Source organism: Streptomyces sp. NPDC048664, from assembly GCF_040650555.1.
Classification (GTDB): domain Bacteria; phylum Actinomycetota; class Actinomycetes; order Streptomycetales; family Streptomycetaceae; genus Streptomyces.
Genome location: NZ_JBEZHK010000045.1, coordinates 1 through 54,785, shown reverse-complemented (window position 1 = coordinate 54,785; position 54,785 = coordinate 1). Strand labels below are relative to the sequence as shown.

The window sequence follows — 54,785 nt, the reverse complement described above, 5'->3', positions numbered from 1 at the left end:
ACATGTTCAGACGAAGGCCGTTTCCACGTACGGCAGTTACCGAACCGAGTGATCAAGTACGACGCACCGTTCGACAGCACACGTTAAAGATCAAGCTACGGCCTGTTCCACAACCCGCCGTTCTACACCGAACAACCCGACATCGAGCAGCGCTTCCAGCACGCCGCCGCCGAGCGGGGCATCACCGCGGCCATCATCGCCGACGGCCAGCCCGTCCTCTGACCATCAGAAACAAGGAGCAACACATGAAGATCGTCCTGTTCGGCGCCAGCGGCAACATCGGCCGGCCCACCACCGAGGAACTACTGCGTCGCGGCCACACCGTCACCGCGGTCACCCGAGCCGGCCACATCGACGGCCTCGAGCACAAGGCCCTGACCGTGACCACCGGTGACGTCACCGACCCCGCGGCGGTCGCCGGCCTCGCCGCCTCCCACGACGCCGTACTGTCGGCCGTCGGCCCCCGGATCGGCCAGGAGAACGACCGCGCCACGATCGTCGGTGCCGCCCGTGCGCTGATCGACGGACTCCGCCGAGCCGGCGTCACCCGCCTGGTCACCATCGGCGGTGCCGGCAGCCTGCGCACCCCGACCGGCACCCGGGTCATGGACGACCCGGACTTCCCCGCGCTGTGGAAGGCCAACGCCGAGGCCCAGTCCGAAGCGCTCGACCTCTACCGCGGCGTGCACGACCTCGACTGGACGTACGTGTCGCCCGCCGCGGTCATCGGAGCGGGCGAGCGGACCGGGGCCTACCGCAGCGCCGGGGACACCCTGCTCACCGACGACGACGGCAACAGCCGCATCTCGTACGCCGACTACGCGATCGCCTTGGCCGACACGATCGAGAGCGGCACCGCTATCCGCCGCCGCATCACCGTGGCGTACTGAGCCATGAGCAACGACGCCGCCGGCCGGCACACCCGATTCATCGTCCTTCTCGCAGCCCTCGTGGCCCTGGGACCACTGTCCATCGACAGCTACCTGCCCGGACTGCCGGACCTCGCCGGCGACCTGCGCGCCGGCGCCGCGGCCACCCAGCTCACCATCACCGCCTGTCTGGCCGGGCTGGCCATCGGGCAGCTGATCGCCGGGCCGCTGAGCGACACCTACGGCCGGCGGCGTCCGTTGCTGGCGGGCCTCGCCCTCTACACGATCGCCAGCGCGCTCTGCGCGGTGGCACCCGACGTCCGGACCCTCGTCGGCCTACGCCTGGTCCAGGGCATCGGCGGGGCGTTCGGCATCGTCATCGCCAACGCCATGGTCCGCGACCGCACCTCCGGAACCCGCACCGCACGTCTCTTCTCCGCACTGACCTTGATCACCGGCCTGGCGCCGGTGATCGCGCCGGTCCTCGGCGGCCAGCTACTGCGCGTCACAGCCTGGCCCGGAATCTTCGTGGCCCTGGCCGTACTCGGCGCCGTGATGCTGGCGGCCTCCGCCGCAGGACTGCCAAAGAGCCGGCCCTCCGCGTCACGCCAGCCGCTGCCGGCTGTCGTCGGGCAGCTGCTCGGCGACCGGGTCTTCACCGGGTACGTCCTGGCCAACGGCCTGGTCTTCGCGGCGATGTTCGCCTACATCTCCGGCTCGCCGTTCGTCCTGCAGGAAATCCACGGCCTGTCACCGCAGCAGTACAGCGCCGTGTTCGCCGCCAACGCCGCCGGACTCGTTGCGGCCGCCCACATCAGCGGCCGGCTGGTGGCCCGGGCCGGCGCCCGCGTGCTGTTGCTCGCCGGTCTGCTGGGCGCGACAGCCGGTGGCGCCACGGTCCTGGGCGCGGTGCTGACACGGGCACCCCTCCCCGTGCTCCTGATCGGCCTGTTCGTCCTGGTCTCCAGCGTGGGCCTGGTCATGCCGAACGCCGCGGCCCAGGCCCTGGCCGACCACGGCGGACACGCCGGGTCGGCCGCCGCTCTGCTCGGCTTCAGCCAGTTCATGTTCGGCGGGGCACTCGCTCCGCTGGCCGGCGCGGGTGGCGCCACCGACGCCTTGCCGATGGGAATCATCGTCGCCGTGCTGCCGGCGCTCGCTCTGCTCACACTCGGCGTCCTCACCCGGCCGATGCCCGGTGAGCACACTCGCAGGCCGGCTCGCCAAGGACCTGCCGGGCACCGACGACCGCGCCGGCACATCGATCGCAGACGAGCCGGCATCCAGTGAACCGTTTCGTCCTTCGTAGCGCGGTGACTCGGCGTGGTGCAGGACGAGGATGGCTGCACGATTGCGGTGGCTCGGCGCGGGCAGCAGCGCTGCTCGACCAGGATTCTCCAGGTTGTGAGGGTAGCGATGGCCCGTTCGCCGCGAGCGCGGATCTTCGCGGACGCTTCCGCGGGCGCCTCGGTACCCCTTGTCGGCGAAGGTCATCACCTTCTCGCTGGTCAGCGCGTCGATGATGCCGTGGGCCCGGGCGGCGGTCAGATCATGCGCCGAGCCGGGTAGTGCCGGTGACGCCCGGACGAGCCCGCCGGCGGCGGCCACGACGACCGCGGCACTCCTGCTGCGACGCGGCCGGCCAGGACGAGGATCTGCCGGTTCACGCAGCCTGGCCGGCGCTGTGGGCGGGGGTGGAGGTCAGAAGGAAGCCGTGCTGCTCAACGATTGCAGCCCAGATCTGAGAGGTACGTGGGACCGGCGGCCGAACTGAGCGCCCACGTCGTGCCGTTCCAGACGACGTAGGGCGTCGTGATACCGCCGAGGCCGCCCACACTTGCGAAGTTCTGGCCGGTGACGGCATTGCAGATGGTCATGTACTGGGGGCTGCCCAGGGCGACCTGGAGACCGTTGATGCTTGGCCCCGTGCACTCGGACGTGGTCGCGGTCGTGGTGACACTCGCACACGTGAGCGTCGCGCCGTGCACGATCTGGGTCAGGAGGAACTGCCCGAAGACCGGCTCCGCTGCTGCGGGTCCCGTGGCTCCGGTCGATCCGCTGGATCCCGTCGCCCCGGTGGCTCCCGTAGCCCCGGTCGCTCCCGTGGATCCCGTGGATCCGACCGAGCCGGTCGCTCCGGTTGAACCAGTGGCTCCGATCGAGCCGGTGGCTCCCGTGGAGCCGGTGGCTCCGGTCGGTCCGCCCAACCCGGTGGCTCCCGTGGCTCCCGTCAATCCGGTGGGCCCGGTCGCTCCCGTGGCTCCGGCCGGTCCGGTGGGTCCCGTGGCTCCGGTCCGGCCGGCTTTGCACGTGCCGTGGTCTCGGTGGCCGTGGTCGCCCCTGCCGTACCCGCACTCGTCGCCGCCGGCGGCGCGGACCGAGTGCGTGGATACCGGCAAAGACTTCAGCGGGGCCGCCAGCGCGGGTTCGGCGCAACCGAGCACCATGAGCGCCAGCGACGCCGCGGCACCGCCGACACACCACCTGCCACGCCCGGGCAGTGGCCCCAAGGCGGTCCGAGTGCGGTTCTCAGCGCTCATGTTCGGTCACCCCTCGGAGAATCGAACCAACGGACGGGGATCCCCACTGGCCAGGCATCCGCGAACAGCTTTTCTCCACACTCAGCGGCCCTCGGACAGACGCGCCGAACAGTCAAGCGATCGGTCTAACAGAGCGGTACGCATGGGCCCGCCCGGCGTGGCGGCAGGACAGCGCGCGAGAACGATCAAGGGCCCTGCCTCACCGTGGTGAAACAGAGCCCTCATCTGCGACTTCGGAGCGATGCTCCAGTCGGGACGACAGGATTTGAACCTGCGACCCCTTGACCCCCAGTCAAGTGCGCTACCAAGCTGCGCCACGTCCCGGTGCGCGTCTCCACGAAGACCCGTGTGATCGCGCAGCAGGAACTCTACAGCACGTGGGGCGCTACGCCGAAAGACGCGGGAAGCGGGGGAAACGCGGGACAATCGGGGGATGGGTGACACGACCGGGGTTCCGCCGGGACAGGGCCAGGACCGGGACCGGGACGAGGAGGGCCGGGCCCGCAACGCGCGGCCCCGCGACGGGCTGGGACGCCCCCTGCCCTACGGGGCGCAGGGCGTGGACCGCCAGCCGGAGGGCCTGGTGCGCACCCCTCGGGAGAGCGTCGCCGAGGCGCAGGAGCTCCTGGACGCCGGGAGGCCCTTTCACGCGCACGAGGTCTTCGAGGACGCGTGGAAGTCGGGGCCCGACGGGGAGCGGGGCCTGTGGCGCGGGCTCGCCCAGCTGGCGGTCGGCCTCACCCACGCGGCGCGCGGCAACGCGACCGGAGGTGCCCGGCTGCTGCGTCGCGGCGGCGTGGCGGTCCAGGAGTGGGCGGCCGCGTCGGGGCAGGAGCGGCCGTACGGGATGGCGGTGGCGGAGCTGGTGCGCTGGGCCGAGGAGTTGGCCGACCGGGTGGAGCGCGACGCGGCGCCGGTCGACGCGCGGCGGTGCGCTCCGCGGCTGCGTGGTGCCCGGCCGTAGAACGGCCGGGCGGTCAGGGGTGTGCGCGGGGTGCCGGTGCGGTACGGCAGACTCGGGGCGTGCGAACGATTCATGTCATCGGCATCGGTGCGGGCGACCCCGACCAGCTCACGCTTCAGGCGGTCAAGGCGCTCAGGGACACGGACGTGTTCTTCCTCCTCGACAAGGGCGAGGCGACGTCCGACCTGGTCGGGCTGCGTCACGACATCCTCGACGCGCATCTGCCGGAGGGCGGCTACCGCCTGGTCCGGGCGCGCGACCCGGCGCGCGACCGGGCCGCGGACGGTGCCGCGTACGCCCCCGCCGTCGGCGACTGGCGGTCCGCGCGCGCCGCGATCTACGAGCGGCTCATCCTCGAGGAGCTGGGCGAGGACGAGCGGGGGGCGTTCCTCGTGTGGGGCGACCCGGCGCTGTACGACAGCACCCTGGGAATCCTGGAGGAGATCCTGGAGCGGGGCGCGGTGACGTTCGCCTACGACGTCGTGCCGGGGATCAGCAGCGTTTCCGCGCTCGCGGCCCGGCATCGCACGGGGCTGAACCGGGTGGGCCGGCCCGTGCAGATCACCACGGGGCGCAGGCTGGCGGAGGGGTTTCCTGACGGTGTCGACGACGTGGTGGTGATGCTCGACGCGCATCAGGCGTTTCGGCGGTACGTGGATCAGGACGTGGACATCTACTGGGGGGCGTACATCGGTACGCCGGACGAGATCCTGGTGTCGGGGCCGCTCGGGGAGACGGCGGAGCGGATCGCGCGGGTGCGGGAGGAGGCGCGGGGGCGCAAGGGGTGGATCATGGATACGTACTTGCTGCGCAGGCGGGGCGGGGAATAGGTGCGGTGGTCCGTGCCGGTGCGTCGTGGGGTTTTGCGCAGTTCCCCCCACCCCTGAACACGTGGCCGACGTGCGGTGGTCCGTGCCGGTGCGTCGTGGGATTTTGCGCAGTTCCCCCCACCCCTGAACACGTAGGGTTCAGGGGTGGGATACCAGTACTGCGGTTCCCTGGCCGACTCCCACGCACATGGTGGCGAGGCCCTTCGTCGCGTTGCCGCGTCGCATCCGGTGCAGGAGTGTGGTCAGGATGCGGGCGCCCGAGCAGCCGAGGGGATGGCCCAGGGCGATGGCGCCGCCGGTCGGGTTGACCAGGTCCGGGTCGATGCCGAGGCGGTCGACGCAGGCGAGGGCCTGGGCGGCGAACGCCTCGTTGAACTCGGCCTCCTGGAGGTCCGCGACGCTCCAGCCCGCGCGGGCCAGGACCTTCTCCGTGGCGGGCACGGGGCCGATGCCCATGACGTCGGGATGGACGCCGGCGGAGGCGCCGGCGACATAGCGGCCGAGGGACTCGAGACCCAGCTCGTCCAGGACCTCCTCGCTGACGAGGAGCAGCCCGGCCGCGCCGTCGTTCATGGGTGAGGCGTTGCCGGCGGTGACCGTGCCGCCCTGGCGGAACACGGGCCGCAGGCGCGCGAGCTTCTCGTACGAGGTGTCCTCGCGTACGCACTCGTCCTCGGTGACGACGACGCCGTCCGGGCGGGTCACCGGCAGGAGTTCGGCGTCGAAGAAGCCGTTCTTGCGGGCCTCGGCCGCGCGCTGGTGGCTGCGCAGCGCGAAGTGGTCCTGGCGTTCGCGCGGGACGCCGTACCGCTCGGCGACCTCCTCGGCGGTCTCGCCCATGGACAGCAGTCCGTGGAGTTCCTTCATCTCCGGGTTGACCAGCCGCCAGCCGAGGCGGGTGTCGAAGGTCTCCATCCGGTGCGGCAGGGCCTCGTCCGGGCGGGGCAGGACGAAGGGGGCGCGGCTCATCGACTCGGAGCCGCCGGCGAGCACGATGTCCGCCTCACCGGCGGCGATGGTGCGCGCGGCCAGGGTGACCGCTTCCAGGCCGGAGGCGCACAGTCGGTTGACCGTGGCGCCCGGCACCGAGTCCGGCAGCCCGGCGAGGAGGGCGGCCATGCGGGCGACGTTGCGGTTGTCCTCACCGGCCTGGTTGGCCGCGCCCCAGTAGACGTCGTCGACGCGGGCCGGGTCGAGGGCGGGCGCGTCGGCCAGCAGGCCCCGGACGACGGTCGCCGCGAGGTCGTCGGGCCGCACCGTGGACAGGGCGCCACGCAGCTTGCCGATCGGGGTGCGGCGGGCGGCCGCGAAATGGACGGTACGCACGATCGGGCTCCTGGGCGCACTCGGCGACTGGTCAGTTGATTAGCACCGCTAGTTTTGGACTATAGACCGCGGTGCGACCGCAGGGAAGATCCCCGGTTTCACCGCAGGCGTCCGGGGGACCCGGGCGCGCATGGAGTGGTTGCGGTATGCGGCATGTGTGGATGAGGACCCTGAGCTGTTCTTCCCGGTGGGTTCCACCGGCCCCGCCGTCACGGAGGTCGCGGAGGCCAAGCGGGTCTGCCACCGGTGCCCGGTGATGGAGGAGTGCCTGACGTGGGCCCTGCGCAGCGGGCAGACGTCGGGTGTGTGGGGCGGCACCGACGAACGGGAGCGTACGAGGCTGCTCCGGTCCACCAGAAGCCTCGCCCAGGTGCGCCGGGCGCCGTAGGCCGCCTGTCGTCGCTCCTGGTGGCTCGGGTTAGTCTTGCCGCCGTACCGGACACGGGGTGCCCCCGCGAGGGCTGAGATCACACCCGTTGAACCTGAACCAGTTCGTACTGGCGGAGGGATGTCATCCATGCCACTGGCGCATGTTTCCGGCGGGCTGCCCGCCGACGGCCCGCGGGCCGTCTTCGACGGCCGGATGCCCTCGGCTCCCGGTGACCTCAGGGTCGAGGGCCACGGCATCGAGCCCGTCCCCGAGAGCAACCGCTACGGCGGCGCGGGACGGCTGTTCACCGTGTGGTTCGCGCCGAACCTGACCATGACCGGTGTGTTCACCGGCACCCTGGGCATCGTGTTCGGGCTGGACTTCACCACCGCGCTCGTCGCCGTGGTCCTGGGCACCGTGGTGGGCGCGGCGCCCCCCGCCTACCTCGGCACCTGGGGAAGCCGCACCGGCGCCGGTCAGCTGCCGCTCGCCCGGCTGGCGTTCGCTCGCGCGGTGGCGCTGCCGGGAGTGCTGCAGTGGCTGTCGTCGGTCGCCTGGGACGCGCTGATCGGGCTGTTCGGCGGGGACGCGCTGGCACGGCTGTGCGGCTGGCCGTTCTGGCTCGGGGTGCTGGTCATGATGCTGGGTCAGGGGGCGCTCGGGGTCCTGGGCTACGAGGCGATCCACCGGATGCAGATCGTCATGACCTTCGTGCTCGCCGCCGCCTTCGCGCTGATCGCGCTGCGGATGCCGGACAGCGCGCACCTGGCCGCCACGGGCAGCGCGCACGGCGCCGACCGGGCGGGCGCGTTCGTGCTGACCAGCACCGTCGCGCTCAGCCTCACCCTGTCCTGGGCGCCGTACGCCAGCGACTTCAGCCGCTATCTGCCCCGCGCCACCTCCCGTGCCCGGATGTTCTGGTGCACGCTGCTCGGCCTCGTCGTGTCCTTCCTCGCCGTCCAGGTCCTCGGCCTGTGGGGCGCCTCCGTGCTCACCGACCAGACGGCGGCGGGCGTCGACCGGCTGCTGGGCGGCGGCGTCCCGGGCGCGCTCGGGTTGCTGGCCGTGGCGCTGGCCGCGCTGTGCAGCAACGCCATGAACGACTACAGCGGCTCCCTGGCCCTGCAGACCGTCGGTGTGCGCGTGCCGCGTCCCGCCGCCGCGGCCCTGGCCGCCGTGCTGGGCTTCCCGCTGGTGCTGTGGATGCACGCGGCCGACACCACCGCCCGCTTCCAGAACGTGCTGCTGTTCGTCGGCTACTGGATCCCCGGGTTCGTGGCGATCGTGGTCGTGGACTGGCTGGTGCGGCGGGGCGCGGTGACGGATCTCGCCGCGGCGACGGCCCGCCCGCGCTCGCCCTGGCCGCCGCTGGTCGCGTTCGTGGGCGCCTTCGCCGCGGCCGTGCCGTTCATGGACACCGGTCTGTACGTCGGTCCGGTCGCGCACGCGCTGCACGGCGCCGACGTCTCCCCCTACGTGGCGTTCCTGGTGGCCCTCGCCGTGTACGCCCCGCTGCGCGTCCGCGAGGACGGGCGCGTGTTGAGCGCCGAGGAGGGGGCCGCATGAGCGCGCCGCCCCGCGTCCTGACGATCGCCGGGTCGGACTCCGGCGGCGGCGCCGGCATCCAGGCCGACCTGAAGACCATGCTGGCGCTCGGCGCCCACGGGATGAGCGTGGTCACCGCCGTGACCGCGCAGAACTCCGTCGGGGTGCAGGGCGCCTGGGAGCTGCCCGTCGAGGCGGTGCGCGCGCAGTACCGCAGTGTGGTGGACGACATCGGCGTGCAGGCCGTGAAGACCGGGATGCTGGCCTCGCCCGCGCTGGTCACCACGGTCGCCGAGCTGCTCGCGGACGCCCGGGTCCCGGTGGTGGTGGACCCGGTGAGCGTGTCCAAGCACGGGGACCGGCTGCTGGCCGACGACGCGCTGGACGCCGTCCGCACCCGGCTGCTGCCCCGTGCCACGGTCACGACGCCGAACCTGGACGAGGTGGCGGAGCTGACCGGCGTCGTGGTGCGCGACGAGGCGGGCATGCGCCGGGCCGCCGAGCGGCTGCTGTCGTACGGCCCCGCGTGGGCGCTGGTGAAGGGCGGGCATCTGCCGGGCGACGCCGTGGACCTGCTGACCGACGGCCGCGAGGAGCACTGGCTGCGTGCCGGGCGGCACGACAACCGTCACACCCACGGCACGGGGTGCACCCTCGCCTCGGCCGTGTCGGTCGGGCTCGCACGCGGACTCACGGTGCCGGACGCGGTCCGCCGGGCCAAGGAGTACGTCACGGGGGCCATCGCCGCCGGCTTCGCGCTGGGCGCCGGGATCGGGCCGGTGGACCACGGCTGGGAGCTCCGTACCCGCGGCTGAGGCGCGGGAGCGCGTGCCCGAGGCGTGTGGGAGCGCTCCGACCTGATGTGATGGAAGGGCCCTGATGCGCCCCTCGTGGTGGAAGGGCACCCCCGAGTCCGCGTATCCGGAAGGACCCCGCCCTGAACACCCCCCTGGCCGAGACCCTCTCCGTCGTCCTGCTCGCCGCCGTGCTCGCCGGGGCGGTGGTACGCCCCTTCGGGCTGCCGGAGGCGGTCTGGGCGGTGCCCGCCGCCGGGATCGTGATCGCGTCCGGCGCCCTCTCCCCGGACCACGCGGCGGCCGAGGTCGCGCGTCTGGGCCCGGTCGTCGGCTTCCTCGCGGCGGTCCTGGTCCTGGCCCACTTCTGCGACCTGGAGGGGCTGTTCCGGGCGTGCGGCGCGTGGATGGCGCGCCGGGCGGGCGGGCGCCCCCGGCGGCTGCTGACCGCGGTGTTCGCGCTCGCCTCGGTGATCACCGCCGTGCTCAGTCTGGACGCGACGGTCGTCCTGCTCACGCCCGTGGTGTTCGCCACGGCGGCCCGGATGGGCGCCCGCCCCCGGCCGCACCTGTACGCCTGCACCCATCTGTCGAACACGGCGTCGCTGCTGCTGCCGGTCTCCAATCTGACCAACCTGCTCGCGTTCGGCGCGGCCGGTCTGAGCTTCACCCGGTTCGCCGCGCTGATGGCCCTGCCCTGGCTGGTCGCCGTCGCCGTCGAGTACGTCGTCTTCCGGCGCTTCTTCCGGCAGGATCTCGACGCCGGGGCGACGGCCCGCGACGAGGGCGAGCCCGCGCCGCTGCCGCTGTACGCACTGGTGACGGTGGCGTGCACGCTCGCCGGTTTCGTGCTCGCCTCGCTGATCGGCGTGGATCCCGCGTGGTCGGCACTGGGCGGGGCGCTCGCGCTGGCCGGCCGGGCCCTGGTGCGGCGTACGGCCGGCCCGCTCACGGTGGTGCGCGCGGCGGCGCCGTCCTTCCTGGCGTTCGTGCTCGCGCTCGGCGTCGTGGTGCGCGCGGTGGTCGACAACGGGCTGGCGGACGCGCTGGGCCGGGTGCTGCCCGCCGGGACCGGGCTGCTCGCCCTGCTGGGCGTCGCCGCCGTGTCGGCGCTGCTCGCCAATCTGATCAACAACCTCCCGGCCGTCCTGGTGCTGCTGCCGCTCGCCGCCCCCTCGGGGGCGGGGGCGGTGCTCGCGGTCCTGCTCGGCGTCAACATCGGCCCGAACCTGACCTACGCCGGCTCCCTGGCGACCCTGCTGTGGCGCCGCATCGTGCACCAGCACGAGCACACCGTGGACCTCGGGGAGTTCACCCGGCTCGGAGTGATCGCCGTACCGGCCGCGCTGGTGGCCGCGGTGGCCGCGCTGTGGGCCTCCCTGCTCGTGCTCGGACCCTGAAGGAGCCCCGAGGTCTCCCCCGCGCCGCTGAGCAACTCCCGCCCTCTCGTCCGTACCTGACCGGTGAAGCGGTGCGAGCCGCACCGAGCGACATCCCCGGGCCCGGACCCACGGCGGGCGCGGCGGATCTGGAACCGAGGAGCACAGCATGCAGGCGACCGCGCAGATCGGCGTCACCGGCCTCGCCGTGATGGGCCGCAACCTGGCCCGGAACTTCGCGCGGCACGGGTACACCGTCGCCGTGCACAACCGGACCCCTGCCAGGACGACGGCACTGGTCGAGGAGTTCGGGCACGAGGGCGCGTTCGTGGCGGCGGGGACGGCCGAGGAATTCGTGGCGGCGCTGGAGCGCCCCCGACGCCTGATGATCATGGTGCAGGCGGGGGCCGCGACGGATGCCGTGATCGAGGAGTTCGCGCCGCTCCTGGAGCCCGGCGACATGATCATCGACGGTGGCAACGCGCACTTCGCGGACACCCGGCGCCGGGAGCGGTCGTTGCGCGAGCGCGGTCTCCACTTCGTCGGCGCGGGTGTCTCCGGCGGCGAGGAGGGCGCGCTCCACGGGCCCAGCATCATGCCGGGCGGCTCCCCGGAGTCGTATGCCGCTCTCGGCCCGATGTTCGAGGAGATCAGCGCGAAGGTGGACGGCGAGCCCTGCGCCACGCACATCGGCACGGACGGCGCGGGCCACTTCGTGAAGATGGTCCACAACGGCATCGAGTACGCCGACATGCAGCTGATCGCCGAGGCGTACGACCTGCTGCGCCAGGTCGCCGGGTACGCTCCGGCCGAGATCGCGGAGATCTTCCGCGACTGGAACAAGGGGCGCCTGGACTCGTATCTGATCGAGATCACGGCCGAGGTGCTGGCCCATGTGGACGCGGAGACCGGCAGGCCGTTCGTGGACGTCGTGGCCGACGCGGCCGGGCAGAAGGGCACCGGCCGCTGGACCGTGCAGACCGCGCTCGAACTCGGCTCTCCGGTGACCGCCATCGCCCAGGCCACCTTCGCCCGCGCCGCCTCCGGCCAGGCGGCGCTGCGTTCGGCGTACCGCGGGCTGCCCGGCGCCGCCCACGGGGCTCTCACCTCCTACGAGGCCGCCCGCTTCACGGCGCGGGTGGAGCAGGCCCTGTACGCGTCGAAGCTGATCGCCTACGACCAGGGCTGGAAGATGATCCTCGACGCCGCCGAGGAGTTCGGCTGGGCGATCGACCTCGGCGCGGTGGCCAGGATCTGGCGCGGCGGCTGCATCGTCCGCGCCGCGTTCCTCGACCGTGTCCGTGCCGCGTACGACGCCGATCCGGCCCTGGTCAGCCTGCTGTCGGACAGCGGCTTCGCGGCGGAGATCGCGGATGCCCAGGTGCCGTGGCGGGAGGTGGTGGCGGCGGCCGCCCGCCGGGGTGTGCCGGTGCCGGCGTTCTCGGCCGCGCTGTCGTACTACGACTCCCTGCGCGCCGACCGGCTGCCGGCCGCCCTCACCCAGGGCCAGCGCGACTACTTCGGCGCGCACACCTACCGCCGGGTGGACCGCGAGGGCAGCTTCCACACTCTGTGGGGGACGGCCGACCGCGCCGAGACGCGGTCCTGATTCCGTCCGGGCGCCAGGCTTCCGCCGCCGGGCGCCCGGCCCGGTCGTCCGAAGGGCCGGGCCGCGCGGGGAGGCGGCGTGCGGTCGCGATCGACGGCGGGAAAGACTGGCCCCCATGACCGACTCGCCCCATCCCGGCACCGGCCCCGTCCCCGGCCGCTCCCCCGACTCCCACGGTGGCTCCCTCGGCTCTCCCGGGTCCGCTGGCGCGCCGCGGACGGCCGGGGTCCCAGCCTGGCGGCGGCCCACCGACGGTGAGCACCGCCTACCCGTCGCCGCGGTCGTCGCGCTCGTGATCGCCGCGCAGCTCGCCGAGCCGCACCGGCTGGCGCTGCCCCCGTTCTGGCTGCTGCCCGCGGTGGAGGGCGTCTTCCTCGTGGTGCTGGTGCTCGGCAATCCGGGCAGGATCAACCGCGAGTCCGTCAGGCTCCGCCTCGCGTCCCTGGTCCTCGCGGCGGTCGCCAGCGTGGCCAACGCCTGGTCGCTGGCCCGGCTCGTCCTCCTGCTGCTGGAGGGGCACGGGGGAAGCGACGCGGGTCCCCTCCTCCTGGAGGCGGCCGGGATCTGGGGCACCAACGTAGCGGTCTTCGCCCTGTGGTACTGGGAGTTCGACCGCGGCGGCCCGGTCGCGCGGGCGCACGCCCACCGCGTCCATCCGGACTTCCTCTTCCCGCAGATGCAGGCACAGGATCTGGTCAGCCGGGACTGGGAACCGGCCTTCCTCGACTACCTGTATGTCTCGTACACCAACGCCACCGCCTTCAGCCCCACCGACACCATGCCCCTGTCCCGGTGGGCGAAGCTGCTGATGCTGATGCAGTCGGCGGTCTCCATCATGACGGTGGGTCTGGTCGTGGCCCGTGCGGTCAACATCATGCGCTGACGCGCGGCCCCCGCGGACGGGGCGAACACGCTGCTCAGGCGTGCGATGACGTAAGGGTGTCCGTGGGCGGTCGGCGCCCGGTGGAGCCCTGCTTCAAATCTTGAGCACGAATTACACACAATCCTCTCTTCATACAGGCCCCCATGGTCTAAATTGACCGTGCTTCAGCTGTTCGAAGTCGGGGCAGCCATAGATGATCTACAGGTCCGGCGCCAATACCAGTGATCGCGGTTCCGGCGTCGGACTCGGGAATGATCGATTCCCGGAGCCCGAAAAGATCTTGAGTGCGGGGAGCACACGAGGTCTCGACGGGCTCCCGCACAGCTCGATATTCCGGCGGGGCACGTGAGCCCGCCGCCCGTGCGGGTTGCTCAGGCAGCCCCGCGACAGCCGGTCGGTCGTGCGTGAGGGGAGGGGGCGTGCGGGGGGCGTGAGGGGCCTCCCGGGGGGAGCAACAGTGCGAGGCACACCTGTCGAACCACTGGGGACCTGGGGGGTTCTGTGCAGCAAGGGGGATTAGTCAGCCCGTTCCCGTCGGCGAGCGAGCGTCTTGCGAAAGGAGCGACCAGCCCGCCCGCGATCGAATGGGAACAGCGGTACCGCCGTGCGGTGATCACCAGTGACACCGTGGCCACCGCCCTGGTGGTGACCGCGATCGGCAACTTCTTCGGGGCCCGGGACGCGGCCAACTGGCACGAGAAGTGGGGAATTCTCGCCTTCGGAACCGAACTGCTGGTGCTGGGGGCCCTGGCGATGAGCCGGTCGTGGGCTCCGGCCGTTCTCGGCCAGGGAGCCGAGGAGTTCCGCCGGCTCGGACGCTCGCTCTTCGCGGCGACCGTCGTCCTGGCGCTCGGCGGGATCGCCCTCACCTCGCGCAACATCAAACTCTGGATCTTCGTCGCGATCCCCGCGATCGCCCTCGTCACCATGACCGCGCGGTATCTGCTGCGCCTGTGGTTGCACCGGCAGCGCAAGGAAGGCCGGTGCCTGCGACCGGTGCTCGCCGCCGGGAGCCCGGCCACCGTGCGCGACATGATCTCCCGGACCCGCAAGTTCCCGCACCTCGGCTGGCGGGTGGACGGGGTGTGCACCACGGACGGTCTCGCGCTCGGCGAGGACCAACTGGACGGGGTGCGGGTCGTCGGGGGGCTGGCGGACGTCGCGCACCACGTCCGCCGCGACGGCTACCGGGTCGTCGCGGTCACACCGGACCCGCACTGGTCACCGGACCGGCTGCAGCGGCTGGCCTGGAACCTCGAAGGCAGCGACGCCGAGATGGTCGTGGCCCCCGTGCTGATGGAGGTGGCCGGCCCACGGCTGCATGTCGACGCGGTGCTCGGGATTCCGCTGCTGCGGGTCAGCATGCCCACCTTCACCGGGGGACGCCGGGCGATCAAGGGGGTCGTCGACCGGCTGGGCGCGGCGATCCTGCTGGTGCTGTTCGCGCCGCTGATGCTGGCGGTCGGGCTGATCGTGCTCGCCGACAGCCGGGGCGGGGCGTTCTACCGCCAGCGCAGGGTCGGCAAGGACGGGCGCGAGTTCACCATCCTCAAGTTCCGCACCATGGTCGCCGGGGCGGACCGGGCGCGTGGCGAGCTGGCCGACCTGAACGAGGGCGCCGGACTGCTGTTCAAGCTGCGCAGGGATCCGCGGGTGACCCGGGTGGGAACGGTGCTGCGCCGGTACTCGATCGACGAACTCCCGCAGTTGTTCAACGTGCTCACGGGATCGATGTCGCTCGTCGGCCCGCGGCCTCCCTTACCGGAGGAGTCCGCCGCCTACGGCCCCGACATCCGGCGACGCCTGCTGGTCAAACCCGGCCTCACCGGTCTGTGGCAGATCAGCGGACGCAGCGACCTGTCGTGGGAGGAGGCGGTGCGGCTGGACCTGCGCTACGTGGAGGACTGGTCGCTCGCCCTGGACACGGTGATCCTGTGGAAGACGCTGCGTGCGGTGCTCTACGGGCAGGGGGCGTACTGATGCGCGGGGACCACCGTCCCGTCGGCGCGCGGACCGCAGGCCGCAAGGGCCTGCCTGGGGGGAGGAACGAGACATGAGAGTCTCCGTTTTCGGGCTCGGCTACGTCGGCTGTGTGTCGGCCGCGTGCCTGGCCAGCATGGGGCACGAGGTCATCGGGGTGGACGTGGCCCAGGTGAAGGTCGACCTGGTCAACGACGGCAAGGCCCCTGTGGTGGAGGAACGTATCGGCGAACTCGTCGCCGAGGTCGTGCGGACCGGGGCGTTACGCGCCACGTGCGACGTCCGCGAGGCGATCGAGGACAGCGAGGTGTCGCTCGTCTGCGTCGGCACGCCGTCGGAGCCCAACGGCAGTCTGTGCACCACGTACCTGGAGAGGGTCACCGAGCAGATCGGCGCCGCGCTGGCCGAGCGGGGCGGGCGGCACACCGTCGTGTTCCGCAGCACCATGCTCCCGGGCACCTGTCTGAACCTGCTGGTCCCGATCCTGGAGAAGTACGTCGGCGGCACGGCCGGAGTGGACGTCGGGGTCGCGGTCAACCCGGAGTTCCTGCGCGAGGGCACGAGCGTGCGGGACTTCTTCGACCCGCCCAAGACCGTCATCGGCGAGCTCGACCCGGCAAGCGGCGACGCGGTGACGGCGCTCTACGACGGCCTGCCCGGCGAGGTGTTCCGGGTGGCGATCCCGACGGCCGAGGCCATCAAGTACGCGGACAACGCGTTCCACGGCCTCAAGATCGGCTTCGCGAACGAGCTGGGCGCGGTCTACCAGGCGCTCGGGGTGGACTCGCACCAGGTGATGGACGTGTTCCTGGCCGACCGCAAGCTGAACATCAGCCCCGCCTACCTGAGGCCCGGCTTCGCCTTCGGCGGCTCCTGCCTGCCCAAGGACCTGCGCAGCCTGGTCCACGCGGCGCAGCGGGCCGACGTCTCGGTGCCCATCCTCTCCCATGTGCTGCCCTCCAACTCCGACCATCTGCAGCGCGCGGTGGAGCTGGTGGAGCGCACCGGCAGACGCCGGGTGGGCCTGTTCGGGCTGTCCTTCAAACCCGGCACCGACGACCTCCGCGAGAGCCCGCTGGTCGAGCTGGCCGAGAGGCTCTTCGGCAAGGGCTACGACCTGCGGATCCACGACGCGAACGTGAGCCTGTCCCGGCTGCTCGGCGCGAACCGCGAGTACATCGAGACCCGGCTGCCGCATCTCGCGCAACTGCTCGCGGGTTCCGTCGAGGAGGTGCTGGAGCACGCCGACGTGTGCCTGGTCGGGACCAGGGATCCGGCCGTGCTCTCGGCGCTGCCCCAGAGCGACGACGACGGTCCGGTGATCATCGATCTCATCCGCCTCCCCGACGCCGAGGCGCGCCGGGCCGGACCGGGGTACATGGGCCTTGCTTGGTGACGCGACCAGCGGCGACCGGCGGGGCCGGCGCGCGCTGATCCTGGTGGAGAACCTGTCGGTGCCGTTCGACCGGCGGGTGTGGCAGGAGTGCACGACACTGCGCGACGCGGGCTGGGAGGTGCACGTCATCTGCCCGCAGGGAGGCAAACGGGACACGGAGGCGGAGGCGGAGATCGACGGGGTGCGCATCCACCGCTACCCGTTGCGCGCGGCCACCGGCGGCCCGGCCGGCTATCTGAAGGAGTACGGATCGGCGTTGTGGCACACCTTCCGGCTGGCCCGGAAGGTCGGCCCGGTCGACGTGGTCCACGCCTGCAACCCGCCCGACCTGCTGTTCCTGCCGGCGCTGTGGTCGAAGCGACGCGGGGCGCGGTTCGTCTTCGACCAGCACGACCTGGTTCCCGAGCTGTACCTCTCCCGGTTCGGCCGCGGCGAGGACCTGCTCTACCACGCCGTGTGCGCGCTGGAACGGCTGACCTACCGGGCCGCCGACGTCGTGCTCGCCACGAACGAGAGCTACCGGGACGTCGCGGTGCGCCGTGGCGGTCGGCGGCCCTCGGACGTCTTCGTGGTGCGCAGCGCACCCGACACCACCCGGTTCCACCCCGTCGCCCCCGAGCCGGAGTTGAGGCGCGGCAAACCCCATCTGCTGTGCTACCTCGGTGTCATGGGTCCGCAGGACGGCGTCGACTACGCCCTGCGGGCCCTGGCGAAGCTGCGCGACGAGTTCGGGCGGACCGACTGGCACGCGGTGTTCGTCGGCGCGGGCGACACCTTCGACGCGATGGTGGAGCTGGCCCGGCGGCTCGGGCTCGCGGACCAGGTGCAGTTCACCGGGCGCGTTCCGGACGCCGACCTGGTGCGCTACCTGTCCACCGCGGACGTGTGCCTCTCCCCCGACCCGCGCAATCCGCTCAACGACGTGTCGACCATGAACAAGGTCCTGGAGTACATGGTGATGGGCAGACCGGTCGTCTCGTTCGACCTCAAGGAGGCGCGCGTCTCCGCCGGAGACGCCGCCGTCTACGCGCCCGGCAACGACGAGGCCGCGTTCGCCGGGCTCATCGCGCAGTTGCTGGACGATCCGGAGAAGCGGGCCCGGATGGGCAGGATCGGCCAGGAGCGGATCGGCGGCCCGCTGGCCTGGCGGAACTCACAGGCGTCGCTGCTCGCCGCCTACGCCGCCGCCTGCGGCGACCACCCCTCGGTGCCGGACGGCGCCCACGGCGGGACACCGCGGAGGCCGCACCGTTGAACGTGAACGACGACACGATACGCCTGGTCACGATCGGGCGGATCATCCAACGGCGCCGGCGGCTCCTCGTCATCCTCACCCTGGTGGGCGCGCTCGTCGGGTACGGCACCTCGTTCCTCTTCCCACCCCGATACACGACGTCGGCATCGGTGCTGCTGTCGGGGGCGTGGGAGGAGCGCCAGCTGCTGACGCAGACGGAGATCGCGACCAGTTCGGTGGTGGTCGACCGCGCCGCCGCCACGCTCGCCTGGCACGGGGTCGACGGCGGCGAGCTGCGGAAGCAGGTGAGCGCCACGGCCACCGAGGGGAACATCATCAAGATCTCGGGAACGGCCGACACCCCGGAGCACGCACAGCAACTCTGCGACCAGGTGGCCCAGCAGTTCGTCAGGTTCGCCACGCGGGTCGTGGGTGATGGCACCGACTCCGAGGCGGCCGACCAGCTCGACGCACTGCGGCAGATGGTGGTGCAGACCAGCCGCCGCATCACCACCCTGGCCGACGCGGCCGATCCGGGGAAGACCGTGGAGAGCGTGCAGACCCGCACCGAGCTGGAGAAGCTGCGCACCTCGCTGGAGGAGGCCGTCACCAAGCTGGACCAGGCCGACCCGACCGCCGGCAAGACCGACATGGTCGTGCTGGGGTCGGCGGCCCGGCCGGCCGGCGAGGCACCGCCGACCAGGACGCAGCTCATCGCCGCCGGGGCGCTGCTGTTCTTCCTGCTCACGGTCGTCGGCCATCTCGCCGCCACGCGGATGAGCCGCCGGCTGCGCAGCCCGTCGGAGATCGCCGCCGCGCTGGGCTCGGCCCTGCTGGGCACCGTCGACGTGCCCGGTGAACGGCGCGCGCACCGGCCGGGAGGCCGGGGCCCGCGGAGCCGGATCCGCCGGTTGCTGGGCGTGGACGTGCGGTGGGACCTGCCGACCCCGCGGGCGTCGGGCGACGAGGCCGACCGGCGAATCCGCTACCGGCGGGTGTACGCCCGTCTGCGGGACCAACTGCCCGCCCCCCGAAGGCTGCTGGTCGTCGTCCCGGACGGCGACGAGACCGCCCGCCGGGCCGCCGGGCAGCTCGTCGCCGAGGCCGAGAGCGATCCCGGGCCGGGCTCCGCGCACCGAGGGCACTCCACGCTGCGAGTGGTGGGGGTCTCGGCGTCCCAGCCGATGGTGCCGGACCGCGACCACGAGTCCGGTGCCCTGGTCGTGCTGAGCCCGGGCAGCTGGACCGCGGGGGAACTCGCCGGCATCGCCGAGGCGTGCGAGGACGCCCGGCACGAGGTCGTCGGCGTCGTCCTCGCCGGCACGGTCCGGGTCCGTTCGACGCGGTCCGCCGGCCGTCCCCGGGACGCCGGCACGACGTTGCTCGCGGCCTGCGACGACGCGAAGGGAAGTTCAGGGTGACGACGAGTACGACCGCGGAGTCGTCGGCCACGGCTCCGCTGCTGGACCTGCAGGCGCTGGTGGTGGCGGTGCGCAGACGGCGCCGCCTGTGGTTCTCCATGGCGGTGCTGGGGCTGTTCGCCGGCGCGGCGATGGCGGTCCTGCTGCCGGCGCCGCCGACCGCGGTGGCCACGGTGCTGGTCGCGCATCAGCAGGACCAGCCGAACGACCCCGGAACGCTGATCCGCACCGACGTCGGGCTGCTGCAGACCACGCGGATCGCCGGCCAGGCCCTGCGGTCCCTCGGGTCCACCGAGAAGCCGGAGGACTTCCTGCGGGACTACGGGGGCGTCGGCCTGACCAACAACCTGCTGCGGATCACCGTGACGGGCGACAGCGACGCGCAGGCTTCGGCTCGCGCCAAGGCACTGGCCGACGCGTTCGTCGCGGACCACGTCAAGCGCATCGAGGACACCGCGAACGCCGAGGCCAAGGCGCTGCTCGACCAGCGGTCCCGGCTGCAGGCCGAACTGGCCCAGGTCAACAAGGCGATCGGAGACGGATCGTCGGGCAGCGGGCCCAAGGCGTCGGCGGACCTGGAGTCGCTCTTCGCCAACCGGGCCGCGCTGACCTCGCGGATCACCGACTTCGGCCAGCGCGCCGCGGAGGCCCGCGTCGGCACGCCCCAGCTCATCGCCGGCACCCAGGTCGTGGACGCCCCGCGCGTGGTGCGGCAGTCCCTGCCGAAGACCGCTGCCACCGACGCCGCGATCGGGTTCGTCCTCGGGCTCGTCCTCGGGCTCTCGGTGTCCGCGGTCGGCGCGGTGGTGGCGGACCGCCCCGTGCTGCGCCGGGAGATCGCGGCGAACCTCGGCGCCTCGGTCATCGCGGAGCTGCCCCGCCGGTCGGCCCGGCGGTGGCGGCGCCGACGGGTCCGGGCGGCGCGCGAGCGGCTCACCACGTCCCTGGCCCGCACCGTGCGCGGCTCCACGGAACCGGTGTCGCTGCTGGAACTGGGCTGTGCCCGCGGCACGAGCGAGATCGCCCTGGACCTGGCCAGGGCGATGGCGGCGGAGGGGCCGGTGGTCGTCGTCGACGCACTGCCCGGCACCCACCTCTCCGGCCGCCGCCCCAGGCCAGGAGACCCGACCGTGGTCGGCGGCGAGCGCGCCGCGGCCCTGTCGGATCAGGAACTCACCCTCGGCGTCGGCTCGGTGGCGCCCGGCACGGCATGGACCGACCTGAAGCACCTCGGCAGCCGGACCGTGCTGGTCGTGCGTGCCGGACACGGCAGCGCCGCATGGCTGCACACCGTGGCGCGGCAACTCGCGGACCAGAGCGTCGAGGTGATCGGTGTGGTGCTGATCGACCCCGATCCGCGTGACCGGACCGACGGCACGCTGTGGGACGGGCTGCACACCGCGCTGCGCGGCCGCGGCGAGCGGACTGCCCGACAGAGCGGGACGGGCCGACGGCGGGCCGAACGGCTGCCGATACGGGCGGCACGCGTCCCCGACAGCGACCAGGAGGTGCGGTAGAGATGTGTGGCGTCGCAGGCGCTTACCGATGGCCGGACGGGAAGGCCGTGGCGGACCGGCTCACCGATACCCTCGCCCATCGCGGTCCGGACGGGGCGGGCCGCTACAGCCACCCCGTCGGCGACGGCGAGGTGCACCTCGGGCACCGCCGGCTGGCCGTCATCGACCCGTCCGAGACCGGCGCCCAGCCGATGGCCTCGGACGGCCTCGTCCTGACGTACAACGGCGAGCTGTACAACGCGCCCGAGCTGCGCGCCGAGCTGGTGGCGGCCGGGGTGCGCTTCCGCGGGACCTCCGACACCGAGGTGCTGCTGGAGGCCTGGCGGCGCTGGGGCACGGACTGCCTGGCCCGGCTGCGCGGCATGTTCGCCTTCGGGATCTTCGACGAGCGGACCGGTGAGCTCGTGCTCGCCCGCGACCAGCTCGGCATCAAGCCGCTGTTCCTGCTCCGGCGCGGCGCGGGACTGGTGTTCGCCTCCGAGCTGAAGGCGCTCGCCGCCGTGACCGGTGACCCGCTGGAAGTGGATCCGGCGGCGCTGGTGGCCTCGCTGCTGTACTACTGGGTGCCGGACTCGCGGTGCGCGCTGCGCGAGGCGGAGAAGCTGCCGCCGGGGAGCTGGCTGAGGTGCCGGCCCGACGGCCGGGTGGAGCGCGGCCGGTTCTGGAATCTGCGGGACGTCGCCGCCGAGGGCCGGGAGCGGGCCCTGAGCGGCGAGCAGCCGGACCTGGCTTCCATCGTGGAGGAGTCGACCCGGCGGCACCTGGTCTCCGACGTCCCGGTGGCGACGTTCCTCTCCGGCGGTCTTGACTCCAGCTATCTGACGGCGCTCGCCACCCGCCACCGACCCGGGATCTCCGCCTACACGATCGGGTTCCGCCCCGAGGACGCCAGATTCGAGGCGATGCCGGACGACCTGCGCTACGCCCGCCGGGTGGCCGAGCGGTTCGGCGTCGACCTGCACGAGATCGAGATCGCTCCGAACGTGCTCGACCTGCTGCCGCGGATGACGTACCACCTGGACGAGCCGATCGGCGACCCCGCCGCGATCAACACGTTCCTGATCTGCTCGGCCGCCCGGGAGGCCGGGGTCAAGGTGATGCTCTCGGGCATGGGCGCCGACGAGCTGTTCGCCGGCTACCGCAAGCACCTGGCCAACCTGGTCGCGCTGCGCTACCAGCGTGTCCCGCGGCCCATGCGGCGCGGCCTGTCCAGGGCCGTGGACCGGCTCCCGGTCGCGACGAGCCGCCGGGGCTACCGGTCGGTGCGCTTCGCGAAGCGGTTCCTCTCCTTCGCCGACCTGCCGGAGGAGACCGCGTTCCGGCGCAGCTACACGATGTACGACCAGGACGAGCTGCTCGCCCTGGTCGACCCCGACCTGGCGCCGGCGGTCGAGGACGTGCTGACCGAGCACGCGGACGTCTACCGGGACAACGACCTCGACGACTTCGTCAACCGCATGTGCCTGGGCGACGCCCGGATGTTCCTGCCGGGCCTGAACCTCGCCTACACGGACCGCTCCAGCATGGCCGCGTCGACGGAGGTGCGGGTGCCGTACGTGGACGTCGAGGTGGTCAGGGCGGCGTTCGCCGTGCCCGGGGATCGCAAGATCGTCGGGCGGCAGGGCAAGGCCGTCCTCAAGGAGGCGGCCACCTCGATCCTGCCCCGGGAGATCGTGTACCGGCCCAAGGGCCTGTTCAGCGCCCCGCTGCGCGCCTGGATGAGCCGCGATCTGGCACCGCTCGTGCGCGAGGTGGTCAACGACGGCGTGCTCGTCCGCTCCGGGTTCCTGCGCCGCGACGCGCTGGCGCGCATGGTCGCCGAGGACGCCGCAGGGCAGCGGGACTTCTCGAAACATCTGTGGCACGTGCTGACCCTCGAGTACTGGTACCGCGACGCGACCTCCGGGTCCGGCGGGGACGCTCGTTCGGCGGCTCGGAAGACGGCTTAGGAACAGGCTCCAGAACAAGGGGACTTCGGTTGAAGCAGGTTGTGCAGAACTACAAGAGCGGTGAGTTGGCGGTGCTCGACGTGCCGGTGCCGGGGTGCAAGCCGGGGGGTGTGCTGGTCCGGACCGCCTACTCGTTGATATCGACCGGCACCGAGCTCATGAAGGTGTCCGAGGCCGGCATGTCGATGCTGGGCAAGGCCCGTTCGCGGCCGGACCAGGTGGCCAAGGTCATGCAGAGCGTGGCCGTCAACGGGGTGCCCGCCACCTACCGCAAGGTGATGGGCAAGCTGGACTCCTACACGCCGCTCGGCTACTCGCTGTGCGGTGTGGTCGAGCAGGTCGGCGAGGGGGTCGACGAGGTGAAGGTCGGCGACCTCGTGGCCTGCGCCGGCAACGAGCACGCGCTGCACGCCGAGCTGAACTGGGTGCCGAAGAACCTCTACACCCCCGTACCGGACGGCCTCGCGCCGCGGCACGCGGCCTTCGGCACCGTCGGGTCGATCGCGTTGCAGGGCGTCCGCCAGGGCGAGCCGCAGCTGGGCGAGGCGGCGCTGGTCATCGGCCTCGGGCTGATCGGGCAGCTGGTGGTGCAGTTGCTGGTCGCCGCGGGGGTCCGTGTCGTCGGGGTCGACCCCGACCCGGTGCGCTGCGAGCTCGCCGAGCGGCTGGGGGCAGCCGCCTGCGGTGATCCCGCCTCCGCCGCCGTGGAGGCCGCCGTCGCCGAACTCACCGGCGGCCACGGCGTGGACCAGGTGTACCTGGCCGCGGGCGGCGCCAGCAACGAGCCGGTCGAGTTGGCCGCGCGGCTGTGCCGGGACCGGGGCCGGGTCGTCGACATCGGCAAGTGCCGCCTGGACCTGCCGTGGAACGCGTACTACGAGAAGGAGCTGGACGTCCGGTTCTCCCGCTCCTACGGCCCCGGGCGGTACGACCCCGCGTACGAGCTGGAGGGGCGGGACTACCCGATCGGCTACGTGCGCTGGACCGAGCGCCGCAACCTGGCGTGCTTCCTCGACCTCCTGGCCCGGGGCCGCGTCGACGTGGAGCCCCTGGTCTCCCACGTCGCCGACTTCGACGACGCCGTCGAGACCTACCGGAGCCTCAAGGACGGCGAACTGAAGGCCGTGGCCGTGCTGTTCCGGTACCCCGGGCACCCGCAGGAGGCGCAGGCCCCGGCGGTGGCCGTGCCCGCGGTGCGGAGAAGCGGCCAGGTTCCGGCCCCGGCCCGGTCCGCCAGGACTCCGGTGCGGCTCGCGTTCGTCGGTGCGGGGAACTACGCGACGTCGATGCTGCTGCCGCACCTGGTGCGGCGCGAGGGAGTCGAGTTGTCGACGGTCGTCACCACGACGGCGCTGTCGGCGGCCAACGCTCAGCGGAAGTTCGGCTTCGCCGAGGCGACCACCGATCTCGACTCCGTGCTCGGCGACACGTCCGTCGACGCGGTGTTCGTCGTCACCCGGCACAGCTCGCACGCCGAACTGACCCGCAGGGCGCTGCTGGCCGGCAAGGCCGTGTTCGTGGAGAAGCCGCTGGCGCTCACCGAGGACGAGCTGTCCGGTGTGCTCGCGGCGGTGGAGGAGTCCGGCAACGACCGGCTGCAGGTGGGCTTCAACCGCCGGTTCTCGCCCATGCTGCGCGAGGCCAGGCAGCGGTTCGGCGCCCGGACCGGTCCGGCGAGCCTGCGCTACCTGGTCAACGCGGGCCGTCTGCAGCACGGGAGCTGGTATCTCCAACGGGGCAGCGAGGGCTCGCGCTTCGCCGGTGAGGGCGGGCACTTCATCGACACGGCGAGCTGGCTGCTGGAGGCCGACCCGGTGTCGGTGTACGCGGTCGCCACGCCCGGCACCGAGGACCTGCAGGTCGTGCTGCACTACCCCGACGGGTCCACGGCCACCATCAGCTACGTCACCACCGGCGCGCCCGGCTTCCCCAAGGAGACGCTGGACCTGGTCGCGGACGGCAGGGTGCTGCGGCTCGACGACTTCGTCCGCGCCTCGGTCTACGGCCGCAAGCGGTGGGTCAGTTCACGGCTGCCCAAGGCGCGGGACAAGGGCCAGTCCGCCGAACTGGCCGCGTTCGTCAAGGCCGTGCGGACCGGCGGCCCGATGCCGGTGCCGCTGGAGTCGCTGGTCGCCACCACGGCGGCCACCCTCGCCGTGGGGGCCGGCCTGGCCGGCGGCACACGGGTGACGTTGGCGAGGACGCGATGACCATGAGCGCGGGCTGGTACCTGCGAAGGCTGTCCCGGATGGGACCGCGGGAGGTGGGCGGACGGGTGGGCGACGCGGTGCGCAGGCGCCGGTGGCGCTCGGCGCGGCCCGACGCTCCCCGCGTGAGCGGCGCCCGGTTCACCGCCGTACTCCCTGCCGGGACGATCGCCGCCGTGCCGCCCGACGCCGTGAAGCGCCTGCTCGCCGAGGCGGACCGGCTGATGGCCGGGCACGCCGAGTTCTTCGGGGTGGTCCGCGACGATCTGGTCGACCCCGACTGGTGGTACGACCCGAAGACCGGGCGCCGCGCTCCGTGGGGCTACGCGTTCGACGTGCCGTACCGCGACGAGGACGCGGTCGGGGACATCAAGCAGATCTGGGAGCTGTCCCGGCACCAGTACCTCACCGTGCTCGCCGCCGCCTACGCGACCTCCGGGGACGAGCGGTACGCCGAGCGGGTGGCCGAGCACCTGCGGTCGTGGTGGGCGGCCAACGCGCCGTTACGCTCGGTGCACTGGACCAGCGGCATCGAGCTGGGGATCCGGCTGCTGTCCTGGGTGTGGATCCGCCGGCTGCTCGACGGCTGGCCGGGGGCCGCCCCGCTGTTCGAGGACAACCCGGTGGCGCTCCGCCAGATCTGGCACCACCAGCGCTGGCTGGCCGCCTTTCCCAGCCGGGGCTCCTCGGCGAACAACCACGTCGTCGCCGAGGCCGCCGGGCAGTTCGCCGCGGCCTGCGCGTTCGGGTGGTTCCCCTCCTCGGCGCGCTGGCGTGCCGACGCGCTGCGGTCGCTGGAGCGGCACCTGCGGGACAACACCTTCGGCTCCGGCCTCAACCGCGAGCTGGCCACCGAGTACCACGGGCTGGTGCTGGAACTGGGCCTGACCGCGGTGGCCGAGGCGGACGCCGCGGGCGTACCGGTGCCCTCGTCGATCCGGCTGGTGCTGCTGCGGATGACCGACGCGCTCGCGGCCGTCGTGGACGGCCGGCTGCGGCCGCCGCGCCAGGGCGACGCGGACGACGGGCACGGGCTGGTCGTGGACGGGGCGGGCACCGACCGCTGGGCCTCGCTGCTGGCCACCGGGGAGCGGGTGTTCGGCAGGCTCGACTGGTGGCCGGCGGTGACCGGTACCGATGTGCGCACCCCGCTGCTGGCCGCGCTCATCCGGCCCTCCGCGAAAGGGGGAACCGCACCGGCCGCCTTCCGCCCGGCGAGCCGGCCGGCCCATTTCGCCGACGCGGGCCTGACGATCCTGCGCGGCCCGGACGAGATCTGGTGCCGCTGCGACGGCGGTCCGCACGGGTTCCTGTCGATCGCGGCGCACGCGCACGCGGACGCGCTGTCCGTGGAGGTCCGGCACGACGGGGTCGACGTGCTCGCCGACCCGGGGACGTTCTGCTACCACGGGCAGCCCGAGTGGCGGCGGTACTTCCGGTCCACCCTCGGCCACAACACCCTGCAACTGGACGGCGCCGACCAGTCGGTCTCCGGCGGGCCGTTCCTGTGGACCCGGCATGCCCGCAGCCGCGTCCTGGTCGCGGACGCGGCCGGCGGGTCCGACGGGGGCACGGTCCGCTGGTGCGCCGAGCACGACGGCTACCAGCAGTCCGTGCACCGCCGCCAGGTGGAACTAGCCTCCGTTTCGAAGGAGTTGACGGTGGTCGACGAGGTGCGCGGCCCGCGCCGGGCCGTGCGTCTGGCGTTCCATCTCGGCCCGGCGATCACCGCGGACCTGGTGGGGAACCGGGCGGTGCTCACCTGGACCCGGGACGGCGAGAACCGATCGGCGGCGCTCGATCTGCCCGGGCAGCTGAGCTGGCGGGCGCATCGCGGCGAGAGCGACCCGCCACTGGGCTGGTACTCCCCCGGCTTCGGGCGCAAGGAACCCTCCACCACGCTGGTCGGCGGCGGCTTCGCCGACGGCGTGGAGAGGTTCACCACCGTACTCACGTTCCGCGACTAGGGAGGACCCTTGGGGATCACGTCGCGGCACTGGGTGTTACCGGCCGCTCTGCTGGCGCTGGCCCTCTCGGCGGCGACCGGCTGCGAGAGCACGCCGGGCCCGCGGCCGAAGCCGACCGCGGCGCCGTCCGCGTCCGTGGCCCGGGTGTGCGCCGAACCCGCCGCCGGTCCGGCGAAGGCACCGGCGGGGGCGGTGACGGTCGACCCCGCGGTGGTCGGCGACCTGGCCGAGAAGACCAGGAGCAGCCCGCCGCACACCACGTTCTGGCTGCGCCCGGGCCGGCACAGGCTCAAGCCGGACCGCTACGCCCAGGTCGTCCCCAAGGAGGGGGACAGCTATCTCGGCGCGCCGGGCGCGGTGCTCGACGGCCGCAGGACCAACCAGTACGCGTTCGGCGGCGCCGCCCGCGACGTCACCCTCCGCTATCTGACCGTGCAGGACTTCGTCGCCCCGCGTGACGAGGGCGTGGTCAACCACGACTCGGCGGACGGCTGGGTGATCGAGCACGCGACGATCCAGCACAACTCCGGCGCCGGGCTGATGGCCGGTGCCCGCCAGCAGGTCCGCGCGAGCTGCCTTCGCGACAACGGCCAGTACGGCATGAACGCGTACAAGGGCGGCGGCCCGCTCGGCGGCCTGGTGCTCGACGGCAACGAGATCGCGGGCAACAACACGGACGACTGGGAGCGGCGGCGGCCGGGGTGCGGGTGCACCGGAGGCGTCAAGTTCTGGGCCGTCGACGGCGCCGACGTGCGGGGCAACTGGGTGCACGGCAACCACGGGGTCGGGTTGTGGGCGGACACCGACAACAACGACTTCCTCATCGAGAACAACCTGATCGAGGCCAACGACAGTGCCGCGCTCACCTACGAGACCAGCTACAACGCGATCATCCGCAAGAACGTCATCCGGCGGAACAACTGGGTCGAGGGCCGTGCGTACGCCGACCGCGGGGACAACTTCCCGGTCGCGGCCGTCTACCTGTCCGAGTCCGGCGGCGAACCACGGATCCGGGCCCGCACGAACAGGATCGAGATCTACGGGAACGTGCTGGAGAACAACTGGTCCGGGATCACCCTGTGGGAGAACGCCGACCGGTTCTGCAACAGCCCGGCCAACTCCTCCTCCGGGATCTGCACGTTGCTGGTCAAGGACACCGCCCGTTGCGTCCAGCCGGCGATCGCCACCGCACCGCTGCGCGACGACTGCCGGTGGAAGACCCAGCGGGTGGACATCCACGACAACCGCTTCGTGCTGGACAAGTCCGTCGTCGGCTGCACGGTGAAGTGCGACCGCATGGCGGTGCTCGCCAACTACGGCACCTACCCGGACTGGTCGCCGTACCAGGGCGACGGGGTGGCGGAGGCGATCACCGGCAAGCAGGACAACCACTGGCACGACAACGTCTACGTCGGGTCGTGGACCTTCGTCGCCCACGACCCGAGCCGGACCCTCGACTCCGTGCAGTGGCAGGGCATGCCGTACCAGCAGGACGCGGGCAGCACCCTGCGCGCTTCCGGGGGTGGGTGAGATGAGCGAGCACCACACGCCCAGGCTCGTCGGCACGGTCTGGGGACTGCTGATCCTCAACACGCTCGGCTCCGCCGGGGCCAGGACCATCGTCCCGCTGCCCCGCTCCCTCATCCAGATGGTCACCATGGGCTCGCTGGTCACCGCGTTCGCGCTGGCGCTCGTGGTCAACCTGCGGCTGCGCATCCGGGCCAGTGCCTTCCTGTTCCTGCTCACCCTGCTGCTGGCACTGAGCGTGATCTCCAGCGCCAACCTGGAGTCCGGGTTCGGCGCGCTGTTCCGGTGCGCCCGGCTGGCCCTCTTCGTCGGCACCCTGTGGCTGCTCAGCCGCTGGTGGGACGGGGGCACGACCTTCGTCCGGCACCACATCCGGATGTACTTCGCGGTCCTTGGCACCGTGGCCGCCGGCGCGGTCGCCTCACCGGGCGCGGCCATGCCCGACCTCTACGGCGGGCGGCTGGTCGGCGCGTTGTGGCCGCTGACACCGCCCCAGATCGGGCAGTACGCGGCGGTGATCATCGGGCTTGCGGTGCTGCTCCTGCTGGGCCACCGGACCGACCGGACCAGCGCGGCGGTGGTCGTGGTGCCCTCGCTCGTGCTGCTCGCGCTGACCCACACCCGGACGGCCACGCTCGGCCTGCTCGTCGGACTGGCGTTGGCGATCTGTTCGCTCGTCCTGACCAGCGCCGCGGCCCGCCGGTTCTTCTCCTGGACGGTGCTGTGCTGCACCGTGGCCGCGGTGGGGTTCGCCTCCGCCCTGCAGACGTGGTTCCTGCGGGGTCAGAGTCAGGAGAACTTCACCAGCCTCACCGGTCGGGCCAAGGTCTGGGACGCCCTGCTGGCGGCACCCCGGACGACCACGGAGTACCTGTTCGGAGTGGGGCTGGGCGACAAGTCGTTCGGCGGGCTGCCGATCGACGACAGCTGGCTGGCCGTCTACAACGAGCAGGGGATGGTCGGCGTCGTCCTGGTGGCGGCGATGATCGTCGTGCTGGGCGGCGTCGCGTTGCTGCGGCCGCCGTCGCTGTCGAGGGCCTGCGCGATCTTCCTGATCAGCTACTGCGCGATCGCGTCGTACACCGAGGCGGGGCTGGGCGACGCCTCGCCGTATCTGCTGCATCTGACCGTGGCCGCCTCCTTGCTGGTGCCGGCCCCGGCCGTCTCCGTCCCGACGCCGGAGCCCCCCAGACGACGCGTCCCACGATGGGCCCAGAGATCGGAGGTGGCCTGAGCATGCACGTCCTCGTGGTGCACAACCGCTACGCCTCGGCGCAGCCGAGCGGGGAGAACAAGGTCGTCGACCAGGAGGTGGCGCTGCTGCGCGGGGCCGGCCACCGGGTCGAGGTGTTCGAGCGGCGCAGCGACGACATCGCCGCCCGGTCCCTGCTGGGCAAGGCCGCGATACCGCTGCTGGTGCCGTGGAACCCGGGGGTCCGGGCGGAGCTCGCCGCCCGGCTTCGCGCCGAGCGGCCGGACGTGGTGCACGTCCACAACGTCTTCCCGCTGCTGTCACCGGCGGTGCTGGCCGCCTGCGCCGACGCCGGCGTGCCCGCCGTGGCCACGCTGCACAACTACACCCAGGTCTGCCCGCCCGGCACGCTGCAGCGGGACGGCCGGCCGTGCACCGAGTGCGTCGGATCCTCACCGCTGCCTGCCGTCCGGCACGGCTGCTACCGCGGGTCCCGGCTGGCGACGCTGCCGCTCGCGGTGAGCATGTCGGTCAACCGGCGGCGGTGGTGGACCGGGGTGGAGCGGTTCCTGTGCATCTCCGCGGCGCAGCGCGACGTCCTGGTGGGAGCCGGGCTGCCGCCCGAGCGGCTGGCGGTGAAGCACAACTTCGTGCCCGACCCGGGCGCCCGCCGGGACGGCGACGGCGAGCATCTGCTGTATCTGGGGCGGCTCGCCGAGGCCAAGGGCGTGCGCCTGCTCATGGCCGCGTGGGACGAGGTCGCCGCCGGCGGCGGTGTGGGCGTGCCGCTGGTGATCGCGGGCGCGGGGCCGCTGGAGCGGGAGGTCGCCGCCTGGGCGGCGGGCCGGGACGACGTGCGGTACGTCGGCCTGTACGACCAGGCGGAGTGCCGCGAGGCCATCGCGCGGTCGGTCGCCGTGGTGGCCCCCTCCACATGGCTGGAGGCGTTCGGCCTGGTGGTCGTGGAGGCGATGGCGGCGGGGGTCCCGGCCGTCGCGGCCGGTCACGGCGCCTTCGTCGAGCTCGTCGAGGACGGGGTGACCGGGCTGCTGCACCGGCCGGGTGAGGCGGCCTCGCTCGCGTCCTGCCTGCGCCGGGTCACGGGCGGGTCGGCGCGCAACCGGGAGATGGGTCGGGCGGCCCGGCGCCGTTACGAGCGGGGGTTCAGCCCGGCCGTCGGGCTGGAGCGCCTGCTGGAGGAGTACCGGACCGCGATCGCGGGTCGGTCGGGCGGCGGGGACGGTCCGCCGCCGTCGGGGGACGAAGCAACGGGCTCGCGGCGGGTGCGCCCGCGCGAGCGGGATGGGGGCAGTAGATGAATCGATGCCGACTCTGCGGGGCGGCGTCACTGGCGAGCGTCGTCGATCTCGGGGCGACCCCGCCGTGTGAGAGCTTTCTCGCCGCGGACCAACTGGACCAGCCGGAAACCACGTACCCGCTGCATCTGCGGGTCTGCACCGACTGCTGGCTCGCGCAGATCCCTCCGCTGATCACACCGGAGGAGACGTTCAGCGAGTACGCGTACTTCTCCTCCTTCTCGACCTCCTGGGTGGAGCACGCGCGCACGTTCGTCGACGACGCCGTGCGGCGGGTGGGGCTCGGCCCCGACGCCTTCGTGGTCGAGGTGGCGAGCAACGACGGGTATCTGCTGAGGCATGTCGTGGACCGGGGGATCCGCTGCCTGGGCATCGAGCCGTCGGTGAACGTCGGCGCCGCGGCGCGGGACGCGGGTGTGCCCACGCTCACGGAGTTCCTGTCCCCTCGGACCGGCGCCGCCGTCCGGGCCGAGCACGGCCCGGCGGACCTGGTCGTGGCCAACAACGTGTACGCGCACATCCCCGACGTGGTCGGGTTCACGCGGGGGCTGCGCGCCCTGGTGTCCGACGACGGCTGGGTCTCCATCGAGGTGCAGCACCTGCTGACCCTGATCGAGGAGAACCAGTACGACACGATCTACCACGAGCACTTCCAGTACTACACGGTCGCGTCCGCGATCCGGGCGCTGGAGAGCGGCGGACTCACCCTGGTGGACGTCGAGTTGCTGCCCACGCACGGCGGCTCCATCCGGCTGTGGGCCCGCCCGGCCGAGGTGGCCGGGGAGCCGTCACGCCGGGTGAGCGACGTGCTGGAGAGGGAGAAGGCCGCCGGGCTGCGGGAGCTGTCCGGGTACGCCGAGTTCTCCGCCCGGGTGGCCAAGGTGCGCCGGGACCTGCTGCGGTTCCTGGTGGAGGCGGCCGAGCGCGGCGAGACGGTCGTCGGCTACGGCGCCCCGGGCAAGGGAAACACCCTGCTCAACCACTGCGGCATCCGGCCCGACCTGCTCCCGTACACGGTCGACCGCAACCCCTACAAGCACGGCAGGTTCACCCCGGGCACCCGCGTCCCGATCCTGCCGCCCGAGCGGATAGCCGCCGACCGGCCGGACTACGTCCTCGTCCTTCCGTGGAACCTGCGGGAGGAGCTGGTCGAGCAGCTGTCCTTCGTGCACGAGTGGGGCGGCCGGCTGGTCTTCCCCATCCCGGAACTGAGCGTTGTCGAGGTGAAGCGGTGAAGGTCGTACTGTTCTGCGGCGGTTACGGGCTGCGGATGCGCAGCGGGGCCTCGGACGACGTGCCCAAGCCGATGGCGATGGTCGGCCCGCGCCCGCTGATCTGGCACGTCATGCGCTACTACGCGTACTACGGGCACACGGAGTTCATCCTGTGCCTCGGGTACGGGGCGCACCACATCAAGGACTTCTTCCTCAACTACGAGGAGACGACGTCCAACGACTTCGTGCTGCGGGGCGGCAGGACCGAGCTGCTGTCCACCGACATCGCCTCCTGGACGATCACGTTCGCGCAGACCGGCATCGAGTCGCCGATCGGGGAGCGGCTGCGCCGGGTGCGGCACCACCTGGACGGCGACGAGATGTTCCTCGCCAACTACGCCGACGTGCTCACCGACGCCCCGCTGCCGGAGATGATCGACCGGTTCGCCCGGCGCGACGCGGGCGCGTCGATGATGGTGGTGCCGCCGCAGTCCTCCTTCCACTGCGTGGAGTTGGGCGACGACGCCCTGGTGGGGGGCATCACCGCGGTGAGCGACATGCCGTTGTGGGAGAACGGCGGCTACTTCGTGCTCCGCCAGGAGGTCTTCGACCACATCCCGGAGAACGGGGACCTGGTCGCCGACGGATGTGCCCAACTGGCCAAGAGCGGGCGGCTGGTGGCCTACCAGCACCGCGGCTTCTGGAAGCCGACCGACACCGTGAAGGAGCGCGCCGCGCTCGACGACGCCTACACCCGGGGCGACCGCCCGTGGGCCGTGTGGGAGCACGGCGCCGGAACGAGGACCGCGTGATCGCGCTCGGCGCCGGGCGCCTGGACCGGATCGCCGCGCTGGGCGCGCACTGCGACGACATCGCCATCGGCGCCGGCGGCACGCTGCTGACGCTGTGCCGCGCGCGGCCGGGCGTCCGCGTCGACGCGCTGGTGCTCTCCGGTGGCGGCGGCGAGCGCGAGCAGGAGGAGCGGGCCGCGCTCGCCGCCTTCTGCCCGGGCGCCGACCTGCGGCTGACCGTGCTCAAGCTGCCGGACGGCCGGCTGCCCGCGCACTGGGAGGAGGCCAAGTCCGCGGTCGAGGAGTTCCGCGAGCGGACCGAGCCGGATCTGATCCTCGCGCCCCGCACCGATGACGCGCACCAGGACCACCGCTGCCTGGCCCGGTTGCTGCCGACCGCGTTCCGCGACCACCTCGTGCTCGGCTACGAGATCGTCAAATGGGACGGCGACCTCGGCCGTCCGTCGGTGTACCAGCCGCTGTCGCCCGAGATCGCCGAGGAGAAGGCGCGACTGCTGGCGGAGCACTACCCCTCGCAGCGGCACCGTCCCTGGTACGACCGGGAGGCCTTTCTCGGCCTCGCGCGGATCCGCGGCATCGAATGCCAGGCGCGCTACGCCGAGGCGTTCGCCGTCCACAAACTCACTCTCGACCTGGGGGAATGAACCTTGCGCGTACTGCTGACCGGACATCAGGGCTACCTGGGCACCGTGATGGCCCCGGTCCTCACGGCCGCCGGGCACGAGGTCACCGGCCTTGACTCCGGCCTGTTCGCCGACTGCGTGCTCGGCCCGCCGCCCGCGGACCCCTCCGGGCACCGGGTGGACCTGCGCGACGTCACGGCGGAGCACGTGGCCGGGGTGGACGCGGTGATCCATCTGGCCGCGCTCTCCAACGACCCGCTGGGGTCGCTGGCCCCGGAGCTCACCTACGACATCAACCACCACGCCTCCGTGCGGCTGGCCCGGCTGGCCCGCGACGCGGGAGTGCGGCGCTTCCTGTACGCGTCGACGTGCTCGGTCTACGGGGCCGCGGGCGGGGACGACCTGGTGGCCGAGGACGCCCCGCTGCGCCCGGTGACGCCGTACGCGGAGTCCAAGGTGCGGGTGGAGGACGACCTGCACGCGCTCGCCGACGGCGACTTCAGCCCGGTGTTCATGCGCAACGCCACCGCGTTCGGCCACTCGCCCCGGCTGCGCGCCGACATCGTGCTGAACAACCTGGTGGGCCACGCGCTGCTGTCCGGCGAGGTCCTGGTGCTGTCCGACGGCACCCCCTGGCGCCCGCTGGTGCACGCGGCCGACATCGCCCGGGCGTTCACGGCCGCGCTGAGCGCGCCGCGGGAGGCCGTGCACGACCGGGCGTTCAACATCGGCAGCGAGACCAACAACGTCACGGTCGCCGAGATCGCCGAGCAGGTCGCCGAGGCGGTGCCCGGCTCGAAGGTGGTGATCACCGGGGAGACCGGCGCCGATCCGCGCTCCTACCGGGTGGACTTCTCCCGGTTCCGCGCCGCGGTCCCCGGCTTCGACTGCGCGTGGACGGTGAAGCGGGGCGCGCTCGAACTCGCCGACGCCTACCAGAAGCACGCTCTGACCCGGGAGGACTTCGAGCGGCGCTTCACCCGGCTGGCCGTGCTGCGCGCGGCGTCCGCGGCGGGCGCCGTCGACGACACCCTGCGGTGGCGCCGGTGACCGCGAGGGGCGAGGAGATGTACGCCCTGGTGGAGCGGTTGTACCCGCTGTGCCGGAGCATCACCGGCGACGGTGTGCGCGCCACCCTGGAGATCGTCGGCGAGTACGTCCCGCTGCGGGTGCACGAGGTGCCGACCGGGACCCGGGTGCTCGACTGGACGGTGCCGCAGGAGTGGAACATCCGGGACGCGTACGTCGCCGACGCCACCGGCAGGCGGGTCGTCGACTTCGCCGCGTCCAGCCTGCACGTGCTCGGCTACAGCGTGCCGGTGGCGGCGACCATGCCGCTGTCCGAGCTGCGCGCGCACCTGCACACCCTGCCGGACCACCCGTCCTGGGTGCCGTACCGCACCAGCTACTACACGCCGGACTGGGGGTTCTGCCTGGCCCAGGAGACCCTGGACGCGCTGCCGGACGGCGAGTACGAGGTGCGGATCGACTCCACCCTGGCCGACGGCCACCTCACCTACGCCGAGCACGTGGTCCCCGGGCAGGTGGCCGACGAGGTGATCGTCTCCAGCCATGTCTGCCATCCGTCGCTGGCCAACGACAACCTGGCCGGCATCGCGGTGGCGACGTTCCTGGCCCGGGCCCTGGCGGAGCACAAGCCCTACTACACCTACCGGTTCCTGTTCGCGCCCGGCACCATCGGTGCGATCACCTGGCTGGCCCGCAACGCGGAGCGGGTGGGGGAGGTCAGGCACGGGCTGGTGCTGGCCTGCGCGGGCGATCCGGGCCGGCTGACGTACAAGCAGAGCAGGCGCGGCGACGCGGAGATCGACCGGGTGCTGCAGCATGTGCTGACCGCCTCCGAACGACCGCACCGCATAACCGAGTTCACTCCGTACGGCTACGACGAGCGGCAGTTCTGCTCGCCCGGGTTCGATCTCGGCGTGGGCTCCCTCAGCCGGACCCCGTACGCCGGGTATCCCGAGTACCACACCTCGGCGGACAACCTGGATCTCGTCTCCCCCGAGGCGATGGCGGACACGCTGGCCCTGTGCCGTGAGGCGTTCGCCGTCCTGGACCGCAACCGGCGGTACGTCAACCTGAGCCCCTACGGCGAACCGCAGCTGGGGCGGCGCGGGTTGTACGACTCGCTCGGTGGCCGCAGCGACGCCCAGCAGGCCCAGATGGCCATGCTCTGGGTGCTCAGCCTGTCCGACGGCGAGCACAGTCTGCTGGACGTCGCCGAGCGGTCCGGGCTGCCGTTCGCCGCCGTCGCCGCGGCGGCCGACGCCCTGTGCGACGCCGAACTGATCAAGGCATGACGCCGATGAGCACCGAGGAGAGGACGACGGCACCGGCCCGATCCGCCAGGCGGGCCCTCGTCGGCAGGCTGTCCTGGGGACTGGCCGACCAGGCCGCCTCCAGCGTGAGCAACTTCGCGGTGGGCATCTACGTGGCCCGCTCGCTGGGGGTGACCGCGTTCGGCGTGTTCAGCCTGGCCTGGGTGACGTACGGCGTGGTGCTCAACGTCTCGCGCGGGCTGGCCACCGACCCGCTCGTGGTCCGCTTCAGCGGCGTGTCGGACGCCTCCTGGCGCGGGGCGGTGGCCCGCTCGACGGGCACCGCGCTCGGCGTCGGCACGGTCATCGGCGCGGTGTGCCTCGTGGCCGCGCTCGGCCTCGGCGGCAGCCTGGGGTCCGCGTTCGTCGCGCTCGCCGTCATGATGCCGGGGCTGCTGCTCCAGGACGCCTGGCGGTTCGCGTTCTTCGCCGCGGGCGCCGGACGGAAGGCGTTCGTCAACGACGTCGTGTGGGGTGCCGCGCTCGTCCCCGCCATGGTGGTGGCGGCCCGGGTGGGCAGCGTGGCCGCTTTCGTGCTCGCCTGGGGCGCGTCCGCCACGGTGGCGGCGGGGTACGGCTGCCTCCAGTCCGGCATCCGGCCCCGGACGGCGCAGGCGCGCGGCTGGCTTCGCGAGCAGCGCGACCTCGGCTATCGCTACCTGGTGGAGAACGTCAGCCTCAGCGGCGCGAGCCAACTGCGGGCGTACGGGCTGGGCGCGATCGTCGGGGTCGGCGCGGTGGGCGCGGTGCGGGGCGCCGAGCTGCTGCTCGGCCCGTTCCTGGCGGTGCTCATGGGGCTCTCGCTGGTCACCGTCCCCGAGGCGGCACGGGTGCTGCGGCAGGCCCCGCACCGGCTCGGCACGTTCTGCCTCCTGCTGGGCGGGGGGCAGGCGGCCGGAGCGCTGCTCTGGGGCGGGGCGCTGCTGCTGGTCCCGGACCGGCTCGGCGAACTGGCCCTCGGCGGCGTCTGGCACTCCTCCTCGCAGCTCATCGTCCAGATCACCCTCGGCGTCGCGGGCGCCGGCCTCGGCACCGGCGCGGCGGCCGGGCTGCGTGCGCTGGGCGCGGCCCGACGCAGCCTGCGCTGCCAGCTGTTCGCCTCCGCCTGCTACGTCGGCGGCGGCCTCGGCGGGGCGGCCGCCGGAGGCACGGCGGGCTCGGCCTGGGGCGCCGCCGCCGCGACCGTCACCGCCTCGGCCGTGTGGTGGCTGCACCTGCGGTCCGCCCTGCGCGAGCGCCACCGCGATCCCATCCCCGAAGTGAGGACCTCATGACCGACCGACCCAGGCTGAGCATCGGCCTGCCCGTGTACAACGGCGAGGAGTACCTGGCGGAGTCGCTCGACGCCCTGCTCGGCCAGACCTACGAGGACTTCGAGCTGGTCGTCTCCGACAACGCCTCGACCGACGGGACCGAGGAGATCTGCCGCGCGTACGCCGCGCGGGACGCGCGCATCCGCTACCTCCGGCTGCCGCGGAACATCGGCGCCACACCGAACCACAACCTCGTGTTCGTCCGGTCCCGCGGCGAACTGTTCAAGTGGGCCTCGCACGACGACCTGTACGGCCGGGACCTGCTGCGGCGCTGCGTCGAGGCGTTGGACGAGCGGCCGGACGTGATCCTCGCGCACACCGGCCAGGCGGTCATCGACGGCGACGGCAAGGTGAAGGTCCCCTACGAGTACGGGCTCACCACCGACTCCCCGCACGCGCCGGAGCGCTTCCGCAGCCTGCTGTTCGAGCCCGGTGGCGACGACTTCTACGGGGTGATGCGGGCGGACATGCTGCGGCGGGTGAAGCCGCTCGACAGCTACCACCACGCGGACCGCACGTTCGTCGCCGAGATCACCCTGCACGGGGCCTTCCACCAGGTGCCGGAGCTGCTGTACTTCCGCCGCGACCACCCCACGCGCGCCGAGCGGGCGAACCCCTCCAAGCGCGCCCGGTGCGTCAATCTGGACCCGCGCAGGGCGGGTCCGCTGCATCCGACGCCCCGGCTGCTCGCCGAGTACCTGGCGGGCTTCGTCGCGGCGGTCCGGCGGGCCCCGCTGTCCGCGGCCGACCGGCGCGCGTGCTACCGCCATCTGGCCGCCTGGATGACCAGCCGGGTCCGGCCGGGCGCCGGTGAGCGGGTCGAGGACCGCGCCCCGGTCGATCCGGGGCTGCTCACGGTCTCCGTCGACGACCTCGTCGCCGGACGTGAGGGGAGGAGGGCATGACGGCCGCGGACAGGGCCCCGGTGCGCGTCGGGGTGTTCGGCCTGCTCGGCTCCGGCAACCTCGGCAACGACGGATCGCTCGAAGCCCTGCTCGGGTACCTGCGCGCCGCGCACCCGGAGGTGGTCGTGGACGCGCTGTGCGGCGGACCCGAGGCCGTGACGGCCCGGTTCGGGATCCGCGCGACGCGGCTGCACTGGTACCGCGGGGAGTACCGGACCGCGTCGCGTACGGGCGCGATCGCGGCGAAGGGCCTGGGCAAGCTCGTCGACGTCGTCCGCACCGCGGCCTGGGTGCGCCGGCACGACGTGGTGATCGTCCCGGGCATGGGCGTCCTGGAGGCCACGCTGCCGCTGCGGCCGTGGGGCTTCCCGTACGCGCTGTTCCTGCTCTGCGCGAGCGGCCGGATGCTGCGCGTCCCGGTCGCGCTGGTCGGGGTCGGCGCGGCCGCGATCGGCAACCGGCCGACCAGGGCCCTGGTGCGCTGGTCGGCCCGGCTGGCCTCCTACCGGTCCTACCGGGACGCCCCCTCCCGTGACGCGATGCGGGCGATGGGCGTGGACACCGCGCGCGACGAGGTGCACCCCGATCTCGCGTTCGCCCTGCCGACGCCGCGAGCGAGCGCGCCGTTCGACCCGTCGGCGCCGCCGGGCCCGGTCTGCGTCGGCGTCATGGACTTCCACGGCGGCAACGACGACCGCGCCCGGGGCGAGGAGATATACCGGCGCTACCTCGACGGGACGATCCGGTTCGTCCGGACGCTGGTCGAGGAGGGCAGGTCCGTCCGGCTGCTCACCGGCGACGGATGCGACGCGCCGGTGGTCGCCGCGATCCGCGACGCGGTGGACTCGCCGCTGGTCACCGCGGCCGAACTGTCCTCGCTCGCCGACCTGATGAACGAGATGGCGCTCGCCGACACCGTCGTGGCGGTCCGGTACCACAACCTGATCTGCGCGCTGAAGACCGGTACGCCGGTGCTCGCCCTCTGCTACGCGGCCAAGAGCGACGCGCTCATGGCGGAGATGGGCCTCGGCGCGTACTGCCACCCGGCGCGCGCGGTCGACGCCGACCGGCTGCTCGAGCAGTTCCGTGCGCTGGAGAAGCACGCGGTCGAGCTGCGGGCGACCGTCGCAGAGCGGACCCTGGCCGCCGGCCGGCGACTCGATCAGCAGTTCACCTCCCTGACCGCGGCGCTGTTCCCGGCGAGGGACCACGCCCAGACCGTACGGAAGGAATCATGAAGGCGACCGAAGTCCCCGAGATCACCGGCGCGTACCTCTTCGAGCCGACGCCGCACGCCGACGAACGCGGCTTCTTCTGCCGCACCTTCGACGCCGACGTGGTCCGCTCGGTGGGCATCGCCCCGGAGGCCTTCTCCCAGGACAGCCTCTCCCGTTCGGCCGGCGGCGTCCTGCGCGGCCTGCACCTGCGCTCCGGCGACGGCGAGGCCAAGCTGGTGCGGTGCTCGTACGGCAGGATCTTCGACGTCGTCGTGGACCTGCGGGCGGACTCACCCACCTACCGCAACCGGGCCTTCTTCGAACTGTCCGACGAGACGCAGGTGACCCTGTACATTCCGGCGGGGTGTGCCCACGGCTTCCAGGCGCTGACCGGGACCGCCGACGTCTCGTACCGCATCGACCGCCCGCACGATCCGGCCGAGGACGTGACGATCGCCTTCGACGACCCCGAACTCGCCATTCCCTGGCCGCTTCCGGTCACCTCGATGTCCCCAAGGGACCGGAAGGCGTCGAGCCTCGCCGCGTTCCTACAGCACAAAGAAAGTTGAGTACCGCGTGGGCACGGACAACACCGAAGAACTCCACCTGACCCGGTCGCAGCGGGCGAACGAGCGGCTGCACGCCCTGATCCCCGGGGGCGCGCACACCTACGCCAAGGGCGACGACCAGTACCCCGACAAGCTGGCTCCCGTCATCAGCCACGGCCAGGGTGCCCATGTGTGGGACATCGACGGCAACCGCTACATCGAGTACGGCTCCGGCCTGCGGTCGGTCAGCCTCGGCCACGCCCACCCCCGCGTGATCGAGGCGGTGCGGCGGGAGATCGGCCGCGGCAGCAACTTCGTCCGGCCCTCCATCGTGGAGGTGGAGGCCGCGGAACGCTTCCTGGCCACGGTGCCGACCGCCGAGATGGTGAAGTTCGCGAAGAACGGCTCCGACGCCACCACCGCCGCGGTGCGCCTGGCCCGTGCCGCCACCGGACGCCCGCGGGTGGCCCTCTGCGCCGACCATCCGTTCTTCTCCGTCGACGACTGGTTCATCGGCACCACGCCGATGTCCGCCGGTGTCCCGGCGGCGACCAACGAGCTGACCGTGGCGTTCCCTTACGGGGACCTGGCCGCCACGGAGGAGCTGCTCGCCCGCTACCCGGACGAGATCGCCTGCCTGATCCTCGAACCCGCCACCCACACCGAGCCGCCCCCCGGGTACCTCGCCGGTCTGCGCGACCTGGCCGACCGGCACGGCTGCGTCCTGGTCTTCGACGAGATGATCACCGGTTTGCGCTGGTCCGAGGCGGGCGCCCAGGGCCTGTACGGCGTCGTCCCCGACCTGTCCACGTTCGGCAAGGCGCTGGGCAACGGGTTCGCGGTCTCCGCGCTGGCCGGGCGCCGCGAGCTGATGGAGCAGGGCGGGCTGCGCCACCCCGGCGACCGGGTGTTCCTGCTGTCCAGCACGCACGGCGCGGAGACGCACTCCCTGGCGGCCGCGATGGCCGTCCTGGCCACCTACGTCGAGGAGGGCGTCACCGCGCGGCTGCACGCCCTCGGCGAGCGGCTGGCCACCGGTGTCCGCGAGGCCGCGGACAGCATGGGGGTCGGCGACCACGTCCTGGTCCGGGGCCGGGCCAGCAACCTGGTCTTCGCCACCCTCGACGAGGACGGCCTGCCCTCGCAGCGGTACCGCACCCTGTTCCTGCGCCACCTCCTCGCGGGCGGCGTGCTGGCGCCGTCGTTCGTGGTGAGCAGCGCGCTCGACGACGCCGACATCGACCACACCGTCGAGGTGGTGGCCCAGGCGTGCGCGGTGTACCGGAAGGCACTGGACGCCGCCGACCCCGCCTCCTGGACGGCCGGACGGCCGGTGAAGCCGGTGTTCCGCCGCTTCGTGTGAGGCATGGGAACACGAGGCCGGCGTGACGTCGCGTCAGTGGGGCTCCCGCCGACCGGTATCGGCCGTCCGGCCGGCCTGCCGGTCGGCGGTCCGGTCGACCAGCCACGCGGTCGCCGGTGTCACCGCCAGCCCGGTGCACCAGCCACCGAGGGCGTCGGTCGGGTAGTGCGCCCCCAGGGCGACCTCGGCCCAGCCCATGGCGGCACCGGCGACCAGCGCCGCGCCGAGCACGAGGGGGACACCGGCCCTCCTGTCGAGGCCGAGCCGCTCGGTCGCGACCAGCGCCGCCACGAGGGCGAGCGTGGTGGCGAAGGCGGTGTGCCCACTGGGGTAGGAGAGGTACCCGCCGTGGATGGTGCGTCCCACCACGGACTTGAGCAGCGTCGCCGTCCCCACGCTCGCACCGAGGCCGACCAGGACGAGCGCCGCCGCGCGAGGACGCCGAAGCAGCAGACAGGCCGCCACGGCGCTCGCCACGAGGATCGCCGCTCCCTGGGGCTCCCCGAGGAAGTCCAGGGCCAGGGCGGCGTACCGCCACGGCGGCCGCACGCCGTACACCATCGCCGAGACCCGCGCGTCCACCCTGCCGGGTCGGCTGTGGCCCGCGTACAGGACGCCGAGCACGACGACCACCAGCGCGCCGAGGACCGCGGCGGACCCGAGCCACGCGCGCAGCGACGGGGGCAGCACCGAGGGCGCCGACCGCCCGGTCACCCGCCCGCCGGGTCCGGTCGAGCGCACCGACTCCACCGCCGACTCCCCCACCAACGAACTCCCTGGTTCCGGCCCCGGATCGTCTGTGCGTGCCCGCTCTCGGAGCGCCGCCGGAGCCGCCGACGATACTGACGCCGGCCGATCCCCCCAAACGCCGACGACGGGTCTCGGACATCTCCGAAACCCGCATCGGAGCAGGAACTCGCCGTCATTGATCCGTTCGAGTGCTTCCTTTGGACCGACCGACGGATGTCGTAAAGAAGCCCATGCGCCAACAAGCCCCCCAAGCACGGGCGGTCCTGAACCAGACCGTCGCGCGGTCCCCGGGAACGACCGAGGGCCGGTTTCGGATGTCTCCGAAACCGGCCCTGCCGTACGGGGCGGCGATCACCCCCGTCACGACGTACCCGATCGATGCGAGCCTCCGGCGAGGGTGGGACGGTGGCCGCCGGGACGCGGAGTCCGCCGGGTGTCGCGGATGCTGTCGTGGGCTGCCGCGGCGATGGCCTCGGGCGTGATGCCGAACTCGGAGTAGAGGCGCTCGTAGTCCGCCGAGGCGCCGTAGTGCTCCAGGCTCACGATCCGCCCCGCATCGCCGACCACGTCGCGCCAGCCCTGCCCCACGGCGGCCTCGACACTGACCCGGGCCTGCACGTCCGGCGGCAGGATGTGGTCCTGGTAGTCCAGTGGCTGAGCGGCGAACCATTCCCGGCACGGCATCGACACCACGCGTACCGCGACCCCGTCCGCTGCCAGCAGGGTGCGGGCCTCAAGGGCGAGGTGCACCTCGGAGCCGGTGGCGACCAGGATGACGTCCGGTGCCGCACCGTCAGGCCCGTCGGCCAGGATGTAGGCGCCGCGGGCCGCCTCCTGCGCGGGGGCGTACTCCCCGCTGTCGCGGTCCAGGACGGGCAGGTTCTGGCGGCTGAGGACGAGTCCGGCGGGATGGTCGGGGTGTTCGAGAATGGCGCGCCAGCACGCGGTGGTCTCGTTGGCGTCGGCGGGCCGCACCACGTCCAGGCCGGGGATGGCACGCAGTGCGGCCAGGTGTTCGACGGGCTGGTGGGTGGGACCGTCCTCGCCCAGGCCGATGGAGTCGTGCGTCCACACGTAGACGGCGGGCAGCCGCATCAGTGCCGCCAACCGCACCGCGGGCCGCATGTAGTCCGAGAACGTCAGGAACGTGCCGCCGTAGGGGCGGGTCAGGCTTTGCAGGGCGATGCCGTTGAGAATCGCGCCCATGGCGTGCTCGCGGATGCCGAAGTGCAGGGTGCGTCCGTACGGGCCGCCCTTGTAGCCCTTGGTCTGGCGGCCGGCGGGGACGAAGGACGGCTGGTCGCCCATGGTGGTGTTGTTACTGCCGGCCAGGTCCGCGGAGCCGCCCCACAGCTCCGGCAGCACCGGGGCCAGAGCGGTGAGGACCTCGCCGGACGCGGCGCGGGTGGCCATACCTTTGTCGTCGGCGGGGAAGACCGGCAGGACATCGCTCCAGCCGTCGGGCAGCCGCTGCTCCTGCAGGCGGTCCAGCAGGGCGGCACGCTCGGGGTTCGCCGTGCGCCAGGCCGCGAACCTCTCGTCCCACTCCTCGTGCGCCCGCCGACCGCGGTCACAGGCTTCGCGCGTCCGGGCCAGGACGTCGTCCTCGACGGTGAAGTGCCGTTCTGGGGCGAAGCCCAGCAGCGACTTGGTCGCGGCGACCTCCTCCTCCCCCAGCGCGGACCCGTGGGCCTTTCCGGAGTTCTGCTTGTGCGGAGCCGGCCAGCCGATGAGAGTGCGCAGCACGATCAGCGAGGGCCGGCCGGATTCCTCCTGGGCGGCGCGAGTGGCCTCCAGGACCGCATCGACGTCTTCGACGTAGGTTCCGGTGCGAGTCCAGTCGACCGTCTGCACATGCCAGCCGTAGGAAGCGAACCGCGCCGAGACGTCCTCGCTGAAGGAGATGTCCGTGTCGTCCTCGATCGAGATGTGGTTGGCGTCGTAGAAGACGACGAGGTCGCCGAGTTCCTGGTGGCCCGCCAAGGAGGCGGCCTCGCCGGTGACGCCCTCCATCATGTCGCCGTCGGAGGCGATCACGTAGACGTGGTGGTCGAAGGGGCTGGCGCCCGCCTCGGCATCCGGGTCGAGCAGTCCGCGCTCGCGGCGGGCCGCCATCGCCATGCCCACCGCGCCGGCCAAGCCCTGCCCCAGCGGGCCGGTGGTGATCTCCACTCCTCGGGTGTGCCGGTGCTCGGGGTGCCCCGGCGTGCCCGAGCCCCAGGTCCGGTACGCCTGCAGGTCCATGAGCTCCACACCGAAGCCGGCCAGGTAGAGCTGGATGTACAGGGTCAGACTGGAGTGTCCGCAGGAGAGCACGAACCGGTCGCGCCCCAACCACTGGTCGTCGTTCGGGTCGTGCCGCATGACGTTCTGGAACAGCAGGTACGCCAGCGGGGCAAGGCTCATCGCCGTACCAGGATGGCCGTTGCCCACCTTCTGGACCGCGTCGGCCGCCAACAGCCGCACGGTGTCCACCGCCCGTACATCCGTCTCGTCCCACCCCGCGAGCCGGGCCACCGGATCGGCCGGTGACCTGTCGCGCCGCGATGTGCTGCCGGGCTGCTGGCTCGTCATGCCGTTGCTCCTTCGTCAAGCCATCGTGACGTCGATGCGGTGCGGGTCCCCGGCTTTGCCCCCCCCTCACTCCTCATTCCTCACCCAGGCCAGGATCCGACCATGACAGTCAGCCGACAGGAGCCTCCGGTCGACGAGGGCGGGCGTGGTCAGGCTGTGGCGAGACGGACGGCGACGGTGCCGTCCGGAGTCACGCGGCACTCGAAACAAGGCTGCGGCGCGGTCGCCGGCCCCCGCACGTTCGCACCGTCCGAGAGCCGGAACTCGCTTCCGTGCCAAGGACATACGACGCAGCCGTCCACGACCTGGCCTTCGTGGAGCGGCCCGTCCAGATGGCTGCAGCGGTCGGCCAGCGCGTTGAGCGTGCCGTGCTCGTCGCGGACCACCAGGAGGGGCACCTCGCCGGCCGTCCGTCGCACCGGTTCCCCGACCGGGAAGTCGTCCAGCACCCCGATCCGGTGCCAACCCGGTTCGACCAGGACCGGCACCGCTTCCGCGTGGTTGACACCCGCGGCCTGGCGATAGGCGAGATGACCGCCCAGCGTGCCCCCGACCGTGGCGATCGTCAGCCCTCCGAAACCCAGTGCGCGTCCCAGCAGACCGCGGCCTTGGAAGCGGGCTGCCAGGGAACAGGCGTACACGGTGACGGCCGCGAGGTTCGTCGCGGCGTGGACGAGGCCCACCCGGGACTGGCGGGGTCGCTGTTCCGCCCAGTCGACCCAGCCGCTCAGGGCCGCCGGTGCCGCGCCGAGCAGCCCGACCGCGACCAGGCGGCGGGCCGCACGCCCCTCCCCGGGAATCAGGTCGAGAACCGCGGCGGAACTCCAGGCACCGATGGGCACCTGCACCAGAACCGGATGCAGCGGGTGACCGAGCCACAGGCCTCGCAGGCCGTCACGGAGCCGGCCCATCGGGACACGCCGGACGACCTCGCGCACATATCGGGCAGGCCCGTCCAGCCACTCCTGGTCCTCGACGGCTTCCATCGCGGTGACCAGAGTGCTGTTCAGGGGTTCCCCTTCCCTGCTGGGCATGCTCATGAGGGACACCTCTCCTGTTTCCAAGGGGGACCGCGCTTCCCGGAGAGGACCCGGGTACCCCCGGGGCGGTTCCCAGAACCTTCGCCCTGCCGTCCAGCCTCTCGTACGGCGCGGGAGGCAGCGTTCGAGAGCGCAGCCCCGGACGACGATGCGGTCTGGTCGATTCGGGTTCCGGAGTGAGCGTGCGCCGGACGGGGACCGTCAGCCGGGCCAGACTCCGGTCAGGCGGCGGACGGCGGCGGCCCCGCCACGGTCGACTGCCGCTTTCGTCCCGGCTAAGATCGCGCCCTGCAGCGAAGCCGCGAGCAGCACCTCGCGCCAGGAGCGCTCCTCGTCGGTGGCGTCCGGGGCGTCGTCGTCGTGACCGAGCATCTTCCACGTCCGCTTGAACAGTGCTCTCGCAGCCATGCCGCCGGCCATTCCGAGCGCCAGACCGACCGGCTTGTAGGCGATCTTCGACGCCTTCACCCGGGTCACCCCTTCCCGTTCTCGACCGTCTGCTCGGGCATCGGCAGTCGGCGTGGCAAACCTGCCTCCCCTCACTCATGGCCGGTACGGCGACGCTCACACCCGGCCCATCGCGGCGTGGACGCGCCGGAGCGCCGTCCCGTCCCGCACCTCGATGTCCATGACGCCGCGTCCACACGCCATGGTCTCGCGGCGGAACCCCTCCATATCCGGCGGCTCGGGCATGACCGTCATCCATCGAGACCGGGACGCCTGAGCGCGCTGTCGCCCCGGCGCCACGCTCCGAGCACAGTCGTCGCCAGACGCCGGTCCAGTTCCTCGGTGGCGGCCACACCGAACACGACGTCCGGCTCCAGGCCGGGCTCGTCGTCCAGCAGTCCGCCGATCACCTCCCGGCGCACCACCTGTTCGTGTACGGCGTCGGCCTCGACGTGTTCGGTGTAGAAGCGCTCGGCCGCGGGACCCGCGCCGGTACGCCGCATCGCCTGGGCCAGGCGTCCCGAAGCGGGCGACGAGGTGATCTCGACCGAGGCGAAGTGCCCGACCAGCGCGCCGCGCCAGGACCGGTGCAGCCCGAACAGCGACATGAGGTTGACCGGGGCCAGCGCCTGGGCGGGAGCAACATCGACATAGTGGCCGTACGCGGTGTCGAGCCCGAGGTCGGCCATGAGGTCGGCGAACAGCACCGCATGGATGTCCTCGGCGCGTCCGGCTCCGAACTCGTCGTACTCCACGGCCACCATGCCCGCCTTGGCTCTGCCCCGCAGCCTCGGGATGACCCACGCGTGCGGGTCCGCCTCTTTGAGGTGGTACAGCGACCGCAGAACCGCGTACTCCCGCAACTGCCAAAGCTCACCGTGGCGTTGGAGGTAGTGGCTGACACTGGTGGGGTCGCCGCGCACCGGTTCCGCCAGGAGGTCGTCCAGCGCCTCGCACACGGATCTGCCGTCCCCGTCGAGATCACGTCGCAGGGCACCCGTGACATGGTCCTCGAGAGCCGAGCGCAGGCCCAGCAGACGGGGATCCCACTCGCGGCGTGGGTCGACCCCCGTGAGTCCCTGGTAGTGCAGCTCGTACAGCATGTACAGGCAGAGCTGTACGTCGTCGCCGTACGGATCCGCCTCGGTCACCCCGTCCGATCCCGGCAGCCCCGACGGGCCTTCCGTCAGGTCGGTGGCGAGGGCCGAGGACAAAGGGCCACGTGGAAGCGGCAGTGGCGGACCCGTCCACGTGGGCAGGTGCGCGGACCGGATCATGGCGATCACGCCTCCTCGCGCCGGGCTCCCGGACACCCGGCGGACCGGCGGCGATGGCTGGTGTCGCACCACGGGTGGATGGCGCTGCGCCCGCAGGTGCAGAGCGCGACGACGAACCGGCGCGACACGGCCACTCTGCCGTCGGCGAGGGTGACCTCCACCGGACCCGGGATGAGCAAGGGGCCGTCCTCGGTCATCACGACACGGCAGGGTCGGTCAGATCTGCTCGGCACGGATGATCACCAGCTCTTCGAGTTCCTGCTCCGGCGCGATCAGGTGGTGCTCACGCAGCCAGGCACGCCGTGCGCGCAGGACGGGGCCGAAGGGGACGCGCGTGCGGTCACTGACGGTGGCTCGCAACCCGGACCTGGTCAGGCTCCGCAGCGTCGTGTCGGTGCCGCTCAAGCCGGACTGCACCATCAGCAGGACACCACCGGGACGCAACACCGATGGCACCTCCGCACAGATGCGGTCGAGGACCGCCCGCCCGTCGTGTCCCGCGTCCCAGGCGTCGCTCGCCCTGGCGCGGTGGCCGGCGTCGCCGGTGGCGGACGGTGCCGGCCCCGGAGCAGGCACATAGGGCGGGTTGCTGACCACGAGGTCGAAGGTCCGGCCCCGTACCGGCGCCAGCAGGTCTCCCCGCCGTACGTCCAGGTGCTGCCTCGCCCGCAGCGCGTTCAGCCGGGTGCTCAGCACCGCCCGCCACGAGATGTCCGTCGCGGTGACACGGGCACCCTGGCGCGCCGCGCAGACGGCCAGCGTCCCCTCGCCCGTCCCCAGGTCGAGTACGTTCACCCCCGGTCCTGGTGACTCCCGGCGCAGAGCCCGCTCCAGGAACCAGGTGTCGGCCTGCGGCGCGTAGACCCCCGGCGAAGGGGCCTGGGCCACGACCTTCCAGCGGATCCTCATGCGTGCACAGCGCTCCGGGTCCTGATCGTCCGGCGGTCACTTGCTCTCGGTCGGCGGCGGCTCCGGGTCGTCGCCCTCGGCCCGCACGTCCGGCGGGGTGGGCGCGATGGTGGTCCGCTGCTCCGCGGACCGCTCCCTCGTCTCCTCGTCGACCTGCGGGGTGTCGCGCTTTTCCGAGGCACTCATGGGTTCGCCCCTCTCGTCGGATCGGATCCGATGACCTCCCGGCGCCATCGCGCGGCAACGCAAGGACCACGCGTACGAGGCGTGCCCCTGCTCGGCGAGCCAGGGAAAGCAGTGGTCGGACGTCACCGAGAAGTCGAAGCCGACCTGCTCGGCACGGACGACAGACTCACCAGATCCCGGGGGCCGGCCTGCTCGGCCATCATCGTGTATCCGAATCGCACCATATATGCGCGAGTACCCGACCCGCCCGTGCGAAAACGGTCAGCGGGAGCCGTCGGGGTGCAGGATGACCTTCGTCCAGCCGTCGTCCCGGGCGTCGAAGTGTTCGTAGGCGCCCGGCGCCTCGTCCAGATGGAGTTCGTGGGAGACGACGAAGCCCGGGGTGGCCTCGCCGGCCGCGATCAGGTCACGCAGCGCGCGGTTGTACCGCTTGACCGGAGCCTGGCCGGTTCCCATCGTCTGGCCCTTGAACCACATCCTGCCGTAGTCGATCGGCACCTTGCCGTGTGCCTCCAACTCGTTCTGGGCCTCCGCTCCACCCGGGTCCTCGGGGACGAACACGCCGACGACGCCGATGGTTCCGGTGAACCGCACGGCGTCGATCAGCCCGTTGAGCGTGAGGGACGCGTCCTCGTGACCCTGGTCGTCGTGCGCCTGGTAGCCGACGCACTCGCACCCGTTGTCGGCGCCCAGGCCGAGCGTGGCCTCCTTGACGACCTCGACCGGGTCCTGCTCCGTGCAGTCGATCGGAATGGCACCGATCGCCTCGGCCACCCGGAGCCGATCCGGCTGACGATCGGTCACCCACACCCGCCCCGCGCCCTTGATGATCGCCGAGTACGCCGCCATCAGTCCTACGGGACCGGCTCCGTAGACGATGGTCTGGTCCCCCGGCTTGACGTCGGCCAACTCCGTGGCGTGGTAGCCGGTGGGGAAGATGTCCGCGAGCATCACGTAGTCCCTCTGGCGCTCGGCCGCGTCCTCGCCGAGGCGCAGCGCGTTGAAGTCGCCGTAGGGCACGCGGAGGAACTCGGCCTGGCCGCCCTGGTACGGACCCATGTCGGCGAATCCGTACGCGGCACCCGCCATGGCCGGGTCCGGCTGCATGGTCAGGCAGTAGTTCGTCAGGCCCCGTTCGCAGTTCTTGCAGAATCCGCAGGCTATGTTGAACGGGAGCACCACGTAGTCGCCGACCTGGACCTTGCGCACCGCTGGACCGACCTCGACCACGCGGCCCAGGTTCTCGTGCCCGAAGGTGCGCCCTGCCTCGAAGGACGTACGGCCCTCGTACATGTGCAGATCCGAACCGCAGATGTTCGTCGTGGTGACCTTCACCAGGATGTCGCAGGGATGCTCGATCCTGGCGTCCGGCACGTCCTCCACCACCACGGTCCGGGGACCCTCGTAGACCGCTGCTCTCATGATGCACCTCCCAAGGCGCTGTACGTGTCGCGCAGGTCTCACCCGCACCGCGGCGGGGCCTTCCGGGTACCCCGGAGGCTCGCGGTGCCACACGCCGGCTCCCCCGTGAGCTCGCGGATCACCTGAGCGGACTGCTGGACAGCGAGGCGAGCAGATGAGCCGGATCACCGAACACGGCCCCCGCACCGGCCTCCTCCAGATCCCTGCGGGGGATGCCTCCGCAGAGCAGGCCCACGCACCGCACGCCGGCGCGACTGCCCGCCCGCATGTCCCAGACGGTGTCCCCGACGAACACCGCACGCTCCGCCGGTACGCCGGCGAGTTCCAGCGCCCGCTCGACCGGCTCGGGGGCCGGCTTACCCTCCGCCACGTCGTCGGCGCTCGCGGTGGCCCCGATGGCGTCGTCCGCGTCGAGCGCTCTCCGCAACGCGGACAGTTCCTCCCCGCCGGCCGAGGTGGCCAGGACCACCGTCCACCCCTCGCCGGCCAGACGCCGCAGCAGACTTCCCGCGTCCGGCAGAGCCGCCAAGCGCTCGACGTATTCGCCGTAGAGCACCTTGTGGGCCGCACTGAGCCCCTCCGCCTCGTCACGGGCCGTGTCATCCCCGAGGAGGTGGGCGACGAGGTCCTCGGAACCCAGCCCGATCGCTCTGTGGATCGCATGCGTCGACACCCGGTGACCCGCCTGGCGGAACGCCTCCCACCACGTCACCACGTGCAGGTGGTTGGTGTCGACCAGGGTGCCGTCCACGTCGAGGACGGCGGCCCGTCCCGTACCGGTGCCGGTCCGGCCGTCATCCGCTGACATGAGAGACCACCTCGCGGCAGGCGTCGGCGCGTCCCGACCGCTCCTCGCCGGACCGGGTGACCCGCACCGCGTGGGATCCGGCCCCGGTGGCGGTGTGCGCCGGGATGTGCACGACCCAGCCTGCGACAAGCCGTTCGGCCCCAACTCCTCCTGAAGGTCCTCGACCACAGTGCGACAGAGCGCCCGAGTACCCGATTCACCCGTGGAAGGAACCTGCGCCGTGCCGGCGTGGTGTCCACGGGGCCGGAAGGGGTACCAGGTGCGTGCCTGCGCGTCGCCGCACCTCGTGACGGCGGCGGTGCTTGGATTCCGGTGAGCGAGGCGAGGAGGCGGGAATGACGTGGCGCACGGCGTTCTCCGCCGCGTTCGAACTGGTGGGCTGGTGGGTCGGGCTCACCCTGCTGTGGCTGGTGCTGATCGGTCCGGTCGACACCGTGGAAGGGGTGGTCGGGCTGAGCTGTGCGGCTGTGGGAGCCGTCGCGGCCCGGCTCGCGGGCCGGGCGGTGACCTGGCGTTGAACGGCTGGATCGCGGCGGCAGCGGCTCTGCTGGCCGTGGGAGGGGCTGTGGTCGTGTGGGCGGTGTCGACGGGGCCGCTGCCGCGCAGGGTCACGGCGCAGAACCTCGCCACTTCCGTGGCGAGCCCCGGCCTGCTGCTGCTCGCCCAGGGCTACGGCCGCTCCTCCTATGTGGATCTCGCGCTGCTTCTGGCCCTGCTGGGGCCGGTCGGCACCCTGGTGTTCGCACGGCTGCTCGCGGACGATCTGGCGGATGCCCGGCCCCCGACCCAGGGGCCGACCTGGGTGGCGGCAGGCGTGGGCGGGGTGGTCGTGGCCATGCTCTGCGCGGCTGAGGGTCCTGGGCGAGCCATGGCGAAGCTGCTGGTGACAGGCGCCCTGCTGATCGGTGGCAATCTCGTCGCCTCCCGTTCGCTCGCGGGCGGATTCCGGCAGGTGCGCGATGGCTGACGCGTTGATCGTCGTCGTGCTGCTGCTGGTGGCCGCGACCGCCACCGTCGCGGTGGCCACCCGTGACCCGGCTCGCCAGGCGCTGGTGCTGTCCGTGCTGGGCGTCGTCCTGGCGGTCCTGTTCACCGTGCTCCAAGCCCCCGATGTCGGCCTGTCGCAGCTGGCGGTCGGCTCTGCCCTCACCCCGCTGCTGATCATGCTGTCCGTGCGCAAGGTCAAGCGGCGCGCCCAGGGCGAGGACCGGAGCGCCGATCGGTGAGCCGCCGTCAACGCCTCGCCGTCCTGGCCGTCGGCGGTGCCGGCCTCGCCGTCCTGCTGATCCTCGCCTGCCTGGACCTCCCGTCGTTCGGCGGGGCGTGGCATCCCTACGGCGACCGGGCCGTGCGCGCCGCGCTCGCCCGGCACACCGCCAACACCATCGCCTCCATCAACTTCGACCTGCGCGCCTACGACACCCTCGGCGAGATGAGCATCCTCTTCGCCGCGGTCCTGGGCTGCGTGGTGCTCCTGCGCCAGGCTCGCGACGAACACCGCCAGGCGCCCGAACCGGCCGACGTCACGGCACCCGTGCGTCGCTACGCGCTCCTCGTCCTGCCCGTCGCCCTCGTCGTGGGCCTCTACGTCATCGCCCACGGGCAGCTCAGCCCCGGCGGGGGGTTCCAGGGCGGGGTGGTCGCCGCCACCGCCCTGCATCTGCTGTACCTCGGCGCCGACTACCGCGCCTTGGAGCGAGTGCGCCCGGTCGGCGTGTTCGAGGTCATGGACGCGGTCGCCGCATGCGCGTACGTGCTCGTGGGCCTCGCGGGTCTCCTGGTGGGCGGCTCGTTCCTGGCGAACACGGTGCTTCCCTACGGCACCTTCAACACGCTGTCCTCCGGCGGCACCGTACCGCTGCTGAACGCGGCCATCGGCATGGAGGTGGCCAGTGCCGTCGTGGTGCTGCTCGCCCGGTTCCTGGAACAGGCGGTCGAGATCGAGTCACGAACGCAGGAGGGGAGTTGAGCACCCGATGACGCACGTCCTCCCGTACCTGGTCGCCGTCTGGATCTTCCTGGTGGGCTGTTACGGCCTCGCCACCAGCCGGAACCTGATCCACGCCGTCGGCTGCCTGTCCGTGTGCCAGTGCGCGACGTATGTCCTGCTGCTGGCCGTGGGGTACCGGAACGGAGCGACCGCCCCGGTCTTCTCGGACCTCAAGCCCGGAAGCCGACCTCTGGTGGACCCCGTCGTTCAGGCGCTCACCCTCACCGACGTCGTCGTCGGCGCCACGGTCACCGCACTGCTGCTCGCGCTCGTCCTCCAGGTGGCCAAGCGTCACGGGACCGTCGATCCGGACGAGTTGAGGGAGCTCCGCGGCTGATGCGACATCTGCTCCCCCTGGTCCCGGTCGTGCCTCTGCTGGGTGCCATGGTGCTGGTGTCCGCGGGGCGCGGGCTGCCGCGCCGCGCGGCCGAGACCATCGCGTGCGCGGTCTCGGCGGGCGGGGCGGGCCTGGCACTGGTGATGCTGTCCCACTCCTCACGGCCCCTGATCGAGGACATGGGCGGATGGGCGCCGGACATCGGCATCCGCATGGTGGGGGACGGCCCCGCTCTCGGTCTCGCCGCCCTCGCCTCGCTGCTGACCTTCGCGGCGCTGGTCTACTCCTGGCGGTACTTCGCCGAGCCACCGCACCGCCACGCGGGTTCCTTCCCCGCGCTGATGCTGGTGTTCCAGGCGGGCATGTGCGGCTTCGCCCTGTCCGGAGACCTGTTCAACGCCTTCGTGTTCTTCGAGCTGATGGGCGTCGTCGCCTACGCGCTGACCGGCTACCGCATCGACGAGGCCAAGGCGGTCCAGGGCGCCCTGACCTTCGGCGTCATCAACTCCCTGGGCGCGTACGCCCTGCTGATGGGCATCGGCTTCCTCTACGCGCGTACGGGCGAGCTGGGGATGGCGCGCATCGGGCACGCTCTCGACGCTCACGGCAAGCCGGACGCCCTCGTCCTTACCGCGTTCGTCCTGGTGATGACGGGTCTGCTGGTGAAGGCCGCCGCCGTGCCGTTCCAGTTCTGGCTGCCGGACGCGCACGCGGTCGCCCCCACCCCGGTGTGCATGCTGCTGTCGGGCGCGATGGTGGAACTCGGCGCCTACGGTGTCTGGCGCGTCCACACGACCGTCTTCGCCGGGCCGGGCGGAATCCCCGCGCCCGACGTGGAGCGCGCCCTGGTGACCCTCGGCGCCATGACGGCGGCGGTCGGTGCCGTGATGTGCTGGTACCAACGGCACATCAAACGCCTGCTGGCCTACTCCACCGTCGCCCACATGGGCCTGTTCGTCATCGGTATCGGGGTACTCAGGCCGCAGGCCGACGCCGGAGTGGCGCTCTATGTCCTCGGGCACGCCGGTGTGAAGGCCGCCTTGTTCGCCTGCGCCGGGGTGCTCCTCGACCGGTACGGCAGTGTGGACGAGTTCGCCCTGTACGGCAGAGCCGTCGGCCGGATGCGCGGTGTGGGGGTCATGTTCGTGGTGGGTGCGCTCGGCCTCGCCGGGCTGCCGCCGTTCGGCACGGCCCTCGGCAAGTCCATCGTCGAGGAGAGCGCGGGCGGACCGCTCACCGCGCTGTACGTCCTCGCCTCGGCCCTCACCGCCGCCGCCGTACTGCGCATGACCGCGCGCGTGTTCTGGGGGCTCGGCCCACGCCCCGCCGACACCGACGGCTACGAGACCACCGGCTCCGACGAACGGCCCGAGACCGAGCGCAGACTCCACCGGATCCCGGACACCATGACGGCCGTGCCCGCCGTACTCCTCGCCGCCGCGTTCACCCTCGGGTGCGTTCCCGGTCTCGGCGAAGCGGTGGCTCACGGCATGGCGGGGGCGCACCAGGGTGCCGCCCCTGACTCGGTTCGCTGGACTCTGCCGGGCATCCTGCTGGGCCTGCTGTCCACCCTGCTCGCCCTGAGCCTGACCGCCGTGGCCGTCGCCCGCCCGAGCCGGGTGGCAGTCCCCGGCCGCGCCCGGCGTCTGCGCCGCCTCCAGTCCGGACACCTCGGGGACTACGTGGCGTGGCTGCTGCTGGGCGCCACCCTCCTCGGGGCCCTCGCCCTGCCTGGACTCCTGGGCGGCTGAGCTCAGGAGTCCAGGTCCCCGGAAATGACCGAGGGCCGGTTTCGGATGTCTCCGAAACCGGCCCTCTTCTACGACTCGATCGCTGGGGTGTGAGGCCGACCGTCCGCACGTCCCAGGAGGGCGGCCCATGGATCTCCTCGCCCAT

The 54,785-nt window shown here is 72.4% G+C and carries 50 protein-coding genes, 1 tRNA gene, 2 pseudogenes and 1 riboswitch; of the genes and pseudogenes, 37 read left to right on the top strand and 16 right to left on the bottom strand.

What is annotated here, in order from left to right; genetic code table 11:
• The first annotated feature begins 245 nt into the window (after positions 1–245).
• Both AB0C59_RS32830 and AB0C59_RS32825 read left to right on the top strand, forming a co-directional pair.
• Positions 246–890, top strand: a complete 645-nt coding sequence (locus AB0C59_RS32830) for an NAD(P)H-binding protein (protein WP_363011145.1) — start codon at positions 246–248, stop codon at positions 888–890.
• A gap of 3 nt (positions 891–893) precedes the next feature.
• On the top strand, positions 894–2,159 hold the full coding sequence (locus AB0C59_RS32825; RefSeq protein ID WP_363011143.1) for a multidrug effflux MFS transporter: 1,266 nt from the start codon (positions 894–896) through the stop codon (positions 2,157–2,159).
• A 9-nt stretch (positions 2,160–2,168) separates the two neighbouring features.
• Here the strand turns inward: AB0C59_RS32825 and AB0C59_RS32820 are convergent.
• The 3 genes and pseudogenes from AB0C59_RS32820 to AB0C59_RS32810 form a co-directional block, all read right to left on the bottom strand.
• A pseudogene (locus AB0C59_RS32820) lies at positions 2,169–2,468 on the bottom strand (IS5/IS1182 family transposase); the annotation flags it as partial.
• 122 nt (positions 2,469–2,590) lie between these two features.
• Complete coding sequence (locus AB0C59_RS32815; protein ID WP_363011141.1) at positions 2,591–3,076, bottom strand: hypothetical protein; 486 nt, start codon at positions 3,074–3,076, stop codon at positions 2,591–2,593.
• A gap of 583 nt (positions 3,077–3,659) precedes the next feature.
• Positions 3,660–3,733 (bottom strand) — tRNA-Pro (locus AB0C59_RS32810).
• Between the two features lie 109 nt (positions 3,734–3,842).
• Here AB0C59_RS32810 and AB0C59_RS32805 point away from each other — a divergent pair.
• Entirely contained in the window at positions 3,843–4,373 is a 531-nt protein-coding gene (locus tag AB0C59_RS32805; protein WP_363011139.1) for a DUF309 domain-containing protein, read from the top strand.
• Between the two features lie 59 nt (positions 4,374–4,432).
• On the top strand, positions 4,433–5,203 hold the full coding sequence (gene cobF / locus AB0C59_RS32800; RefSeq protein WP_363011137.1) for a precorrin-6A synthase (deacetylating): 771 nt from the start codon (positions 4,433–4,435) through the stop codon (positions 5,201–5,203).
• A 138-nt stretch (positions 5,204–5,341) separates the two neighbouring features.
• Here cobF and AB0C59_RS32795 read toward each other — a convergent pair whose 3' ends face one another.
• Positions 5,342–6,529, bottom strand: coding sequence for a thiolase family protein (locus AB0C59_RS32795; RefSeq protein ID WP_363011135.1), 1,188 nt, complete (start codon positions 6,527–6,529; stop codon positions 5,342–5,344).
• A 130-nt stretch (positions 6,530–6,659) separates the two neighbouring features.
• Between AB0C59_RS32795 and AB0C59_RS32790 the strand changes: the two genes are divergently transcribed.
• The 27 genes from AB0C59_RS32790 (at position 6,660) to AB0C59_RS32660 (ending at position 41,149) form a co-directional block, all read left to right on the top strand.
• Positions 6,660–6,917 (top strand): WhiB family transcriptional regulator, encoded by a 258-nt coding sequence (locus tag AB0C59_RS32790; RefSeq protein ID WP_363011133.1) that lies wholly within the window; start codon positions 6,660–6,662, stop codon positions 6,915–6,917.
• A 44-nt stretch (positions 6,918–6,961) separates the two neighbouring features.
• Positions 6,962–7,055, top strand: a riboswitch (TPP riboswitch).
• Positions 7,047–8,465 carry a cytosine permease gene (locus tag AB0C59_RS32785; RefSeq protein WP_363011131.1) on the top strand — a complete coding sequence of 473 codons (1,419 nt, stop codon included), beginning with the start codon at positions 7,047–7,049 and terminating at the stop codon, positions 8,463–8,465. (Overlaps the previous riboswitch by 9 nt.)
• Entirely contained in the window at positions 8,462–9,259 is a 798-nt protein-coding gene (gene thiD / locus AB0C59_RS32780) for a bifunctional hydroxymethylpyrimidine kinase/phosphomethylpyrimidine kinase (protein ID WP_363011129.1), read from the top strand. Before AB0C59_RS32785 ends, thiD begins: the two co-directional genes overlap by 4 nt.
• Before the next feature lie 122 nt (positions 9,260–9,381).
• Entirely contained in the window at positions 9,382–10,638 is a 1,257-nt protein-coding gene (locus AB0C59_RS32775) for an SLC13 family permease (protein WP_363011153.1), read from the top strand.
• Between the two features lie 148 nt (positions 10,639–10,786).
• Entirely contained in the window at positions 10,787–12,226 is a 1,440-nt protein-coding gene (gene gndA / locus AB0C59_RS32770; protein WP_363011127.1) for an NADP-dependent phosphogluconate dehydrogenase, read from the top strand.
• A gap of 115 nt (positions 12,227–12,341) precedes the next feature.
• A complete protein-coding gene (locus tag AB0C59_RS32765) occupies positions 12,342–13,109 on the top strand; it encodes a hypothetical protein (RefSeq protein ID WP_363011125.1) in 768 nt (255 codons plus the stop codon).
• Between the two features lie 501 nt (positions 13,110–13,610).
• A complete protein-coding gene (locus AB0C59_RS32760) occupies positions 13,611–15,089 on the top strand; it encodes a sugar transferase (protein ID WP_363011123.1) in 1,479 nt (492 codons plus the stop codon).
• A gap of 73 nt (positions 15,090–15,162) precedes the next feature.
• Entirely contained in the window at positions 15,163–16,485 is a 1,323-nt protein-coding gene (locus tag AB0C59_RS32755; protein WP_363011121.1) for a nucleotide sugar dehydrogenase, read from the top strand.
• Positions 16,475–17,740 (top strand): glycosyltransferase family 4 protein, encoded by a 1,266-nt coding sequence (locus tag AB0C59_RS32750; protein WP_363011119.1) that lies wholly within the window; start codon positions 16,475–16,477, stop codon positions 17,738–17,740. Before AB0C59_RS32755 ends, AB0C59_RS32750 begins: the two co-directional genes overlap by 11 nt.
• A gap of 2 nt (positions 17,741–17,742) precedes the next feature.
• On the top strand, positions 17,743–19,140 hold the full coding sequence (locus AB0C59_RS32745) for a Wzz/FepE/Etk N-terminal domain-containing protein (RefSeq protein ID WP_363011117.1): 1,398 nt from the start codon (positions 17,743–17,745) through the stop codon (positions 19,138–19,140).
• Positions 19,137–20,657 (top strand): Wzz/FepE/Etk N-terminal domain-containing protein, encoded by a 1,521-nt coding sequence (locus AB0C59_RS32740; protein WP_363011115.1) that lies wholly within the window; start codon positions 19,137–19,139, stop codon positions 20,655–20,657. Before AB0C59_RS32745 ends, AB0C59_RS32740 begins: the two co-directional genes overlap by 4 nt.
• Positions 20,658–20,659: 2 nt before the next feature.
• Positions 20,660–22,606 carry an asparagine synthase (glutamine-hydrolyzing) gene (asnB, locus tag AB0C59_RS32735; RefSeq protein WP_363011113.1) on the top strand — a complete coding sequence of 649 codons (1,947 nt, stop codon included), beginning with the start codon at positions 20,660–20,662 and terminating at the stop codon, positions 22,604–22,606.
• Positions 22,607–22,635: 29 nt separating this feature from the next.
• Entirely contained in the window at positions 22,636–24,816 is a 2,181-nt protein-coding gene (locus tag AB0C59_RS32730) for a bi-domain-containing oxidoreductase (RefSeq protein WP_363011111.1), read from the top strand.
• On the top strand, positions 24,813–26,780 hold the full coding sequence (locus AB0C59_RS32725) for an alginate lyase family protein (protein WP_363011109.1): 1,968 nt from the start codon (positions 24,813–24,815) through the stop codon (positions 26,778–26,780). Before AB0C59_RS32730 ends, AB0C59_RS32725 begins: the two co-directional genes overlap by 4 nt.
• Positions 26,781–26,789: 9 nt before the next feature.
• Positions 26,790–28,310 carry a right-handed parallel beta-helix repeat-containing protein gene (locus tag AB0C59_RS32720; protein ID WP_363011107.1) on the top strand — a complete coding sequence of 507 codons (1,521 nt, stop codon included), beginning with the start codon at positions 26,790–26,792 and terminating at the stop codon, positions 28,308–28,310.
• A gap of 1 nt (position 28,311) precedes the next feature.
• Entirely contained in the window at positions 28,312–29,541 is a 1,230-nt protein-coding gene (locus tag AB0C59_RS32715) for an O-antigen ligase domain-containing protein (protein WP_363011105.1), read from the top strand.
• A gap of 2 nt (positions 29,542–29,543) precedes the next feature.
• The gene (locus AB0C59_RS32710; RefSeq protein ID WP_363011103.1) at positions 29,544–30,818 is read left to right on the top strand and encodes a glycosyltransferase; all 1,275 of its coding nucleotides are present in this window, start codon (positions 29,544–29,546) and stop codon (positions 30,816–30,818) included.
• On the top strand, positions 30,815–32,050 hold the full coding sequence (locus tag AB0C59_RS32705; RefSeq protein ID WP_363011102.1) for a class I SAM-dependent methyltransferase: 1,236 nt from the start codon (positions 30,815–30,817) through the stop codon (positions 32,048–32,050). Before AB0C59_RS32710 ends, AB0C59_RS32705 begins: the two co-directional genes overlap by 4 nt.
• Positions 32,047–32,841, top strand: coding sequence for a glucose-1-phosphate cytidylyltransferase (locus AB0C59_RS32700; RefSeq protein ID WP_363011100.1), 795 nt, complete (start codon positions 32,047–32,049; stop codon positions 32,839–32,841). The genes AB0C59_RS32705 and AB0C59_RS32700 overlap by 4 nt, the downstream gene beginning before the upstream one ends.
• Entirely contained in the window at positions 32,838–33,485 is a 648-nt protein-coding gene (locus AB0C59_RS32695) for a PIG-L family deacetylase (RefSeq protein WP_363011098.1), read from the top strand. Before AB0C59_RS32700 ends, AB0C59_RS32695 begins: the two co-directional genes overlap by 4 nt.
• Before the next feature lie 3 nt (positions 33,486–33,488).
• Positions 33,489–34,514 carry an NAD-dependent epimerase/dehydratase family protein gene (locus AB0C59_RS32690; RefSeq protein ID WP_363011096.1) on the top strand — a complete coding sequence of 342 codons (1,026 nt, stop codon included), beginning with the start codon at positions 33,489–33,491 and terminating at the stop codon, positions 34,512–34,514.
• Entirely contained in the window at positions 34,502–35,785 is a 1,284-nt protein-coding gene (locus AB0C59_RS32685; RefSeq protein WP_363011094.1) for a DUF4910 domain-containing protein, read from the top strand. The genes AB0C59_RS32690 and AB0C59_RS32685 overlap by 13 nt, the downstream gene beginning before the upstream one ends.
• A gap of 5 nt (positions 35,786–35,790) precedes the next feature.
• The gene (locus AB0C59_RS32680; RefSeq protein ID WP_363011092.1) at positions 35,791–37,077 is read left to right on the top strand and encodes a hypothetical protein; all 1,287 of its coding nucleotides are present in this window, start codon (positions 35,791–35,793) and stop codon (positions 37,075–37,077) included.
• Positions 37,074–38,021 (top strand): glycosyltransferase family 2 protein, encoded by a 948-nt coding sequence (locus AB0C59_RS32675; RefSeq protein ID WP_363011090.1) that lies wholly within the window; start codon positions 37,074–37,076, stop codon positions 38,019–38,021. Before AB0C59_RS32680 ends, AB0C59_RS32675 begins: the two co-directional genes overlap by 4 nt.
• Positions 38,018–39,259 carry a polysaccharide pyruvyl transferase family protein gene (locus AB0C59_RS32670; protein ID WP_363011088.1) on the top strand — a complete coding sequence of 414 codons (1,242 nt, stop codon included), beginning with the start codon at positions 38,018–38,020 and terminating at the stop codon, positions 39,257–39,259. The genes AB0C59_RS32675 and AB0C59_RS32670 overlap by 4 nt, the downstream gene beginning before the upstream one ends.
• On the top strand, positions 39,256–39,807 hold the full coding sequence (locus AB0C59_RS32665) for a dTDP-4-dehydrorhamnose 3,5-epimerase family protein (RefSeq protein WP_363011086.1): 552 nt from the start codon (positions 39,256–39,258) through the stop codon (positions 39,805–39,807). The genes AB0C59_RS32670 and AB0C59_RS32665 overlap by 4 nt, the downstream gene beginning before the upstream one ends.
• Before the next feature lie 7 nt (positions 39,808–39,814).
• Positions 39,815–41,149 carry a glutamate-1-semialdehyde 2,1-aminomutase gene (locus tag AB0C59_RS32660; protein WP_363011084.1) on the top strand — a complete coding sequence of 445 codons (1,335 nt, stop codon included), beginning with the start codon at positions 39,815–39,817 and terminating at the stop codon, positions 41,147–41,149.
• 33 nt (positions 41,150–41,182) lie between these two features.
• Here AB0C59_RS32660 and AB0C59_RS32655 read toward each other — a convergent pair whose 3' ends face one another.
• The 12 genes and pseudogenes from AB0C59_RS32655 to AB0C59_RS32600 all read right to left on the bottom strand — a co-directional run bounded on the left by AB0C59_RS32655 (position 41,183) and on the right by AB0C59_RS32600 (position 50,562).
• The gene (locus AB0C59_RS32655) at positions 41,183–41,863 is read right to left on the bottom strand and encodes a phosphatase PAP2 family protein (RefSeq protein WP_363011151.1); all 681 of its coding nucleotides are present in this window, start codon (positions 41,861–41,863) and stop codon (positions 41,183–41,185) included.
• A gap of 396 nt (positions 41,864–42,259) precedes the next feature.
• Positions 42,260–44,473 (bottom strand): transketolase, encoded by a 2,214-nt coding sequence (tkt, locus tag AB0C59_RS32650; protein WP_363011082.1) that lies wholly within the window; start codon positions 44,471–44,473, stop codon positions 42,260–42,262.
• A gap of 149 nt (positions 44,474–44,622) precedes the next feature.
• Complete coding sequence (locus AB0C59_RS32645; RefSeq protein ID WP_363011149.1) at positions 44,623–45,459, bottom strand: Rieske 2Fe-2S domain-containing protein; 837 nt, start codon at positions 45,457–45,459, stop codon at positions 44,623–44,625.
• Positions 45,460–45,714: 255 nt separating this feature from the next.
• Positions 45,715–45,981, bottom strand: coding sequence for a DUF4235 domain-containing protein (locus AB0C59_RS32640; protein ID WP_363011080.1), 267 nt, complete (start codon positions 45,979–45,981; stop codon positions 45,715–45,717).
• A gap of 96 nt (positions 45,982–46,077) precedes the next feature.
• On the bottom strand, positions 46,078–46,206 hold the full coding sequence (locus AB0C59_RS32635) for a hypothetical protein (protein ID WP_363011078.1): 129 nt from the start codon (positions 46,204–46,206) through the stop codon (positions 46,078–46,080).
• A gap of 5 nt (positions 46,207–46,211) precedes the next feature.
• Positions 46,212–47,237, bottom strand: coding sequence for an iron-containing redox enzyme family protein (locus AB0C59_RS32630; RefSeq protein ID WP_363011147.1), 1,026 nt, complete (start codon positions 47,235–47,237; stop codon positions 46,212–46,214).
• 5 nt (positions 47,238–47,242) lie between these two features.
• Positions 47,243–47,434, bottom strand: a complete 192-nt coding sequence (locus AB0C59_RS32625; RefSeq protein ID WP_363011076.1) for a CDGSH iron-sulfur domain-containing protein — start codon at positions 47,432–47,434, stop codon at positions 47,243–47,245.
• A gap of 19 nt (positions 47,435–47,453) precedes the next feature.
• Positions 47,454–48,146 (bottom strand): HemK2/MTQ2 family protein methyltransferase, encoded by a 693-nt coding sequence (locus tag AB0C59_RS32620; RefSeq protein WP_363011074.1) that lies wholly within the window; start codon positions 48,144–48,146, stop codon positions 47,454–47,456.
• A gap of 36 nt (positions 48,147–48,182) precedes the next feature.
• The gene (locus AB0C59_RS32615; protein ID WP_363011155.1) at positions 48,183–48,332 is read right to left on the bottom strand and encodes a hypothetical protein; all 150 of its coding nucleotides are present in this window, start codon (positions 48,330–48,332) and stop codon (positions 48,183–48,185) included.
• Between the two features lie 60 nt (positions 48,333–48,392).
• Positions 48,393–48,556 (bottom strand): annotated as a pseudogene (locus AB0C59_RS32610) (LLM class F420-dependent oxidoreductase); the annotation flags it as partial.
• 37 nt (positions 48,557–48,593) lie between these two features.
• Positions 48,594–49,754 carry a glutathione-independent formaldehyde dehydrogenase gene (locus AB0C59_RS32605; RefSeq protein ID WP_363011072.1) on the bottom strand — a complete coding sequence of 387 codons (1,161 nt, stop codon included), beginning with the start codon at positions 49,752–49,754 and terminating at the stop codon, positions 48,594–48,596.
• Between the two features lie 118 nt (positions 49,755–49,872).
• Complete coding sequence (locus AB0C59_RS32600; RefSeq protein WP_363011070.1) at positions 49,873–50,562, bottom strand: HAD family hydrolase; 690 nt, start codon at positions 50,560–50,562, stop codon at positions 49,873–49,875.
• A 335-nt stretch (positions 50,563–50,897) separates the two neighbouring features.
• Here AB0C59_RS32600 and AB0C59_RS32595 point away from each other — a divergent pair, with 335 nt between their 5' ends.
• From AB0C59_RS32595 to AB0C59_RS32570, 6 genes are read left to right on the top strand one after another with little or no spacing between them, the layout of a single operon-like run.
• Complete coding sequence (locus tag AB0C59_RS32595; protein ID WP_363011068.1) at positions 50,898–51,080, top strand: hypothetical protein; 183 nt, start codon at positions 50,898–50,900, stop codon at positions 51,078–51,080.
• The gene (locus AB0C59_RS32590; RefSeq protein ID WP_363011066.1) at positions 51,077–51,529 is read left to right on the top strand and encodes a monovalent cation/H+ antiporter complex subunit F; all 453 of its coding nucleotides are present in this window, start codon (positions 51,077–51,079) and stop codon (positions 51,527–51,529) included. The genes AB0C59_RS32595 and AB0C59_RS32590 overlap by 4 nt, the downstream gene beginning before the upstream one ends.
• Positions 51,522–51,788, top strand: a complete 267-nt coding sequence (locus AB0C59_RS32585; protein ID WP_363011064.1) for a hydrogenase subunit MbhD domain-containing protein — start codon at positions 51,522–51,524, stop codon at positions 51,786–51,788. Before AB0C59_RS32590 ends, AB0C59_RS32585 begins: the two co-directional genes overlap by 8 nt.
• The gene (locus tag AB0C59_RS32580) at positions 51,785–52,531 is read left to right on the top strand and encodes an MnhB domain-containing protein (protein ID WP_363011062.1); all 747 of its coding nucleotides are present in this window, start codon (positions 51,785–51,787) and stop codon (positions 52,529–52,531) included. The genes AB0C59_RS32585 and AB0C59_RS32580 overlap by 4 nt, the downstream gene beginning before the upstream one ends.
• A 7-nt stretch (positions 52,532–52,538) precedes the next feature.
• On the top strand, positions 52,539–52,889 hold the full coding sequence (locus tag AB0C59_RS32575; protein WP_363011060.1) for a sodium:proton antiporter: 351 nt from the start codon (positions 52,539–52,541) through the stop codon (positions 52,887–52,889).
• Positions 52,889–54,640, top strand: coding sequence for a proton-conducting transporter membrane subunit (locus tag AB0C59_RS32570; protein ID WP_363011058.1), 1,752 nt, complete (start codon positions 52,889–52,891; stop codon positions 54,638–54,640). Before AB0C59_RS32575 ends, AB0C59_RS32570 begins: the two co-directional genes overlap by 1 nt.
• Positions 54,641–54,785: the final 145 nt, after the last annotated feature.

Bases quoted from the DNA above. Each gene is read 5' to 3' on its own strand.
- AB0C59_RS32575 (WP_363011060.1), top strand. From the start codon at position 52,539: ATGACGCACGTCCTCCCGTACCTGGTCGCCGTCTGGATCTTCCTGGTG.
- AB0C59_RS32705 (WP_363011102.1), top strand. From the start codon at position 30,815: ATGAATCGATGCCGACTCTGCGGGGCGGCGTCACTGGCGAGCGTCGTC.
- AB0C59_RS32665 (WP_363011086.1), top strand. From the start codon at position 39,256: ATGAAGGCGACCGAAGTCCCCGAGATCACCGGCGCGTACCTCTTCGAG.
- AB0C59_RS32670 (WP_363011088.1), top strand. From the start codon at position 38,018: ATGACGGCCGCGGACAGGGCCCCGGTGCGCGTCGGGGTGTTCGGCCTG.
- AB0C59_RS32680 (WP_363011092.1), top strand. From the start codon at position 35,791: ATGAGCACCGAGGAGAGGACGACGGCACCGGCCCGATCCGCCAGGCGG.
- AB0C59_RS32715 (WP_363011105.1), top strand. From the start codon at position 28,312: ATGAGCGAGCACCACACGCCCAGGCTCGTCGGCACGGTCTGGGGACTG.
- AB0C59_RS32755 (WP_363011121.1), top strand. From the start codon at position 15,163: ATGAGAGTCTCCGTTTTCGGGCTCGGCTACGTCGGCTGTGTGTCGGCC.
- AB0C59_RS32645 (WP_363011149.1), bottom strand. From the start codon at position 45,459: ATGGAAGCCGTCGAGGACCAGGAGTGGCTGGACGGGCCTGCCCGATAT.
- AB0C59_RS32585 (WP_363011064.1), top strand. From the start codon at position 51,522: ATGGCTGACGCGTTGATCGTCGTCGTGCTGCTGCTGGTGGCCGCGACC.
- AB0C59_RS32635 (WP_363011078.1), bottom strand. From the start codon at position 46,206: ATGCCCGAGCCGCCGGATATGGAGGGGTTCCGCCGCGAGACCATGGCG.
- AB0C59_RS32805 (WP_363011139.1), top strand. From the start codon at position 3,843: ATGGGTGACACGACCGGGGTTCCGCCGGGACAGGGCCAGGACCGGGAC.
- AB0C59_RS32825 (WP_363011143.1), top strand. From the start codon at position 894: ATGAGCAACGACGCCGCCGGCCGGCACACCCGATTCATCGTCCTTCTC.
- gndA (WP_363011127.1), top strand. From the start codon at position 10,787: ATGCAGGCGACCGCGCAGATCGGCGTCACCGGCCTCGCCGTGATGGGC.
- AB0C59_RS32605 (WP_363011072.1), bottom strand. From the start codon at position 49,754: ATGAGAGCAGCGGTCTACGAGGGTCCCCGGACCGTGGTGGTGGAGGAC.
- AB0C59_RS32675 (WP_363011090.1), top strand. From the start codon at position 37,074: ATGACCGACCGACCCAGGCTGAGCATCGGCCTGCCCGTGTACAACGGC.
- AB0C59_RS32595 (WP_363011068.1), top strand. From the start codon at position 50,898: ATGACGTGGCGCACGGCGTTCTCCGCCGCGTTCGAACTGGTGGGCTGG.
- AB0C59_RS32830 (WP_363011145.1), top strand. From the start codon at position 246: ATGAAGATCGTCCTGTTCGGCGCCAGCGGCAACATCGGCCGGCCCACC.
- AB0C59_RS32615 (WP_363011155.1), bottom strand. From the start codon at position 48,332: ATGAGTGCCTCGGAAAAGCGCGACACCCCGCAGGTCGACGAGGAGACG.
- thiD (WP_363011129.1), top strand. From the start codon at position 8,462: ATGAGCGCGCCGCCCCGCGTCCTGACGATCGCCGGGTCGGACTCCGGC.
- AB0C59_RS32725 (WP_363011109.1), top strand. From the start codon at position 24,813: ATGACCATGAGCGCGGGCTGGTACCTGCGAAGGCTGTCCCGGATGGGA.
- AB0C59_RS32765 (WP_363011125.1), top strand. From the start codon at position 12,342: ATGACCGACTCGCCCCATCCCGGCACCGGCCCCGTCCCCGGCCGCTCC.
- asnB (WP_363011113.1), top strand. From the start codon at position 20,660: ATGTGTGGCGTCGCAGGCGCTTACCGATGGCCGGACGGGAAGGCCGTG.
- AB0C59_RS32630 (WP_363011147.1), bottom strand. From the start codon at position 47,237: ATGATCCGGTCCGCGCACCTGCCCACGTGGACGGGTCCGCCACTGCCG.
- AB0C59_RS32625 (WP_363011076.1), bottom strand. From the start codon at position 47,434: ATGACCGAGGACGGCCCCTTGCTCATCCCGGGTCCGGTGGAGGTCACC.
- AB0C59_RS32785 (WP_363011131.1), top strand. From the start codon at position 7,047: ATGCCACTGGCGCATGTTTCCGGCGGGCTGCCCGCCGACGGCCCGCGG.
- tkt (WP_363011082.1), bottom strand. From the start codon at position 44,473: ATGACGAGCCAGCAGCCCGGCAGCACATCGCGGCGCGACAGGTCACCG.
- AB0C59_RS32790 (WP_363011133.1), top strand. From the start codon at position 6,660: ATGGAGTGGTTGCGGTATGCGGCATGTGTGGATGAGGACCCTGAGCTG.
- AB0C59_RS32710 (WP_363011103.1), top strand. From the start codon at position 29,544: ATGCACGTCCTCGTGGTGCACAACCGCTACGCCTCGGCGCAGCCGAGC.
- AB0C59_RS32620 (WP_363011074.1), bottom strand. From the start codon at position 48,146: ATGAGGATCCGCTGGAAGGTCGTGGCCCAGGCCCCTTCGCCGGGGGTC.
- AB0C59_RS32570 (WP_363011058.1), top strand. From the start codon at position 52,889: ATGCGACATCTGCTCCCCCTGGTCCCGGTCGTGCCTCTGCTGGGTGCC.
- AB0C59_RS32600 (WP_363011070.1), bottom strand. From the start codon at position 50,562: ATGTCAGCGGATGACGGCCGGACCGGCACCGGTACGGGACGGGCCGCC.